General features: G+C 69.9%; 54 protein-coding genes and 1 riboswitch (2 of these 55 only partly in view). Of the genes, 26 read left to right on the forward strand and 28 right to left on the reverse strand.

All coding sequences use genetic code 11. The annotated features are described in order from the left end of the window. From M3195_RS13850 to M3195_RS13870, 5 genes are all read left to right on the forward strand, one after another. Positions 1-533 carry the 3' portion of a LacI family DNA-binding transcriptional regulator gene (locus M3195_RS13850; protein WP_251588448.1) on the forward strand. 451 nt of this gene lie to the left of the window's left edge, so 533 of the gene's 984 nt are visible here — the last part of the coding sequence; the start codon falls outside the window, past its left edge; the stop codon is at positions 531-533. A 198-nt stretch (positions 534-731) separates the two neighbouring features. Next, positions 732-1,835 (forward strand): sugar ABC transporter substrate-binding protein, encoded by a 1,104-nt coding sequence (locus M3195_RS13855; protein ID WP_251588449.1) that lies wholly within the window; start codon positions 732-734, stop codon positions 1,833-1,835. Positions 1,836-1,936: 101 nt separating this feature from the next. Beyond that, positions 1,937-2,869, forward strand: coding sequence for an ABC transporter permease (locus M3195_RS13860; RefSeq protein ID WP_251588450.1), 933 nt, complete (start codon positions 1,937-1,939; stop codon positions 2,867-2,869). Beyond that, complete coding sequence (locus M3195_RS13865; protein ID WP_251588451.1) at positions 2,866-4,383, forward strand: sugar ABC transporter ATP-binding protein; 1,518 nt, start codon at positions 2,866-2,868, stop codon at positions 4,381-4,383. Before M3195_RS13860 ends, M3195_RS13865 begins: the two co-directional genes overlap by 4 nt. Before the next feature lie 2 nt (positions 4,384-4,385). Beyond that, the gene (locus M3195_RS13870) at positions 4,386-5,390 is read left to right on the forward strand and encodes an ABC transporter permease (protein ID WP_251588452.1); all 1,005 of its coding nucleotides are present in this window, start codon (positions 4,386-4,388) and stop codon (positions 5,388-5,390) included. A gap of 15 nt (positions 5,391-5,405) precedes the next feature. On the opposite strand, the gene M3195_RS13875 is transcribed toward M3195_RS13870, so the two are convergent. Continuing rightward, the gene (locus tag M3195_RS13875; RefSeq protein WP_251588454.1) at positions 5,406-6,371 is read right to left on the reverse strand and encodes an aldo/keto reductase; all 966 of its coding nucleotides are present in this window, start codon (positions 6,369-6,371) and stop codon (positions 5,406-5,408) included. Then, positions 6,358-7,653: an L-fuconate dehydratase gene (locus M3195_RS13880; RefSeq protein ID WP_251588456.1), complete on the reverse strand. Its 1,296-nt coding sequence runs from the start codon at positions 7,651-7,653 to the stop codon at positions 6,358-6,360. Before M3195_RS13880 ends, M3195_RS13875 begins: the two co-directional genes overlap by 14 nt. A gap of 134 nt (positions 7,654-7,787) precedes the next feature. Here M3195_RS13880 and M3195_RS13885 point away from each other — a divergent pair, with 134 nt between their 5' ends. The 3 genes from M3195_RS13885 to M3195_RS13895 all read left to right on the forward strand — a co-directional run bounded on the left by M3195_RS13885 (position 7,788) and on the right by M3195_RS13895 (position 10,696). Further along, a complete protein-coding gene (locus tag M3195_RS13885; protein ID WP_251588457.1) occupies positions 7,788-8,648 on the forward strand; it encodes a fumarylacetoacetate hydrolase family protein in 861 nt (286 codons plus the stop codon). Further along, the gene (locus M3195_RS13890; RefSeq protein ID WP_251588458.1) at positions 8,645-9,403 is read left to right on the forward strand and encodes an SDR family NAD(P)-dependent oxidoreductase; all 759 of its coding nucleotides are present in this window, start codon (positions 8,645-8,647) and stop codon (positions 9,401-9,403) included. The genes M3195_RS13885 and M3195_RS13890 overlap by 4 nt, the downstream gene beginning before the upstream one ends. 321 nt (positions 9,404-9,724) lie before the next feature. Beyond that, positions 9,725-10,696: a hypothetical protein gene (locus M3195_RS13895; RefSeq protein ID WP_251588459.1), complete on the forward strand. Its 972-nt coding sequence runs from the start codon at positions 9,725-9,727 to the stop codon at positions 10,694-10,696. A 160-nt stretch (positions 10,697-10,856) separates the two neighbouring features. Here M3195_RS13895 and M3195_RS13900 read toward each other — a convergent pair whose 3' ends face one another. Continuing rightward, complete coding sequence (locus M3195_RS13900; RefSeq protein WP_251588460.1) at positions 10,857-11,825, reverse strand: amidohydrolase family protein; 969 nt, start codon at positions 11,823-11,825, stop codon at positions 10,857-10,859. Positions 11,826-11,871: 46 nt separating this feature from the next. Here M3195_RS13900 and M3195_RS13905 point away from each other — a divergent pair, with 46 nt between their 5' ends. After that, the gene (locus M3195_RS13905; RefSeq protein WP_251588461.1) at positions 11,872-12,549 is read left to right on the forward strand and encodes a FadR/GntR family transcriptional regulator; all 678 of its coding nucleotides are present in this window, start codon (positions 11,872-11,874) and stop codon (positions 12,547-12,549) included. A gap of 30 nt (positions 12,550-12,579) precedes the next feature. Here M3195_RS13905 and M3195_RS13910 read toward each other — a convergent pair whose 3' ends face one another. After that, positions 12,580-13,242 carry a transaldolase family protein gene (locus M3195_RS13910; protein WP_251588462.1) on the reverse strand — a complete coding sequence of 221 codons (663 nt, stop codon included), beginning with the start codon at positions 13,240-13,242 and terminating at the stop codon, positions 12,580-12,582. Positions 13,243-13,348: 106 nt separating this feature from the next. Between M3195_RS13910 and M3195_RS13915 the strand changes: the two genes are divergently transcribed. The 6 genes from M3195_RS13915 to M3195_RS13940 all read left to right on the forward strand — a co-directional run bounded on the left by M3195_RS13915 (position 13,349) and on the right by M3195_RS13940 (position 18,117). Further along, positions 13,349-14,299, forward strand: a complete 951-nt coding sequence (locus M3195_RS13915) for a ribokinase (protein WP_251588463.1) — start codon at positions 13,349-13,351, stop codon at positions 14,297-14,299. A 50-nt stretch (positions 14,300-14,349) separates the two neighbouring features. Continuing rightward, complete coding sequence (gene rbsD, locus M3195_RS13920) at positions 14,350-14,754, forward strand: D-ribose pyranase (protein ID WP_251588472.1); 405 nt, start codon at positions 14,350-14,352, stop codon at positions 14,752-14,754. A 1-nt stretch (position 14,755) separates the two neighbouring features. Continuing rightward, on the forward strand, positions 14,756-15,559 hold the full coding sequence (locus M3195_RS13925; RefSeq protein ID WP_251588473.1) for a GntR family transcriptional regulator: 804 nt from the start codon (positions 14,756-14,758) through the stop codon (positions 15,557-15,559). Between the two features lie 76 nt (positions 15,560-15,635). Then, entirely contained in the window at positions 15,636-16,514 is an 879-nt protein-coding gene (locus tag M3195_RS13930; RefSeq protein ID WP_251588474.1) for a hypothetical protein, read from the forward strand. 21 nt (positions 16,515-16,535) lie between these two features. Then, the gene (locus tag M3195_RS13935; protein ID WP_251588475.1) at positions 16,536-17,594 is read left to right on the forward strand and encodes a PLP-dependent cysteine synthase family protein; all 1,059 of its coding nucleotides are present in this window, start codon (positions 16,536-16,538) and stop codon (positions 17,592-17,594) included. A gap of 16 nt (positions 17,595-17,610) precedes the next feature. Continuing rightward, positions 17,611-18,117 carry a glycine cleavage system protein R gene (locus tag M3195_RS13940; RefSeq protein ID WP_251588476.1) on the forward strand — a complete coding sequence of 169 codons (507 nt, stop codon included), beginning with the start codon at positions 17,611-17,613 and terminating at the stop codon, positions 18,115-18,117. 105 nt (positions 18,118-18,222) lie between these two features. On the opposite strand, the gene M3195_RS13945 is transcribed toward M3195_RS13940, so the two are convergent. Then, positions 18,223-18,909, reverse strand: a complete 687-nt coding sequence (locus tag M3195_RS13945; RefSeq protein ID WP_251588481.1) for a FadR/GntR family transcriptional regulator — start codon at positions 18,907-18,909, stop codon at positions 18,223-18,225. Between the two features lie 167 nt (positions 18,910-19,076). Here M3195_RS13945 and M3195_RS13950 point away from each other — a divergent pair, with 167 nt between their 5' ends. From M3195_RS13950 to M3195_RS13965, 4 genes are read left to right on the forward strand one after another with little or no spacing between them, the layout of a single operon-like run. Next, a complete protein-coding gene (locus M3195_RS13950; protein ID WP_251588483.1) occupies positions 19,077-20,312 on the forward strand; it encodes an aminotransferase class V-fold PLP-dependent enzyme in 1,236 nt (411 codons plus the stop codon). 52 nt (positions 20,313-20,364) lie between these two features. Further along, complete coding sequence (locus M3195_RS13955) at positions 20,365-21,681, forward strand: ABC transporter substrate-binding protein (protein WP_251588486.1); 1,317 nt, start codon at positions 20,365-20,367, stop codon at positions 21,679-21,681. Between the two features lie 3 nt (positions 21,682-21,684). Continuing rightward, positions 21,685-22,632: a carbohydrate ABC transporter permease gene (locus M3195_RS13960; protein WP_251588488.1), complete on the forward strand. Its 948-nt coding sequence runs from the start codon at positions 21,685-21,687 to the stop codon at positions 22,630-22,632. Further along, complete coding sequence (locus M3195_RS13965; protein WP_251588490.1) at positions 22,629-23,546, forward strand: carbohydrate ABC transporter permease; 918 nt, start codon at positions 22,629-22,631, stop codon at positions 23,544-23,546. Before M3195_RS13960 ends, M3195_RS13965 begins: the two co-directional genes overlap by 4 nt. A 138-nt stretch (positions 23,547-23,684) precedes the next feature. Here M3195_RS13965 and M3195_RS13970 read toward each other — a convergent pair whose 3' ends face one another. The 3 genes from M3195_RS13970 to rlmN form a co-directional block, all read right to left on the reverse strand. Then, the gene (locus tag M3195_RS13970; protein WP_251588491.1) at positions 23,685-24,698 is read right to left on the reverse strand and encodes an aldo/keto reductase family protein; all 1,014 of its coding nucleotides are present in this window, start codon (positions 24,696-24,698) and stop codon (positions 23,685-23,687) included. Between the two features lie 50 nt (positions 24,699-24,748). Further along, positions 24,749-26,356, reverse strand: coding sequence for a DUF4407 domain-containing protein (locus M3195_RS13975; protein WP_251588492.1), 1,608 nt, complete (start codon positions 26,354-26,356; stop codon positions 24,749-24,751). A gap of 87 nt (positions 26,357-26,443) precedes the next feature. After that, positions 26,444-27,736, reverse strand: coding sequence for a 23S rRNA (adenine(2503)-C(2))-methyltransferase RlmN (gene rlmN, locus M3195_RS13980; RefSeq protein WP_251588493.1), 1,293 nt, complete (start codon positions 27,734-27,736; stop codon positions 26,444-26,446). An 85-nt stretch (positions 27,737-27,821) separates the two neighbouring features. Here rlmN and M3195_RS13985 point away from each other — a divergent pair, with 85 nt between their 5' ends. Genes M3195_RS13985 through M3195_RS13995 form a run of 3 tightly spaced genes read left to right on the forward strand, consistent with a single transcriptional unit; the run spans position 27,822 to position 29,788 of the window. Further along, positions 27,822-28,322 (forward strand): hypothetical protein, encoded by a 501-nt coding sequence (locus tag M3195_RS13985; RefSeq protein WP_251588494.1) that lies wholly within the window; start codon positions 27,822-27,824, stop codon positions 28,320-28,322. A 52-nt stretch (positions 28,323-28,374) separates the two neighbouring features. After that, a complete protein-coding gene (locus tag M3195_RS13990) occupies positions 28,375-29,013 on the forward strand; it encodes a bifunctional 4-hydroxy-2-oxoglutarate aldolase/2-dehydro-3-deoxy-phosphogluconate aldolase (protein WP_251588495.1) in 639 nt (212 codons plus the stop codon). Positions 29,014-29,038: 25 nt separating this feature from the next. Then, entirely contained in the window at positions 29,039-29,788 is a 750-nt protein-coding gene (locus M3195_RS13995) for a sulfite exporter TauE/SafE family protein (RefSeq protein WP_251588497.1), read from the forward strand. A gap of 33 nt (positions 29,789-29,821) precedes the next feature. On the opposite strand, the gene M3195_RS14000 is transcribed toward M3195_RS13995, so the two are convergent. Together M3195_RS14000 and M3195_RS14005 are read right to left on the reverse strand one after the other, a co-directional pair. Then, the gene (locus tag M3195_RS14000) at positions 29,822-30,655 is read right to left on the reverse strand and encodes an SDR family oxidoreductase (RefSeq protein ID WP_251588499.1); all 834 of its coding nucleotides are present in this window, start codon (positions 30,653-30,655) and stop codon (positions 29,822-29,824) included. An 88-nt stretch (positions 30,656-30,743) separates the two neighbouring features. Continuing rightward, positions 30,744-31,505 (reverse strand): SDR family NAD(P)-dependent oxidoreductase, encoded by a 762-nt coding sequence (locus M3195_RS14005; protein ID WP_251588508.1) that lies wholly within the window; start codon positions 31,503-31,505, stop codon positions 30,744-30,746. 150 nt (positions 31,506-31,655) lie between these two features. On the opposite strand from M3195_RS14005, the gene M3195_RS14010 reads away from it, so the two are divergent. Then, on the forward strand, positions 31,656-32,381 hold the full coding sequence (locus M3195_RS14010; protein WP_251588510.1) for an aminoglycoside 3'-phosphotransferase: 726 nt from the start codon (positions 31,656-31,658) through the stop codon (positions 32,379-32,381). Positions 32,382-32,401: 20 nt separating this feature from the next. Here M3195_RS14010 and M3195_RS14015 read toward each other — a convergent pair whose 3' ends face one another. From M3195_RS14015 to M3195_RS14035, 5 genes are all read right to left on the reverse strand, one after another. Then, positions 32,402-33,715 (reverse strand): hemolysin family protein, encoded by a 1,314-nt coding sequence (locus M3195_RS14015; protein WP_251588513.1) that lies wholly within the window; start codon positions 33,713-33,715, stop codon positions 32,402-32,404. 91 nt (positions 33,716-33,806) lie between these two features. Then, entirely contained in the window at positions 33,807-34,847 is a 1,041-nt protein-coding gene (locus M3195_RS14020) for a TerC family protein (protein ID WP_251588517.1), read from the reverse strand. A gap of 216 nt (positions 34,848-35,063) precedes the next feature. Next, on the reverse strand, positions 35,064-35,861 hold the full coding sequence (locus M3195_RS14025; protein WP_251588519.1) for an energy-coupling factor transporter transmembrane component T family protein: 798 nt from the start codon (positions 35,859-35,861) through the stop codon (positions 35,064-35,066). Next, positions 35,858-37,240 (reverse strand): ABC transporter ATP-binding protein, encoded by a 1,383-nt coding sequence (locus M3195_RS14030; RefSeq protein WP_374209329.1) that lies wholly within the window; start codon positions 37,238-37,240, stop codon positions 35,858-35,860. Before M3195_RS14030 ends, M3195_RS14025 begins: the two co-directional genes overlap by 4 nt. 74 nt (positions 37,241-37,314) lie before the next feature. Continuing rightward, on the reverse strand, positions 37,315-37,956 hold the full coding sequence (locus M3195_RS14035; protein WP_251588522.1) for an ECF transporter S component: 642 nt from the start codon (positions 37,954-37,956) through the stop codon (positions 37,315-37,317). Beyond that, a riboswitch (TPP riboswitch) is annotated at positions 37,950-38,059 on the reverse strand. It overlaps the preceding gene by 7 nt. Positions 38,060-38,144: 85 nt before the next feature. Between M3195_RS14035 and M3195_RS14040 the strand changes: the two genes are divergently transcribed. After that, positions 38,145-39,665: a D-alanyl-D-alanine carboxypeptidase family protein gene (locus M3195_RS14040; RefSeq protein WP_251588523.1), complete on the forward strand. Its 1,521-nt coding sequence runs from the start codon at positions 38,145-38,147 to the stop codon at positions 39,663-39,665. A 163-nt stretch (positions 39,666-39,828) separates the two neighbouring features. Here M3195_RS14040 and M3195_RS14045 read toward each other — a convergent pair whose 3' ends face one another. From M3195_RS14045 to M3195_RS14055, 3 genes are all read right to left on the reverse strand, one after another. Then, positions 39,829-42,060 (reverse strand): ABC transporter ATP-binding protein, encoded by a 2,232-nt coding sequence (locus M3195_RS14045; protein WP_251588524.1) that lies wholly within the window; start codon positions 42,058-42,060, stop codon positions 39,829-39,831. Further along, positions 42,057-43,784 (reverse strand): ABC transporter ATP-binding protein, encoded by a 1,728-nt coding sequence (locus M3195_RS14050; RefSeq protein WP_251588525.1) that lies wholly within the window; start codon positions 43,782-43,784, stop codon positions 42,057-42,059. The genes M3195_RS14045 and M3195_RS14050 overlap by 4 nt, the downstream gene beginning before the upstream one ends. Before the next feature lie 199 nt (positions 43,785-43,983). Further along, the gene (locus tag M3195_RS14055; protein ID WP_251588527.1) at positions 43,984-45,045 is read right to left on the reverse strand and encodes an enoyl-CoA hydratase/isomerase family protein; all 1,062 of its coding nucleotides are present in this window, start codon (positions 45,043-45,045) and stop codon (positions 43,984-43,986) included. Between the two features lie 121 nt (positions 45,046-45,166). Between M3195_RS14055 and M3195_RS14060 the strand changes: the two genes are divergently transcribed. Further along, positions 45,167-46,876, forward strand: coding sequence for an ATP-binding cassette domain-containing protein (locus M3195_RS14060; protein ID WP_251588529.1), 1,710 nt, complete (start codon positions 45,167-45,169; stop codon positions 46,874-46,876). A gap of 72 nt (positions 46,877-46,948) precedes the next feature. Here M3195_RS14060 and M3195_RS14065 read toward each other — a convergent pair whose 3' ends face one another. Next, positions 46,949-47,398: a hypothetical protein gene (locus tag M3195_RS14065; RefSeq protein WP_251588531.1), complete on the reverse strand. Its 450-nt coding sequence runs from the start codon at positions 47,396-47,398 to the stop codon at positions 46,949-46,951. Between the two features lie 145 nt (positions 47,399-47,543). Here M3195_RS14065 and M3195_RS14070 point away from each other — a divergent pair, with 145 nt between their 5' ends. Further along, positions 47,544-49,007 (forward strand): HNH endonuclease signature motif containing protein, encoded by a 1,464-nt coding sequence (locus M3195_RS14070; RefSeq protein ID WP_251588532.1) that lies wholly within the window; start codon positions 47,544-47,546, stop codon positions 49,005-49,007. Between the two features lie 17 nt (positions 49,008-49,024). Here M3195_RS14070 and M3195_RS14075 read toward each other — a convergent pair whose 3' ends face one another. From M3195_RS14075 to M3195_RS14115, 9 genes are all read right to left on the reverse strand, one after another. Beyond that, entirely contained in the window at positions 49,025-50,353 is a 1,329-nt protein-coding gene (locus M3195_RS14075) for a glutamate-1-semialdehyde 2,1-aminomutase (protein WP_251588533.1), read from the reverse strand. A 117-nt stretch (positions 50,354-50,470) separates the two neighbouring features. Next, entirely contained in the window at positions 50,471-51,448 is a 978-nt protein-coding gene (gene hemB / locus M3195_RS14080) for a porphobilinogen synthase (protein WP_251588534.1), read from the reverse strand. Continuing rightward, positions 51,445-52,236, reverse strand: a complete 792-nt coding sequence (locus tag M3195_RS14085; protein WP_096714557.1) for a uroporphyrinogen-III synthase — start codon at positions 52,234-52,236, stop codon at positions 51,445-51,447. Before M3195_RS14085 ends, hemB begins: the two co-directional genes overlap by 4 nt. Beyond that, complete coding sequence (hemC, locus tag M3195_RS14090) at positions 52,233-53,228, reverse strand: hydroxymethylbilane synthase (protein ID WP_374209330.1); 996 nt, start codon at positions 53,226-53,228, stop codon at positions 52,233-52,235. Before hemC ends, M3195_RS14085 begins: the two co-directional genes overlap by 4 nt. A gap of 25 nt (positions 53,229-53,253) precedes the next feature. Beyond that, the gene (gene hemQ / locus M3195_RS14095; RefSeq protein ID WP_251588536.1) at positions 53,254-53,931 is read right to left on the reverse strand and encodes a hydrogen peroxide-dependent heme synthase; all 678 of its coding nucleotides are present in this window, start codon (positions 53,929-53,931) and stop codon (positions 53,254-53,256) included. 72 nt (positions 53,932-54,003) lie between these two features. Continuing rightward, positions 54,004-54,309, reverse strand: a complete 306-nt coding sequence (locus tag M3195_RS14100) for a hypothetical protein (RefSeq protein WP_251588538.1) — start codon at positions 54,307-54,309, stop codon at positions 54,004-54,006. Then, positions 54,296-54,703 carry a phage holin family protein gene (locus M3195_RS14105; RefSeq protein WP_251588539.1) on the reverse strand — a complete coding sequence of 136 codons (408 nt, stop codon included), beginning with the start codon at positions 54,701-54,703 and terminating at the stop codon, positions 54,296-54,298. The genes M3195_RS14100 and M3195_RS14105 overlap by 14 nt, the downstream gene beginning before the upstream one ends. Position 54,704: 1 nt before the next feature. Next, on the reverse strand, positions 54,705-55,118 hold the full coding sequence (locus M3195_RS14110) for a hypothetical protein (RefSeq protein WP_251588540.1): 414 nt from the start codon (positions 55,116-55,118) through the stop codon (positions 54,705-54,707). Positions 55,119-55,294: 176 nt separating this feature from the next. Next, positions 55,295-56,427, reverse strand: partial view of a protoporphyrinogen/coproporphyrinogen oxidase gene (locus M3195_RS14115; RefSeq protein ID WP_251588541.1) — the 3' portion only. The gene runs 376 nt beyond the window's last position; only the last 1,133 of its 1,509 coding nucleotides appear in the window; the start codon falls outside the window, past its right edge; the stop codon is at positions 55,295-55,297.

Raw genomic sequence — 56,427 nt, forward strand, 5'->3', positions numbered from 1 at the left:
TCCCCATGGTCGCCGTCGACAACTTCACTGCGATGCTCGATCTGTGCGGCTCGCTCGCCGCCCTCGGCCACCGACGCGTCGTGTACATCGCCGGTTCGGAGAGCGCCTGGCAGAACCGCGAACGGTGGCGCGCTATCCGGCAGGCGCGCATACTCGGCCTCGAAGCCACCATGCTGCCCGCCGCGACATCGTCGATCGAGGGCGGCTACGCCGCGACGGATGCCGCGCTCGAGAGTGCTCCGACGGCGATCATCGCGTTCAACGACCTGGTGGCGTGCGGCGTGCTCGGGCGCCTGCGCGAGCGCGGCATCCGCGTTCCGGACGACATGTCGGTCACGGGTTTCGACGACATCGTGTTCGCCCAGCACACCCTGCCCCCGCTGACCACGGCGGTGAGCCCGCGCGCCGAGCTGGGAGCCAAGGCCTGGGAGATCCTCCGAGCACGGCTGGCGGGCGTCGAGCCGGATCTCCCCCCCCTGCTCGCCGCGACCCTCGTCGTCCGCGATTCCACGGGCCCCGCCGCCACGGCCTGACGGATCCCGATCTCGCTCTTGCGCGAGCCCGACGGGGTGTGTACATTTCCAGAAAGCGCTTACACAGTGGACGAAGACGTTCCCGACTCCGGCCCGTAGCGCAACCAGCAGCACACCCGTAGCATCTGTAAGCGCTTTCTCAGATCGCTCCCCTCCGGACCGACGAGCGGGCCATCAGTTCCAGAAGGAGATTCGAAGATGAACTCACGCACTCGTGCAGCGGCCATCGCCGCAGGCGCCGTCGCGGTCATGCTCGGCATGAGCGGATGCAGCGGCGCGATCAGCTCGGGATCCGGGGGCACGGCCTCCGGCGAATGCGCCCCCGAAGACGTCACGCTCGTGCAGTCCGGCCGCGGGCTCGAGAACGAGTACTACGTGTCGGTCGACGCGGCCGCCAAGGCCTTCGCCGAGTCCAAGGGGCTTGCGGACAACTACCAGTGGATCGCGAGCGACGGCGACTCCTCGAAGCAGCTCGGCCAGATCAAGTCGATCCTCGCCAAGGGCGGGGAATGCGTGGTCCTCAACATCGACGCCAACGAGTCGAGCCTGGTCCCCGCCATCGTGAAGGAGGCCGAGAAGTCCGGCGCCTGGCTCGTGACGCAGTGGAACCGCCCCGACGGCACCTCGCCCGAGTCGGGCGACTCCGCACACTGGGTCGCGCACATGTCGATCGACGGCGTGCCGGAGGGGTACGAGACAGCGAAGGCCCTGTTCGAGTCGATGGGCGGCGAAGGATCGGTGGTGGCCCTGCAGGGCATCCTCGACAACCCGCCGGCCAAGGAGCGCTTCGCAGGCCTGCAGCAGGCTCTCGAGGAGTACCCGGGCATCACGCTGCTCGAGGACCAGACGGCCGAGTGGGACCGCACCAAGGCGCAGGACATCACGCAGACCTTCCTCACGAAGTACCCCGGCGAGATCGGCGGGGTGTGGGCCGCGAGCGACTCCATGGCCCTCGGCGCGTTGGAGGCGATCAAGAACGCGGGCCAGGGTGGTCAGATCAAGGTCACGGGCGTCGACGGCCTCGCTGAAGCGGTCGATCTCGTGAAGGACCCGAGCAGCGGCTACGTCGCGACGACCCAGTCGAGGGCTGCGGCCCAGGGCGCCTTCGGACTCGCGATCGGGCTCGCGGCCGCCACCGGCGAGTTCGACCCGGAGGAGGAGGCGGCAGGCCACCGCTCCTTCTACCTCAAGCCCGTCCCGATCATCACGGCGGAGAATGCGGGCGACGCACCCGACCCGGCCGCCATCGACGACTTCGACCTCTCCGACATCTGGTCCGAGGTCGGAGACCCGATCAAGTGAGCGCCGCGACGCGTACCGCGGGCCCCGGAGGGAACGACACCCTCCGCGGCTCGCGGTCCCCCGCCGGCCGCTGGCCGCTGCTCCGCTCGGAGCGGATCCCGGTGCCTGCACTCCTCGTGCTCCTGGCGATCTGCGTCGTCATGGCGTTCGTGAATCCGGTGTTCCTCTCCGGCGGCAACCTGCTCGCGATCGCCGAGCAGAGCGCCGTGCCGATCGTCGTCGCGGTCGGCCTCACCTTCGTCATCCTGATGGGCGGCATCGACCTGTCGCTGGCCGGAGTGATGGCGGCGGTCTCGCTCACCACCGCACTACTGCTGCGCAACGATCGCAACGACCTCGACCTCGGCATCTGGGCCGCCCCGATCGCCGTCGCCGTGGGCGCGGCCCTGGGGCTCGTCGCCGGCGTCTCCGTCGCACGACTCCGCGTGCCGTCGTTCATCGTCACGATCGGCACATGGCAGATCGGCCTCGGGATCGGGCTGCTGCTCTTCGGCGGCAAGCCCCCGCGTATCGAGGACGACGGCTTCCGGGCCCTCCTCGGCGGCAGCCTCGTCGGACTCCCCGGAATGGTCTGGATCTCGCTCGCCGCGGTCATCGTCGGACTGCTCGTGCAGATGCGCACCCGCTTCGGCCGCTACGCGTACGTGATCGGCGGCAGCGAGGAGATCGCGCGGCTCTCCGGCATCCCCGTGTCGCGCTATCGCATGCTGTCGTTCGTCGTCGCGGGCGCCACGGCCGGGCTGGCCGCCGTGCTCGCGACCGCCCGCATCGGGGTCGGCGACGTCGGCATCGGTGGCGATCTCCTCTTCACCACCATCGCCGGCGTGGTCATCGGAGGCACCTTCCTCACCGGCGGACGCGGAGGCGTGCTGCACTCCGTGGTCGGCGTGATCGTGATCGTCGTCATCGCCAACGCCATGGTGCTCGGCGGAGTCAGCTCCTACGTGCAGCAGGCCGTGCAGGGCGCGGTCGTCATCGTCGCCGCCTCGATCGCACTGTGGCGATCGCGCGAGAGATTGCGAGTCATCAAATGAGCACGGATGCCGTCCTCGAGCTTCGCGGGGTCTCGAAGAGCTTCCCCGGCGTGCGGGCGCTGTCGGACATCGATCTCGAGATCCGGCCCAACGAGGTCCTGGGGCTGATCGGCGAGAACGGTGCAGGCAAGTCGACGCTGCTCAAGGTGCTGACCGGAGTCGAGCGGCCCGACAGCGGCGAGCTCGTGCTGCGCGGCGACAGCGTCACGCTGCGCGGCGTGACCGACGCCAACGACCACGGCATCGCGATGGTGTTCCAGGAGCAGTCGCTGCTCGAGAACATCACCGTCGGCGAGAACGTGCTGCTCGGCAACGAGGGCACCAGTGTGCGCTTCGGCCTCTACCGCTGGGGCGAGTTCCACGAACGCGCGCAGCGCTACCTCGACCTGGTCGGCGGCGGGCTGTCGACCAGGACGCCCACCAGCCACCTCTCGTTCGCGAAGCGGCAGATGGTCGAGGTCGCGAAGGCTCTGGCATCCGGCGAGCGCAGTCGACACCAGCCCATCATCCTGCTCGACGAGCCGACGTCGGTGCTCGAGGACGAGGAGATCCAGACGCTCTTCCGCATCGTGCGCGAGCTCCGCAAGCGCGCGAGCGTCGTGTTCGTGTCGCACCGGATGGAGGAGGTGCTGGAGATCTGCGATCGCGTGTACGTCATGCGCGACGGCGAGGTCGTCGGCGAGTGCACTCCCGAGGAGGCCACGATGGACGACCTCTTCGGCCTCATGGTGGGGCACGACATGAGCGCGGGCTACTACCACGAGGACGCCCAGACCGACCCGCAGTCGGCACCGGGACTCGAGGTGCGCGGCCTGTCGGCACGATCCTTCGACGACGTGTCGTTCACGGTCGCGCGCGGCGAGGTGCTCGCGGTGATGGGCGTGCAGGAGAGCGGTCGCGAAGACCTCGGCCGCGCCCTATTCGGCGCCATCCCGATCACTTCCGGCTCGATCTCCCTCGACGGCGAGCCGCTGCGCATCGGGACACCGTCCGGTGCGGTGACACGCGGGATCGGATACATCCCGTCCGAGCGCAAAGTGGACGGCGCGGTGCTGGGCATGGGGGTCGACGAGAACCTCACCATGGCGCACCCCGATCAGGTCAGCCTCGGACCGCTCCTGAGCAGGAGGCGCGAACGATCGGCGGTGGACGGCTGGATCGAGACCCTACGCGTCAAGACGCCCGCGCGGGACACCCCGATGCGCAATCTCTCCGGCGGCAACCAGCAGAAAGTCGTGCTGGCGAAGTGGCTGATCGACCCGGATCTGCGTCTGCTGATCCTCGATACTCCGACCCGCGGCCTCGACGTCGGCGCCAAGGCCGACGTGTACCGGCTCATCCGAGAGCTCGCGGCGCGAGGGCTCTCGGTCCTGCTCATCGCGGACAGCCTCGAGGAGGGCATAGCGATGAGCCACCGTATCCTCACCATGCGCGACGGCCGGATCACCGGGGAGTTCCCCTCCGCACCCGGCGCCCGCCCCGAGCGTGCCGACGTCCTCGAAAGGATGGTGTGACGATGAGTGCGACCGCACCCGCGTCCGAAAAGGTCCCGTCGATCGAGACGACAGCCCCCCGCCGCTCCCGGTGGCGGCGGCTGCACGAGTCGGGTTACGCACCCGCCGTGCTCTTCGTGCTGCTGGCGATCGTCGTCGGGGTCTACGACACGTCGTTCTTCCGCATCCCGAGCCTGATGTCGCTGCTCGAGCAGTCGGCACCGCTGATCATGCTCGCCCTGGCGCAGGGTCTCGTCGTGCTGACCGGGCGCATCACGCTCGCGCACGCCGCGCTCGCGAGTCTCGCCGGTGTCGCGCTCGCCAAAGCGCTCCCCCTGCTCGGCGGTATGGCCGTGCCGGCGGTGCTCGTCGCCGCCGCGGCCTGCGGCGTGATCGTCGGCGTCCTGCACGTGTTCACCCAGGTGCCGTCGTTCATCGTGACCCTCGGCTTCCTCGGCATCTTCACGGGGCTGTCGCTGTGGATCAGCGGCGCGGACTCCGTCTTCGTGCAGTCGGGCTACGAGAACGTGGAGTGGCTGTCGCTGAGGCTCTTCGGGGTGCCGATCAGCTTCCTCTTCGTCCTCGCGGTCGCGGGGATCCTGATGGTCTTCATGACCTTCACCTCGTTCGGCCGGCGCGTGCGCGCGATAGGCCTGAACGAGCGCGCCGCGGCGTTCAGCGGCATCCCGACCACCCGGATCGTCGTGATCGTGTTCGCCGTCTCTGGGGCCCTCTCCGGTCTCGCCGCGATGCTGCAGGTCGCCCAGCTGCAGTCCGCGGGGGCGACCACGTCGGACTCCCTGCTGCTGCCGAGCATCGCCGCGGTCATCGTGGGCGGCTGCTCGATCTCCGGCGGAGTCGGCGGCGTCGGCCGCATGGTCATGGGCGCCCTGGTGATCGCCCTGCTGCGCGTCGGCCTCGACCTCGTCGGCATCGACTCCGCGTACCAGCCGATCCTCTACGGCGTGATCGTCATCCTCGCGATCGCCGCCACCGTCGACCGCCGTCGGGGCACCGCCGTGGCCTGACCGGCCTGTCAGCGATCAGCCGGGTATCAGTCCCTCCGCCGCGAGCTCCTCCCAGAGCGCCTGGGGGACGTCGACCGCAGCGAACTGCGCGTTCTGCCGCAGTTGCTCCGGTCGGCTCCCGCCGACGACGACCGAGCGCACGACATCGGCCCGCAGCGGGAACTGCACGGCCGCGGCGGGCAGCGGCACATCGTGGTTCGCGCAGACGGCCGCGATGCGCACGACCCGATCCCAGAGCTCGTCGGGCGCCTGTCCGTACTCGTACCGGCCGTCGCGCCGCGGCTCGCTGGACGCGAGCAGGCCGGAGTTGAAGACGGATGCCGCGACGATGCCGGTTCCGTGCTCCCGGCACGCCGGAAGCACGTCCGCCGCGGCCGGCTGCTCGAGCAGCGTGTAGCGCCCGGCGACCATCACGAGGTCGAGGTCGGCCGCGCGGACCGCCGTGGCGAGGGCATCCGACACCATCGAGCCGATCCCGATCGCCGCCACCGCTCCGTCTGCCCGCAGCTGCTCCAGCGCGGGGAGCGCCTCGGCGACCGCGAGGTCGAGGTCGTGCCGCTCCGGGTCGTGCAGGTAGACGAGGTCGATGCGCTCGATGCCCAGCCGTTCGCGCGACTCGTCGAGGCTCGTGCGAATGCCGTCGGTCGAGAAATCCCACACCCGCTGCAGGTCGTCGGGGACGTGGAAGTCGTTGGCCGTGTCGAGTCCACCGGCGTACTCGGGGTTGGGCCGCAGCAGGCGCCCGACCTTGGTCGACAGCACGTACTCGTCGCGCGGCTTGGTCTGCAGGAAGGCGCCGAGGCGCCGCTCAGAGAGGCCGAGCCCGTAGTGCGGCGCGGTGTCGAAGTAGCGGATGCCGCTGTCCCACGCCGCGTTCAGCACGGCCAGGGCCTCATCATCGCTGAGCTCGCGGAACAGGTTGCCGACGTTCGCGGCCCCGTAGCCGAGCGCGGGAACGGTCAGCCGATCAGACCGTGACATGCTCGCCCGTCCAGGTGTAGGCCTCGATGCTGCCGGCCTTCATCTCCATGCCGGCTCCCGGCGCGGTCGGCGCCATGTAGGAGCCGCCCTGGATGTCGGTGGGCACGACGAAATGCTCATGCAGGTGATCGACGAACTCGATCATGCGTCCCTCGCGCGTGCCGGTGACGGCGACGAAGTCGAACATCGACAGGTGCTGCACGGCCTCGCACAGACCGACTCCACCGGCGTGCGGACAGACCGGCACCCCGAACTTCGCGGCCAGCAGCAGGTTGGCGATGTTCTCGTTGACGCCCGCGACCCGCACCGCATCGATCTGCATGACCGAGATGGCCTCGGCCTGCAGCAGCTGCTTGAAGATCACGCGATTCTGCGCGTGCTCACCCGTCGCCACGCGGATGGGTGCGACGCCGCGAGCGATCTCGGCGTGGCCGAGCACGTCGTCGGGACTCGTGGGCTCCTCGATCCAGGCGGGGTGGAACTCGGCGAGGGCGTTCACCCATTCGATCGCCTCGGATACCTCCCAGCGCTGGTTCGCGTCGATCGCGATGGGGAAATCCGGTCCGCACACCTCACGTGCCTTGCGGAACCGGCGGATGTCGTCGTCGAGGTCGGCGCCGACCTTGAGCTTGATCTGCGTGAACCCGTCGGCCATCGCCTCGCGGGCGAGCCGTTCGAGCTTCTCGTCGGAGTAGCCGAGCCAGCCGGGGCTGGTGGTGTAACCGGGGTAGCCGGTGGCGAGCAGTTCCTGCTCCCGCTCGGCACGGCCGGGCTCTGCGGCTCGGAGGATCTCGAGCGCCTCGGCCGGCGTGAGCGCGTTGGTGAGATAGCGGAAGTCGACGAGGCCGACGAGCTCCTCCGGGGTCATCCGGGCGAGCAGCTGCCACAGCGGCAGCCCCGCCCGCTTGGCCTTGATGTCCCACAGCGCATTGATGACCGCGCCGATGGCCATGTGCATGACGCCCTTCTCGGGGCCGAGCCAGCGCAGCTGCGAGTCGCCGATGATGTCGCGGAACGTGCCGCCCATGTCGTCGAGCAGCGGCTCGATCTCGCGTCCGACGAGGTGTCCGGCGAGCGCATCGATCGCGGCCACCTGCACGTCGTTGCCGCGGCCGATCGTGAAGACGAACGCGTGGCCGTCGATGCCGTCCGCGGCGTCGGTGCGCACGATCACGTACGCCGCCGAGTAGTCGGGGTCGGGGTTCATGGCATCCGACCCGTCCAGGCTGAGCGAGGTGGGGAAGCGGACGTCGGTGGTGTCGAGGGCGACGATGCGGCTCACGGGTTCCTCTCAGGCACGGCAGGGGAGTCCGCGCAGATCCCTTGGAGTGTAAACATCCGATGTCTATACTGTCAACGAGGCGGGCCACCGCGACGTGGTCCGGGCCGACGACGATCCGACCGAGCAGGAGAGACATGAAGTTCGCACGCCTAGGCGCCCCCGGAGCCGAGATCCCCGTCCTCGTCGAGGGCGACCGGTACTTCGACCTGCGGTCCGTGACATCCGATGTGGACGGCGCATTCCTCGCCGGCGACGTGCGCGCCCAGGTGGAGGCCGCGCTCGCCGACGGCGGTCTGCCCGAGCTCGAGGATGCCGCGTCGATGCGCGTCGGCGCCCCGATCGCGCGCCCGAGCGCCGTCATCTGCATCGGCCAGAACTACGCAGCTCACGCCCGCGAGTCCGGCGCGGAGCCACCCACCGTGCCGATCATGTTCCTGAAGACCCCGAACACCGTGGTCGGACCGAATGACGCGGTCACCATTCCGCGCGGCAGCGAGAAGACGGACTGGGAGGTCGAGCTCGGCGTCGTGATCGGCGCTCGCGCGGCGTACCTCGATTCGCTCGAGGAGGCCGACGCGCACATCGCCGGATACGTGACGGCCAACGACGTCTCGGAGCGGGCGTTCCAGATGGAGGTCTCCGGTGGTCAGTGGTCGAAGGGCAAGATCGCTCCGGGCTTCAATCCGACCGGCCCGTGGCTCGTCACGCCAGACGAGGTCGAGGTCGGCAGCCTGCGGCTGCGCAGCTGGGTCAACGGCGATCCCCGGCAGGACTCGAACACCAACGACATGATCTTCGACGTCCGCACGATCGTGCACCATCTGTCGCAGTACGTCACGCTCGAGCCGGGCGACCTCATCCTCACCGGCACCCCGCAGGGCGTCGCGTTCGGCGGGAAGTTCCCCTACCTGACGGCGGGCGACGTCGTCGACATCGAGATCGAGGGACTCGGGCATCAACGCCAGGAGTTCGTGGCCTGGGAGGCACAGAAATGAGCGGAGCTCTGGACGAACTGGTGGCGATCGTCACGGGCGGGGCCTCGGGGCTCGGCGCCGCGATCGCCGCCCGCCTGCACGCCGACGGGGCGCAGATCGCGGTGCTCGACCGCGACACCTCGGGGGCGGATGCCGCGTTCGCCGCGTTCACGGCCGACGTCTCCGATCGCGCGTCGGTGGATGCCGCGGTGGCGGCGGTCGGCCAGCGCTTCGGCCGCATCGACATCGTCGTCAACAACGCGGGCATCGGCGCTCAGGGCGATGTCACCGCGAACGACGACGACGAGTGGGCACGTGTGCTGTCGATCAACGTCACGGGTATCGCCCGCGTCACGACGGCGGCGCTGCCGTGGCTGCGGAAGTCGCCGAATGCGTCGATCTGTAACACCGCCTCGATCGCGTCGACCACCGGTCTTCCGCAGCGAGCGCTGTACAGCGCATCGAAGGGCGCGGTCGAAGCGCTCACCCGCGCGATGGCGACCGACCACCTGCGCGAGGGGATCCGCGTCAACGCGGTGAACCCCGGCACGGCCGACACACCGTGGGTGGGCCGACTGCTCGATACCGCGGCCGATCCCGAGGCCGAGCGGGCGGCGCTCGAGGCCCGGCAGCCGCACGGACGCCTCGTGTCGCCCACCGAGGTCGCGGCCGCTGTCGCCTACCTCGTCTCGCCCGACGCCGGGTCGACGACGGGCACGTTCATCGAGGTCGACGGCGGCATGGCGCGACTGCGCCTCCGGCCCGTCGGCAGCTGATCGGTCGGGCAGGCGCGCCGCGCCCCGGCCGCGCTTCCGGTCGCACTTCGAGCCGCGCCCGCCCCAAACCTCGCTTCCGGTCGCACTTCGTGCCGCTCGCGCGCGCGTTCGACGGGCCCAACTGCGACCGGAAGCGCCGGGCACCGACTCGGTCCGGCACCAACTGCGACCGGAAGCGCCGGGCACCGACTCGGTCCGGCACCAACTGCGACCGGAAGCGCCGGGCACCGACTCCCTGCATCGGTTCCGCGGGCTGTGGATAACGCCGAAACTGCCTGTGGAGAGCGCCCGCCAGCCGAACACTCCTGCGACGGTTGCACGATGGGACGACCACGACCGCTCCCCGAGGGCCTCGGGCACAGCTTCTCCGTTCAGGATGCCGCGGCCGCCGGCGTGAACCGTGGGCGGCTTCGGCGTTCCGACCTCGACGTCCCCTTCCGCGGCATCCGCGTCCCCGCAGGAACCGATGAGGTCGATCCCGACCTCGACCCGTACGAACGTCAGGCGCTGGGCCGCCGCATCCGGGCTCGCCGGTACGCACCGCGGCTGCGGGATGGACAGTTCTTCAGCCACCAGACCGCGATCGCGCTGCTCGGCGGACCGCAGCCCCTCATCACGCGAGACGGTCGCGTCGTCGACGGACTCTCCTTGCCGGTGCACGTCGCTACCGCGGGCGCCGGCCCCCTGGTCAGAGCGGTCGGCGTCCGCGCGCACCGCGCCCCCGAGGCCAGCGAGACCTTCACCGGTCGGGACGGATCCCGCATCGCGACACCCGCCACGGCGTGGGCGCAATCGGGCACTATGAGTCTGCTCGACCTTGTGGCCCTCGGCGACTACCTCTGCCGGGTATGGCGCGAAGGCACGGGACGGCGCGATGTCGGACGGCCGCCTCTCACCACCCGGGAGCAGCTGCGCTCAGTGCTCACTGACACGCGTCGCGTCGGCATCCCCCGTCTTCGTGCAGCGCTGGAGCTGATTCGCGAGGACTCCTGGTCTCCGCGCGAGTCCCAGTTACGCTGCCACCTCGTCTTCGCGGGACTGCCCGAACCGGCACTGAACCACGACGTCTATGACGAGTTCGGCCGCTTCCTCGGGTGCGTCGACCTGGCGTACCCGGCGAAGCGGGTCGCCATCGAGTATCAGAGCATGCTCCACCATTCCCACTACGCGGCCGATGTCGAGCGGATCGCCGCCCTGCGCGCAGCGGGCTGGACGGTGATCGAGGTGACGTCCGAACTGCTCGCGCGGCCCGACGTACTGGTCGACCGCGTGCGGCGCGCTCTCGCCGGATGACGCTCGTGTCGCCCGTCTGGCCCCACGGAGACGCGGGTCCGACGCTCCGGTCGCAGTTGAGGTCGCCGGAACCCGATGTCGGGCGGCACGAAGTGCGACCGGAACGGTCGGACACGCGACCCACCGCGCAACAGGTGCCAGCGCCACGGTGCCGCCCGGGTCAGTCTCCTCGGAGCCAGCCCAGGATGCCGCGGCGCGGCGATTCGTCGGCATCCTGCGCCCTGCGGCGGCCGAGGCCGTAGAACTCCTCGGCGTTGCGCCAGAACAGGGCATCGAGGTCGTGGCCGCGTGCACGCGCCCAGTCCATCACCGTCTCAGCCCACCGATCACGCGCGTGCGGCTGATAAGTCGCCGAGCCGTCGTCGGGGGCGTGCGGGTCGCCGTCCTCGGCGGGCCCGATGACCGAGACGGGCCAGTCGCTCCCCCACATCAGGCGGTCCCCGCCGAAGGCGTCGGCCGCGGCGTCGAGGAACGGCACCAGCTGCTCGGCCGTCCAGTCGCCGCCTGCTTCGGCCGGCAGCCCGGAGAGCTTGCAGAAGACCTGAGGATGCCGAGCGAGGTCGCCGAGGTCGCGCACCCACTCGGGGCTCGGCCCCACCGGCGCGTCCGCGAGACCGACAGCGGGCTTGCCGAGGTGATCGAGCACGATCCGGAGCTCGGGCACGGCCGCGGCGAGGCGCGAGATGTCGGGCAGCTGCGCCTCTCGGATGCAGGCGTCGAAGGTCCAGCCGCGGGCCGCGACCTCGCGGGCGCCGGTGATGAATCCCGCGGAGACGGCGAGCCCGTCGGCCTCATCCTGCAGGATGTGCCGCACCCCGACCACGAGCGGCTCGGTCTCGAGACCCTCGAGGTGCGCGGTCGTGTCGGTGCCGCGGTCGAGCCGGGCACCGGCGACGATGCCGCTCACCCCGATCGCCGGGGCGAGGCTCGCCACCCACTGCACCTCGGCGAGGAAGTCCTCGTCGTCGGTGCCCGCCTGCACGAAGACGGCGTTCTCAGCGGTGGCACGGGTGATCCGCGCGTGGTCGATCTCGGTGTCCGCGAACCTCCAGGCGAGCGGCCCTTCGAGCCAGGAGTAGTGCAGGATCTCGGGATCCCACAGGTGCAGGTGCGAATCGACTACGCGCATGCGACCATCCTGCCTCAGACATCGGATCAATCGCTAGGATGACGCCATGGCCGTGACGGACGAGGCGATCGAGAAGATCAAGGCGATGATCGTGTCCGGTGAGCTCGCTCCCGGCGATCGCCTGCCACCCGAGAAGGAGCTGTCGGAGCGCCTCGGCCTGTCGCGCAACTCGATGCGCGAGGCGGTGAAGGCGCTCGAGGTGATCCGCGTGCTCGACGTGCGACGCGGCGACGGCACCTACGTGACGAGCCTCGAACCGCACCTGCTGCTGGAGGCCATCTCCTTCGTCGTCGACATGCACGACGACGACTCGATGCTCGAGATCTTCGCGGTGCGACGGATGCTGGAGTCGCAGGCCACCGGGCTCGCGGCCTCTCTCGCCACTGACGACGCGATCGACCGGATCGAAGCCGAGGTCGAGTCGATCGATGCGTCGGTGAGCATCGAGGAGCTGGTGGAGCACGACATCCGCTTCCACCGTGAGATCGTGGCGATGTCGGGCAACGCCTACCTCGCCAGCCTCATCGAGCACCTCAGCAGCCAGACCGTGCGCGCGCGGATCTGGCGCGGCCTCACCGAGGGTGGTGCCGTCGATCGCACCCTGTCGGAGCACCGGGCCATCGCCGACGCGATCGCGCAGCACGACCCCACGCTGGCGACGTCACTCGCGACGGCCCACATCGCGGGCGTCGAGCGGTGGCTGCGCCAGGCGGCGTCCGCCTGACGCACGCCGATGCGCCGCGGCGATCGGAGCTCAGGCCCCGAGGCGCACCATGGCGGCATCGAACTCCGCCGCCGAGCTGTCGCTCACCTCGTGGTGAAGCACCGCGTCGAGCACGTCGGGCGCCGCGGTGAAGTACGGCACGCCGGCGAGCCGCAGGCCGGTGATGTCGTCGGGCGAGCGCAGGCTGGCGGCGAGCACGTTCGATCCGCTGCCGACGCACATCTGCTGCATCTCGACGATCACGGCGGCGCCGTCGATCCCGGCGTCCCGCATCCGCCCGAGGTACGGAGCGATGTAGTGCGCGCCGATGCTCGCGCAGGTCAGCGCCTGAGCGACGGAGTAGACGGCGGTGACGAGCACGGTCGCACCGTCGCGGACGAGGGCGGATGCCGCGGCGAAGCCGTCACTCGTCGCGGGGACCTTCACCGCGACGCGGTCACCGAGCCCGCGGATGCCCTCGGCATTGCGCAGGAACGACGCGGTGTCACCACCCCAGGTCTGGAAGAAGACCTCGCGGGCGCCCTCCTCGGTCCAGCGGGCGTAGAGGTCGGGGATCTCCGCGGCGGTGCGCCCGCCGCGTTCGAGGATCGTCGGATTCGTCGTCACGCCGTGCACGACGCCGGTGGCGAGAAGAGCCGAGACCCGCTCGAGATCGGCGCTGTCGACGTAGAGGCGGGGGGACGACGCGGTCATGGATCTCCTTGCGCACAACCTGTCGTTACAGGTTCGGATTCGGCTAATGTAATGACAGCCGCGGGGGATGTCAAAGCACCGCGGATCGATGACGATCAGGAGCCCCATGACACCCGCCACCTCGGCCGATCGTTCAGGTGTGGTCATCGTCGGCAGCGTCACCGCGGACGTCACGACCTTCTCCACCCGGCTGCCCGCCCGGGGCGAGACGATCCTCGGCGACGAGTTCACGCTCATGCTCGGGGGCAAGGGCGCGAACCAGGCGGTGGCCGCCGGTCGGTCAGGCGCCAGGACGAGCTTCGTCGGGTGCGTCGGGGACGACCTCTTCCACGATCTCGTCGTGGACGGCCTGAGCGATGCCGGCGTCGATCTCGCGCACCTCCGCACGGTCCCCGGGCCGACCGGCATCGCGCACATCCGCGTCGACGCCTCGGCGCAGAACGACATCGTCATGGTGCCCCTCGCGAACGCCGCGCTCAGCGCCGAGCAGATCGACGGCGCGTTGACCGCCCTCGCCCCGACCACGTCGGTGCTGCTCACGCAGCTCGAGACCCCCTCGGCCCTCACCGCACACATCACGGCGCGCGGCCGCGAGCACGGCATGACCGTCATCCTCGATCCCGCCCCCGCCGCCCCGCTGCCCGACGACGTGTGGCGCAACATCGACATCGTCACCCCGAACGAGACGGAGGCCTCGCTGCTGAGCGGGGTCGAGGTCGTCGACGCAGCGACGGCCGAGGAGGCCGGTCGATGGTTCCTCCACCGGGGGGTCGGCGCCGCCGTCATCACCCTCGCGGGTCAGGGATCGTGCGTCGTCACGGCCGAGGGTGCGACCGTCATCCCCCCGTTCCCGGTCGAGGCCGTCGACACCACCGCCGCGGGCGACGCGTACGCGGGGTATCTCGGTGCCGCGCTCGCGAACGGCAGCTCGCTGTCGGATGCCGTGCGCCTGGCCACCGCTGCCGGAGCCCTCGCCGTCACGAAGCAAGGCGCCTCGCCGAGCCTGCCGCTGCGCGCCGAGGTCGACGCGTTCCTGTCCACCCGCGACGCCGCCTGACGCGGCATCCGGTCCGTCATCCAGAGTCGAACACCGAGTCGAGGAGCACCGTGCGCAAGACCGCCACGACCATCAACCCCGCCCTCTCCCGCGTCATCAGCGAGACCGGGCACACCGACCTGATCGTCGTGACCGACGCCGGGCTGCCGATCCCGACCGGGTCCGAGCGCATCGATCTCGCCTACCGTCCCGGTGCTCCCGCGTTCTTCGACGTGCTCGACACCGTGCTCGCCGAGCTCGTGGTCGAGGGCGCGACGGTGTCGGCCGAGATCGCCGAGAAGAGTCCCGAGGTGCTCGAGGCGCTGCGCGAGCGGTTCGCCGGTCATCCCTTCGAGATCGAACTCATCCCGCACGTCGAGTTCAAGGCGCTCTCGCAGAACGCCCGCGCGTTCGTGCGCTCCGGTGAGTTCACGCCGTACGCCAACGTGATCCTGCACGCGGGGGTGGCGTACTGACATGGAGGACTCGATCGACCGGCACTCCGCGGCGCCGATGTACGACCAGCTGCGGCAGCTGATCATCGAGGGCATAGAGCGCGACGGCCTGCAGCCGGGTGACCCGCTCCCCGGCGAGCACCGACTGTGCGAGAGATACGGCATCTCGCGCACCGTCGTGCGGCAGGCGCTCGCTCAGCTCGAGCACGAGGGACTCGTCGAACGCGTCAAGGGCAAGGGCACATTCGTGTCGCGCCCGCGCACGAGCGAGAGCCTCGTGCACACGCTGGTCGGCCTGTACGACGACGTGGAGCGCCGCGGCGGTCACGTGCACAGCGACGTGCTGCGGCACGAGCAGGCGCTGGCCGACGACGAGATCGCGACCGCGCTCGAGGTCCCTCCCGGCACCCCGGTGGTGGTGCTCGAGCGCCTGCGCCACGTCGACGGCGAGCCATGGTCGCTCTCCACGACGTGGATGCCGGAGGCCGTCGGCGCGGTGACGCTCGGCGTGGACCTGTCTGAGGCATCCCTCTACCGCGTGCTCGCCCAGAGCGGCATCGTCGCGACGAGCGGCGTCCGCTCCGCCGAGGCGACCGTGGCGACGCACGAGCAGGCGCAGCATCTCGGCGTGAGCGCGGGTTCGGCCCTGCTTCGGCTGCGCAGCGTCAGCCGGGGCGCCGACGGCATCCCGATGGAGTACTTCGTCGCGCATCACCGCGGCGACCGCTCGCGGTTCGAGTTCCAGCTTCAGCGGGAGCAGTCGCAGGCATCCCTTCTGCACATCGACGACGACGGCGCGACTTCCCGCGCAGGCACGGTCAGCTGACCCGTGCGCGCGGCGCCGGGTCAGCGCACGCGGATAACCTGGCCGGAGAAGGACACGGCAGATCAGGGGGAGCACGATGGCGCAGGACGACACGGATGCGGAGGCACGGGGTGAGCGGGTCGTACCGCCGCCTCCGCCCGCACCGGGCGGACAGGGCGGGAACGCCTCGCCCACGATTCCCCTCGCGCCGTTGCTGAACGGCGAGCCGTCGCCGCCCCGGGCGTACGGGATGCCGCAGCAGCCGCCGGTCGCTCCGCCGCCGCAGTACGGCGCTCCGCAGCCGCCGTACGCGACCCCGCAGCCGCCGTACGCGACCCCGCAGCCGCCGTACGCGACCCCGCAGCCGCCGTACGCAACGCCGCAGCCGAACGGCGGGTACCCGATCTCGTCGATCGCGCCGCCGCCCGCGCGATCGAGCACGCGGGCGAACGGTCTGGTGCTCGCCCTGGTCGGCGGGCTGCTCGCGGTGATCATCGTGGGCGTGGCCGTCATCATCGGCGTGCTGGCAGGCGGCGCGCAGACTCCGCTCGCAGAACCGACCGGCATCTCAGCGCCCACGCCGCGCCCTTCGTCCGCCCCGTCCGATCCGTCCGACGATTCCGGGGGCGCCCCTGACACCGAGGCCGGGGCCGAGATCGCCGACCTCCTGCAGGCGAAGGCCGACGAGTACAAGCGCCTCCGCGACTCGGGAGCGCTGTGGCAGAGCATCCCCGACACGGAGTTCAACCGCACGGCGGTGTCGGCGTTCCTGTACTTCCTCACCGACATGAAGGTGGCCACCATCTGGGGCGTCGATGCGCAGACCGCCGCCGAGTACGAACAGCGGATGGCGATGCTCGAGGAGAAGCTGCTCGCTCAGCAACCCCTCGGCGACGACATCCAGATCACGCTCGAAGAGGGCAGGGTCTTCCGCTACGACGGCGAGACCGGCGAGGGCGGCTATTTCGAGGAGTAGACCGCGCGTTACGCTCGACTCATGAGCGACTGGACCAGCACCGCGATCGCCCTGCTGGAAGCCGACGCGAACCGCAGCGCCGACACGCACCTGCACCTCTTCCCCTTACCGGCCGAGTGGGGCATAGACCTCTACCTCAAAGACGAATCGGTGCACCCCACCGGGTCGCTCAAGCACCGCCTCGCCCGCTCGCTGCTGCTCTACGGCCTCGTGAACGGACGCATCACGCAGGACACGACGCTCGTCGAGTCCTCGAGCGGATCGACCGCCGTGTCCGAGGCGTACTTCGCACGGATGCTGGGGCTGCCGTTCATCACGGTCGTGCCTCGATCGACGAGCCAGGAGAAGATCGACCTGATCGAGTTCTACGGCGGCACGTGCCACTTCGTGGACCGCGCGGAGGACATGTCGCCCGAGGCCAGGCGCCTGGCGAGCGACTGCCACGGCCACTACCTCGACCAGTTCACGTTCGCCGAGCGGGCGACCGACTGGCGAGGCAACAACAACATCGCCGAGAGCGTGTTCAGCCAGCTGTCGCAGGAGCGGCATCCGATCCCCCGCTGGATCGTGGTGGGCGCGGGCACCGGAGGCACGAGCGCCACGTTCGGCCGCTACGTGAAGTACCGCCGCCATGCCACGCAGATCGCGGTCGTCGACCCCGAGGGCTCGGCGTTCTACGACGGCTGGGCCGGGACCGTCGACCCGCCGGCCGGACGTCCCAGCCGCATCGAGGGCATCGGTCGCCCACAGGTCGAGCCGTCGTTCGTGCCGACGGTGATCGACGAGATGATCCAGGTGCCCGACGCGGGATCGATCGCCGCGATCCGGATGCTGCGCGAGCGCACCCTTCATCTCGCCGGCGGCTCGACGGGGACGAACCTCTACGGCGCCTTCCAGCTGATCGCGCGCATGCGGGCGGCGGGCGAGAGCGGCAGCGTCGTGACGCTCATCTGCGACAGCGGCATCCGCTACGCCGGTACGTACTACTCCGACGAGTGGGTCGCCGCGCAGGGATGGGACCTCGCACCGCACCGCACTCGGCTCGACAGATTCCTCGAGACCGGCGACTGGATGACGTGACGGCTACGCTGGCCGCATGACCACTCTCATCCTCACCGTCGCGGGTGCTGATCGACCGGGCCTCGTGGCCGCCGTCGCCGACGTCGTGGAAGCCCACGGCGGAAATTGGGAGTCGAGCCAGCTCGCCGAACTCTCGGGCACCTTCGCCGGCGTCATCGAGGTCTCCGTCGCCCCCGACCGGTCGGCCGACCTCGAGGCCGCGTTGCGCGCACTCGACGGCCTGCTCACGGTCGCCGTGCGCACGGGCACGGAGAACGCCCGCGCGCCCGACCGGCTGCTGGAACTACGAGTCCTGGGCAACGACCGCCCCGGCATCGTGCGCGAGGTGTCGACAGTGCTGCACGCCCACGCTCTGAGCATCGAGGAGCTGTCGACCGAGACCCGTGATGCGGCGATGGCCGGCGGTCGCCTGTTCGAGGCCACGGTCGCGGCGCGCGTCCCGTCGTCCGTGGATCTCGACGCCCTCCGCGCCGATCTGGAACGCCTCGCGACCGAGATCCAGGTCGACATCGCACTCGCGTAGCCCTATCCGTTTCGCCGACCCACCCCTCTGTGCGCGAGCCACCCCTGTGTGCACGGGTCGCACAGGGGTGGCTCGGACGTGGAGGGGTGGCTCGGCGGCGGGGAGTCAGGCGTCCTCGCCCTCCGTGTACAGCCGCACCCAGTACTCGGTCGCCGCAACATGCGCCGACGCCGCGGTCGACGCGGCCACGGGGTCCGCGGCGGCGAGCCCGCGCAGGATCGCGCGGTGCCCGGCATCCGAGTTCCGCTTGAGTTCGGCCGCGTCGTCGGCATCCGGGATCCGATACGCACGCGAGCGGGAGCGCAGCACCTCGATCAGGCTCGTCAGAGCGTCGTTGCCCGCGACCTCCGAGATCGTCATGTGGAAGGCGTGGTCGAGGCGCGAGTGCTCCTCGAAGTCGTCACTCGCCTCGATCTCGGACAGGATGCCGTCGAGCACCGCCACGGTGTCGTCGTCGATGCGGGCGGCGGCGAGCGCGGCGGCGTGCGGTTCGAGCACGCGGCGCAGCTCCGTGAGTTCGAGCACCCCGGCCATGGGCAGCAGCCCGACGGTGAGCGACAGGCTGCCGATGAGGTCGGCGGCGCGCAACTCGCCGACATAGCTGCCCGAGCCGTGCCGCGTCTCGAGCACGCCGAGGGCGGCCAGCATCCTGATCGCCTCGCGCAGCGATCCTCGGGAGACGCCGAGGGTCTCGCAGAGCTCGCCCTCGCTGGGGAGGCGGTCCCCGGGGCGCAGCGCGCCGTCGGCGATCAACGCCCGCAGCCCGTGCAGCGCCGTGTCCAGTGCGCTCATCGTCATCCTCTCTGGCACCGCCCCGCCCCTCGTGAAGTCTGTCGGAATGTGCCGACCGCGAAAACTCGTATGACAACTATGTTTCATCTTTGCGTTTTCGTAGCACTATCGGGAGCAGTGTGGCAAAGTTGTGCAACAACTCGCCCCGCACTCACCGATGAGGACCGATGCCCGATCCGCTGTTCCCCGCACCGCTCACGCTGAAGTCCGGCGTGCGAGCGCGTGACGCCTGGCCCCTCGACCCTGAGGTGGTCCACCTCAACCACGGATCGTTCGGCGCGGTGCCGACCGCCGTCGTCGCCTACCAGGACGCCCTCCGTCGCCGGGCCGACCTCAGCCCGGTCGAGTGGTTCCCCCGGATCTCCGAGCGGGTGCGCGAGGCGCGAGAGCGCACGGCCCCGTTCGTGGGCGCCCGCGCCGACGACAGCGTCTTCGTGCCGAACGCGTCAGCCGCCGCGACCGTCGTCTACAACGCCCTGCAGCTCGCAGCCGGCGACGAGATCCTCGTGACCGACCAGGGGTACGGCGCCATCACCATGGGCGCCGAGCGCCTGGCGCGCCGCTTCGGTGCGACCGTCCGCACCGTCGCCCTGCCGCTCCTCGCCTCCGACGACGAGATCGTCGAGCTCTTCGCCGCCGCGCTCACTCCGCGCACCCGGCTGGTCGTCGTCGACCAGATCACGTCGCCCACGGCGCGCGTGCTGCCGACCCGCCGCATCGCCGACCTCGCCGGCGAGAGCGGCGTCCGCACACTCGTCGACGGCGCGCACGCTCCCGGCCTCATCGCGGATGCCGCCGCCGTCGCCGGTGGCGACTGGTGGTTCGGCAACCTGCACAAGTGGCCCTGCGCGCCGCGTGGATCCGCGCTTCTCGTCACCTCCGCTCCCGACCGCGACGAGCTGTGGCCGCTGATCGACTCGTGGGCAGCGCGCGAACCCTACCCGGAGCGCTTCGACACGCAGGGCACGATCGACGCGACCACCTACCTCGCCACACCCACCGCGATCGACTTCGTCGAGAACGAGTTCGGGTGGTCCGCGGCACGCATCGCGATGGCGCAGATCGCGGATGCCGGTGCCGAGATGATCGCCGACGCGCTGCGCCCCTACGGCGACGAGGACCCCCTGACCCCGCTCCCCTCCCCCGTGCCGTCGATGCGCCTCGTGCGCCTGCCGCTCGGACTCGGCGCCTCCCGCGAGGAGGCGGACGCCCTCCGCATGGACCTCCTCGACGCGGTCGGCGTCGAGACCGCGTTCACGAGCTTCCGCGGCGTCGGCTACTTCCGCCTGTCGGCCCACCTGTACACGGTGCAGTCCGACTTCGAGGCCTTCGTCGACCGCTGCGTCCCGCAGATCCTGAGCCGCGCCGGAATCCGCTCCGCCGACCGCGTCATCGTCTCCTGACTCCCGATTCCTTCCCACCCGACCCACCACACCAGAAATTGAGAGGCACCTCGTGAAGAAGAACCGCATCTTGACGGCCGCCGCGGGTATCGGCACCGTCGCCGTCCTCGCGCTGACCGGCTGCTCCGGCGGCTCCGGCGGATCGTCCGCCGACGGCACCACCACCCTGCAGATGGTCGAGAGCCTGACCAACCCGGCCCGCACCGAGCTGATCCGCGGGCTGCTCGACCAGTTCGAGCAGGAGAATCCCGACATCAAAGTCAAGCTCGTCTCGCCGCCCACCGAGCAGGCCGACCAGAAGATCCAGCAGATGCTGCAGTCCGGCAAGGGCGTCGACGTGCTCGAGGTGCGCGACATCACGGTCGGCCCGTTCGCGAACAACGGCTGGCTGTACGACCTCGGCTCCGACCTCGAGAAGTGGGACGGCTGGGATGCCCTGACCGAGAACGCGCAATCGGCATCGGTCGCGGCCGACGGCAAGAGCTACTTCGTCCCCTACGGCTTCTACGGTCTGTCGCTGTTCTATCGCACCGACCTCGTCGAGCAGGCCGGCTTCGATGGTCCGCCGCACAGCTGGAAGGAGCTGCTCGAGCAGGCCAGCGCGATCCAGGACCCGTCGAGCAACATCTACGGCTACGCGTTCCGCGGCGGGGCGAACGCGAACAGCAACGTCGTCGCGGCGATCGAGGCGTACACGATCGACGGCTTGAACACCGAGGACGCGTTCCTCATGGAGGACGGTTCGACGATCTTCGCCGCACCCGAGGCGCAGGAGGCGGTCGACGACTACTTCGACCTCTTCAAGAAGGCCTCGCCGCCGTCGGCCGTGTCGTGGGGCTACCCCGAGATGGTCGCCGGCTTCACGAACGGCACCACCGCGTTCCTGCTGCAGGACCCCGAGGTCATCGCCACCGTGCAGGACTCCTCGCTCACCGAGGATCAGTGGGACACCGCTCCGCTGCTCGTCGGCCCGTCGGGCAAGGCCGCGCAGCCTCTGGCCGTCGCCGGTTGGGGCGTCGCCGAGAAGAGCGAGAACAAGGAGGCAGCGGTCAAGCTCGTCGAGTTCCTCTCGTCGGCGGAGCCCGCCACCGAGTTCGCGCAGGCCAACAGCCTCGTGCCGATCATCGCCGACGCGGCCGACGACGAGTTCTACTCGACCGGCCCGTGGACGAGCTACGTCACCATGACCGAGGACCCGGAGACGTACGTCAACGTGCGTCAGCCGCGCGGCGTCAGCTGGTGGACCGAGTGGATCCAGAAGTCCGACCAGGACGTGCAGAACGTGCTCCTCGGCAACATGTCGACCAGCGAGCTGCTCGAGTCGTGGGACGCCTTCTGGACCGAGAAGTACGCCGCGGAGAAGGGCTGACCCGTGTCATCCGCTCTTCGTGAGAGAGGCTCCGCCGGCACCGCCGGCGGGGCCTCCCCCGGCTCGCGCCGGCGGCCGTTCAAGGCGCGTCACGCTCTCACTCTGCTGGCCTTCATGGCCCCGGCGATCATCTTCGTCGTGTGGTTCACGTACTGGCCGATGCTGCAGGGCGCGCGCATGGCCTTCCACGACTGGAACCTGTGGGACCTCACCTCCACGCCCTGGGTGGGCTTCGACAACTTCGTGACCGTCTTCCAGGACCCGGCTTTCCCGGTCGTCGCGTGGAACTCGGTGCTGTGGGTCGTCGGCTCCCTCGTGCCGCAGCTCGTGATCGGGTTCCTCATCGCGCTCGCGCTGCGTAAGCGCTTCAGGTTCCGCGGTCTCTACCAGGCGCTCGTGTTCTTCCCGTGGGCCGTCTCCGGCTTCCTCATCGGGATGCTGTTCCGCTGGATGTTCAACGCGGAGTTCGGCGTCGTCAACGACCTGCTCATGAAGGCCGGTCTGATCGACGCGCCGCTGCCGTGGCTGGCCGACCCGAAGCTCGCGATGTTCGCGGTCATCGTCGCCAACATCTGGTACGGGGTGACGTTCTTCGCGATCATGATCCTCGCGGCGCTCCAGTCGGTGCCCGACGAGATGCTCGAGGCCGCGAGCCTCGACGGCGCGGGCAAGGTGCGACAGCTGTTCTCGATCATCATCCCGTACATCTCGATGACGCTTCTGCTGACGATCCTGCTGCGCGTGATCTGGATCTTCAACTTCCCCGACATCATCTACGCGATGACGAACGGCGGGCCGGCGAACCAGACGCACATCGTCACCACCTGGATGATCAACTACACGCAGCAGGGAAACTACGGCATCGCGAGTGCGATCGGACTCATCGTCGTCGCCTTCCTGTTCGTGTTCTGCGCGTTCTACCTGATGGCGATGCGGAGGGCACAGCGATGACCATCACCACCCCCACCGGAACCACCATCACCGAGACGCGGCGCATCACGGTGCCGGATGCCGCGAAGGCGCCCCGCTCGACGCAGCGGCGCATCACGGTCGGCGGCGTCGTGCGCGTCGTGGGCCTCGCCCTGTGGCTGCTGATCACGCTGTTCCCGCTCTACTGGATCGCGCTGACGTCGTTCAAGTCGCCCGGCACGATCAACCGGTTCCCGATCGAGTACTGGCCGAGCGAGCCGTCACTCGACAACTACACGAGCCTGTTCCAGCAGAGCTCGTTCGGGGTGTTCCTCGCGAACTCGGCGATCGTCGCCGTCGTCGCCGGCGCCGTCGCGACGCTCATCGCGCTGCTGAGCGCGTATGTGATCGCGCGGTTCGAATTCCGCGGCAAGGGCACCGTGCTCGTGGCGTTCCTGCTCACGCAGATGATCCCCGCGTTCATCGCGCTCGGGCCGCTGTACTCGATGATGACCGACCTGGGCCTGGTCGACTCCAAGCCCGGTCTCATCCTCGTGTACATCGCGATCTGCATCCCGTTCTCCACCGTCATGCTCCGCGGGTTCTTCGAGAACGTGCCGGACGCTCTGGAGGAGGCGGCGATGATCGACGGATGCTCGCGCTTCGGCGCCCTGTTCCGGGTGCTCGTCCCGGTGATGACGCCGGGCATCATCGCGGCGTTCATCTTCAACTTCGTGAACTGCTGGAACGAGCTGTTCCTGTCCGTGGTGCTCATGAACACCGACGAGAACCGCACCGTTCCGTCGGCGCTGAACGGCTTCATCTCGACGTTCAACATCGACTGGGGCTCGATGAGCGCCGCCGCCGTGCTGACGATCCTGCCCACGATGGCGATGTTCGCGCTCGCGAGCCGCTGGATCGTGCAGGGCCTCACGGCCGGCGCCGTGAAGGAGTAGCCCGCCGCATCCCCGCGCTCCTCCCTCCATCTGCACCGAGACCCACCAGAACCGCCGAGACCCACCATGCCCCACGTCGGGGGTGGTGGGTCTCGGCGTTAGTGATGGGTCTCGGCGCGCGTCGCGACAGCCGGGGAGTCAGACCAGGCGGGTCTTCGGCGACGTCTCGTACGTGCGCTCAGCGTCGCGGTTGACCGTGTCGCCGAGCGCCTCGTCGATCGCAGTCAGCGTGTCGTCGTCGAGATTCACACCGGACGCCTTGACCGTGTCGGCGAGCTGCTCGGGGCGCGAGGCTCCGACCAGCGCGGCGGCCACGTTCGGGTTCTGCAGCACCCAGGCGATCGCGAGCTGCGGCATCGTGAGCCCCGCCTGCTCGGCGATCGGCTTCAGCTTCTGCACCGCCTCGAGGATCTCGTCCTTGAGGAAGCTCTTGATGAAGTCGGCGCCGCTGTGCGGGTCGGTCGCGCGGGAGCCCTCGGGCAGCGGCTGCCCGGGCAGGTACTTGCCGCTGAGCACACCCTGCGCCATCGGCGACCAGACGATCTGCGAGATGCCCAGCTCCTCCGAGGTCGGCACGACCTTGCCCTCGATGACACGCCACAGCATTGAGTACTGGGGCTGGTTCGAGATGAGCTGGATGCCGAGCTGCTTCGCGAGCGCGTGTCCCTCGCGCAGCTGCTCCGCGGTCCACTCGGAGACGCCGATGTAGAGCGCCTTGCCCTGCCGGACGATGTCGGCGAACGCCTGGAACGTCTCCTCGAGCGGGGTCTCGTAGTCGAAGCGGTGCGCCTGGTACAGGTCGACGTAGTCGGTGCCGAGGCGCTTCAGCGAGCCGTTGATCGACTCCATGATGTGCTTGCGGCTGAGGCCGGTGTCGTTCGGGCCCTTCTCACCGGTCGGGAAGTACACCTTCGTGAAGATCTCGAGACCCTCGCGGCGCTGCCCTTCGAGGGCCTTGCCGAGGATGACCTCCGCCGCGGTGTTGGCGTAGGTGTCGGCGGTGTCGAACGTGGTGATGCCGGCGTCCAGTGCGGCGTGCACCGTCTTGACGGCAGCATCGTCTTCGACCTGTGATGCGTGGGTGACCCAGTTGCCGTAGGTGATCTCCGAGACCTTGAGGCCGCTGTTTCCGAGGTAGCGATAGTTGACCATGGTGCAACGCTACTCGCGCATGCCGGCATGCCGGGCCGGGTTGCGCCACGTCACGCCTGCGTCTGCAGCATCCGCTCCTGCTCCTCCAGCGTCTGCGCCTGCGCGCGCTGATCGGCGCGCTCTCGCTCCTGCTCCGCCACGCGCCGCTCGGCCCGGGTCTGCGGAGCCGCCGCATCCGCCTCGGCCTGGATGCCGTTCGACTGCTCGTTCACGATCGCGGCCCGGTCGCGGAAGCCTTCGGCGGTGACCTTGTCGAGCGCGACCTGCTTGCGGATCGCCAGGGCCCGCTCGTACAGCGAGGGGTCCCCGTACGACGTGAGCACCTTCACCAGCACGGGCAGCAGCTCGATCATGAAGAACAGCGCCGCGATGAGGATGTGCGCCCAGAGGATCGCGGGTTCCTTCTCGCTGAGCCTGTTGAGGCCGCTGATCTGACTGAGCAGTCCGGTCGCACCGGCGTTGCCGGAGGCCACGGATTCGGCCCGCGCGTTGTACGCGGCGAGCGCCGACTCGTACGTGTCGCGGGCGGCCGGCAGCTGGTCCTGCGCCTGCTCGCGGTTCTGCGCCTCCGACGTCGAGGTGTTCTCCTTCGCGGCGGTGCCCGCGGCGGCGAGCTCCTCGTTCGCGGTGCGCAGCTGCGCGGCGAGCGCGTCGTAGGTCTGCTGCGCCTCGGCGAGCTGGGCCTGTGCGGCATCCGAGCTCGCCCCTTCGCCGTTGACGCCGGTGCAGCCGGGCACAGTCCCCGCACCCTCGCCGGTCAGCTCGCACTGGTAGAGCACGCGCGCCTGGTCGATCACGGCCTGCTGCGCGGTCATCTTGGCGGTGAGGTCGTCGACCGTGGCCTGCGCGGCCGACTCGGTCGCCGACGACGACTCCGTCCCGGCCACGATGCCCGTCGCGGCCTGGTTCTCGAGCTCGGCCACACGGTCGGATGCCGCGTCGAGGGCCTTCTTCTCCGGCCCCGTCTCGAGGGCCTCCTGGTCGGACTGCGCCTGCGTGATGTTGGTGGCGGCGACCTCGCGCGAGATGTCGTTGTGGAAGATCTGCAGCACGAGCGGCTCGGCGACCACGAAGCCGATAATGGCTGCCATGATGACCCGCGGGATGGCGAGGCCGATGAGGCGCCAGAGGTTGCGGGTCGACGTCATGGTCGACGTGAGGAACCGGTCGAGGTTGAAGATGATGAGCGCCCACACGACCGCCAGCGGCACGGCCAGCCAGATCGCAGCCTGAACCCCGGTCGTCAGGGCGAAGAGCATCGAGATCGCGGAGACGAGCGCGGTGCCCGCGAGCACGAAGAACATCTGCACGAAGCGCGGCGTCTCGCCGGGGACGCGGTCGAGGATCTCCCCCTCGGCGCCGCCGAGGATCGCGAGCGTCCGGAGGCGGGACCCGGGCACCCGGGGCTTCCGCTCGCGCGGCTTCCGGCGTGGTTCCGGCTCGTGAGGGGCGAATGCCGTGGCATCCGTCTGGTCCTCCGGCATCATCGCGGCGTGGTCGATCGGCACGGTCGGCTGCGCCTCGGGGCGGTCGTCGGCACCGGTCGGCTCATAGGCGCGGAGGAAATCGAGGTCGTCGGTGTCAGCGTTCGGGTCGCTGTCAAGGACGATCCGGCCCTGGGAGTCGAAACGACCGGGGCGATGAGCGGAATAGGGCATCCCGACAATCTACGAAAGGTCGCCTGAGCATCCGTTGGACGAAGGCTTTGAACGCCCTCAGCTTCGAGGGGCCGGAGCAGGGCCGGATCAGGCCATCGCGGCCGAGGCCGCTTCGTCCTCCGTGGTGGCGACGAGCTGTCCGCAGGCCCCGTCGATCTCCTTGCCCCGGGTGTCGCGCAGCGTCGTGGGAATGCCCGCGTCGTTCAGCCGGCGCACGAACTCGTTCTGCACGGAGGTCTCCGACGAGGTCCAGATCGAGCCGGGCGTCGGGTTCAGCGGGATCGGGTTGACGTGCACCCAGCCCCGCCCGCGGGCGTTGAGCTTCTCCGCCAGCAGGTCGGCGCGCCACGCGTGGTCGTTCATGTCCTTGATGAGCGCGTACTCGATCGAGACGCGACGGCCGGTCTTGGCGTAGTAGTCGTACGCGGCGTCGAGGGCTTCGTCGACCTTCCACCGGGAGTTCACCGGGATCAGCTCGTCGCGCAGCTGGTCGTCCGGCGCGTGCAGCGACAGCGCGAACGTCACGGGGATGTTCTCGTCGGCGAGCTTCTTGATCGCCGGCACGAGGCCGACGGTGGAGACGGTGATGCCGCGCGCACTCATGCCGAGGCCGTCGGGTTGCGGGGCCACCATGGTGCGGACGGCGTCCATGACGCGCGTGTAGTTCGCGAGCGGCTCGCCCATTCCCATGAAGACGATGTTCGAGACCCGCTCCATCGAGTGGTCGTCGCGGCGCTTGCCGCCCAGCTCGCCGTTCGCGATCGCACGGTTGGCGCGGACGATCTGCTCGACGATCTCGGCCGTCGACATGTTCCGTGTGAGCCCGGCCTGGCCGGTGGCGCAGAACGGGCAGTTCATGCCGCACCCGGCCTGCGACGAGACGCACAGGGTGATGCGACCGGGGTAGCGCATGAGCACCGACTCGACGAGCGCGCCGTCGTGCAGACGCCACAGGAACTTGATCGTGTCTCCGCGATCGGTCTCGAGCCGGCGGACCTCGGTCATGAGCGGAGGCAGCATGCCGGCCACCAGGTCGTCGCGGATGCCGGCGGGGAGGTCGGTCATCTCCGCGGGGTCGGACGTGTAGTGGCGGAAGTAGTGGGTCGCGAGCTGCTTCGCGCGGAAGCCGGGGAGCCCGAGCTCCTTCACCTTCTCGACGCGCTCGGCGGGGGTGAGATCGGCCAGGTGCACTGGCGGCTTGCCGCGCTTCGGGCTCGCGAACTGCAGGAGCGGCCGACCCTCGGCATCCTTCTGCTGCGTCCACCCCTCGGTCGCCGGGCGCACCTGCGTGCCGCCGGTCGAGCGGATAGCCGTCCCCGAACGGGACGACGCGGGCGCTGCCTGAGCGCGCGTCTCGCGCGTGCGGGAATTCTCGGTCATGTCTCCAGGGTACCGGGGGCGGGGTGGGAGAGGCCTGGGCAGACCGTCGGGCGGGCGCCCCGAGGCCTTCCTTAGACTGGCGACCATGGACCTCGTGTGGATCATCGGAATCGTCGTCGCCGCCCTGATCGTGGTCGCTGTGCTGTCACGGGCGTTCCGCGCGATGCGTCCGCAGGCTCCCGCTGTGTCCGGCTCGATGGCGGGAGGTTCGAGCGCTCCCGTCTCGCTCTCGCCGGATGCCGCCGCCGAGATCGACCGGCTCGTCGCCGCGGAGCAGAAGATCCAGGCGATCAAGGTCTACCGCGACCACACCGACGTGAGCCTGCGCGAGGCGAAGAACGCGATCGACCGCTGGGTGGTGGGTTCCGCGCCCGCCACCACCGCGATCGCGGTGCAGCGATCGGCGCCGACGGATGCCGCTGCGCTGCGCTCGTCGCTGCCCGCATCCGTCGCCTCGGAGATCGACCGACTCGTCACGGCCGAGCAGCCGATCGCCGCGATCAAGCTCCTTCGCGAGCACAGCGGTCTGGGTCTGAGGGACTCCAAGGACGCGATCGACGCGTGGCCTTCCGCGCCGAGCTTGTAACGACAAGTAGCCGTCCGAGAGAATGGACGCATCCCCCACCGAAGGAGCCCCGATGCCCGACCGTCTCGACCGTGCCCGCGCCACCGGCGTCCTCGCCGTTCTCCGGGCTCCCTCGCCCGAGCTCGCGCTGGAGGCGTCTGAGGCGATCATCCGCGGCGGGGTGACCGGCATCGAGGTCACGTTCTCGACCCCCGATGCTCCCGCCGTCATCCGCGAGCTCATCGCCCGCCACGGCGACGCCGCCTACGTCGGAGCCGGCACCGTGACCACCGCCGAGCAGGCGACCGCCGCGGCCGACGCCGGTGCCGAGTTCCTGGTCAGCCCCGGCACCCTGCCTGCGCTCACCCGCGCGATGCTCGACACCGGTCGCGTCGTCATGACCGGTGCCATGACGCCCACGGAGGTCATGGGCGCACTCGAGCTGGGCGTCGACGTGGTGAAGATCTTCCCCGCCTCGCTCGGCGGCCCCTCGTACCTCGGCGCGCTGCGCGGGCCGTTCCCCGACGCACCGCTCATGCCGACCGGCGGTGTCACGCCCGACAACCTCGCCGACTGGTTCCGCGCGGGAGCGGTGGCTGTCGGCGCCGGCGGCGACCTCGCGAACGGCGCGTCGATAAAGAACTCCGACTGGGCCGACATCGAGCAGCGCGCCGCGCGCTTCGCCTCGTCTCTCGCGAACGCGCGGAGTTGACCCGTCCGACGGTCGGAGCCTGACCGTGCCCGCACTCGAACCCTGGGCATGGGTCGCGCTCGGCGTCGCGGCCGTCACGATCGGCATCTCGAAGACCGCGCTGCCCGGGGCGAACATCCTCGCGATCGCGCTGTTCGCGACCGTTCTCCCCGCGCGCACGTCGACCGCGGCGATGCTGCTGCTGCTCATGGTCGGTGACGTGTTCGCGATCCTCGCGTATCGCCGTCACGCGCACTGGCCCACGCTGCTGCGCCTCGCGCCCGCGGTCGTCGCGGGGCTCCTCGTCGGTTTCGCGTTCCTCGCGGTCGCGGGAGACGGCATCGTGCGCCGGGCGATCGGCGTGATCCTGCTGCTCATGATCGCGGTGACGCTGTGGCGGCGCTGGCGGCAGAGTCGGCGAGAGGTGCAGGAGACGCCGCGCGGCGGCATCCTGCTCGCCGGTACCTACGGCACTCTCGGCGGTTTCACGACCATGGTCGCGAACGCCGGCGGACCCGTGATGTCGATGTACTTCCTCGCCACCCGCACACCGGTGCAGGTGTTCCTCGGCACGTCGGCCTGGTTCTTCGCGATCATCAACGTCACGAAGGTGCCGTTCCTGGCCGGACTCGGCCTCTTCCATCCGCCGGTGCTGCTGATGGATGCCGCGCTCGCCCCGCTCGTCGTGATCGGCGCGCTGCTCGGCCTGCTCGTGGCGAAGCGACTCGATCAGGTGCTGTTCGACCGCATCGTGATCACCCTGACGGTGGTCGGCGCGGTCTACCTGCTGTTCTGACGGAGCCCGGGGGTAGCTCGCCCGTCCCCCTCGTCAGTCCAGGAAGATGTCGGGGAAGAGCCGGTCGTCGGGCGTGCCCGGGACCGCCGCGTACCGCGTGAAGTCGGTGACGCCGTCGGACTCGAGCACGTCCTCCACGATGAGCGTCTGTCCCGTGTACTCGCCCGCGGGCTTGGTGAGCACCGAGTACGCCGCGTCGGCGTAGATGTCGGCGGTGCGGCTCGCGGCCATGACCTTGTCGCCGCCGAGCAGGTTCTGCACGGCCGCGGTCGCGATCGTCGTGCGCGGCCAGAGGGTGTTGGCGGCGATGCCGTCGCGGGCGAACTCCGCCGCGAGCCCCAGCGTGACCATGGTCATGCCGAACTTCGCGAGCGTGTAGCCGGTGTGCGCACCGAGCCACTTCGGCGTCGGGTTCAGCGGCGGCGAGAGCGAGAGGATGTGCGGGTTCTCGGCATCCTTGAGCATCGGGATCGCCGCGCGCGACAGCATGAAGGTGCCGCGCACGTTGACGTCCTGCATGAGGTCGTACTTCTTGGCTCCGAGCTCGAGCGACCGCGAGAGGTCGATGACGCTGGCGTTGTTGACCACGATGTCGATGCCGCCGAACTCGCCCTGGGTCTTCAGCACGGCCTCGGTGATGTCGTCGTCGTCACGGACGTCGCCGACGATCGGCAGCGCCCGCCCACCCGCCGCGCGGATCTGCTCGGCCGCGGTGTGCACGGTGCCCTCGAGCTTCGGATGCGGGGAGTCGGTCTTCGCGAGCATCGCGATGTTCGCGCCGTCGGCCGCGGCACGCAGGGCGATCGCGAGGCCGATGCCGCGGCTGCCCCCCGACATGAGGATGGTCTTGCCTGCCAGTGCGCTCATCGCCCACCTTCCCGTTTCGAATCGCTTGGATTGCAGTTATGCCGCCTCGATTCGGGCAAAGCGCGCGATTCGAAAGACGGCAGGGCGGTCACTTCGGCGCCATGCGGATCGCGCCGTCGAGGCGGATCGTCTCGCCGTTGAGGTAGCCGTTCTCGATGATCTGTCGAACGAGGGATGCGTACTCGTCGGGACGGCCGAGCCGAGAGGGGTACGGCACCTGAGTGCCGAGCGAGTCCTGGGCCTCCTGGGGCAGCCCCATCAGCATGGGCGTCTCCATGATGCCCGGGGCGATCGTGCAGACCCGGATGCCGTAGCGGGCGAGCTCGCGCGCGACCGGAAGGGTCATCGCGTGGACGCCGCCCTTCGACGCCGAGTAGGCGGGCTGCCCGATCTGACCGTCGAACGCGGCGACGCTCGCGGTGTTCACGATCACGCCGCGGTCACCGCCCTCGACGGGGTCGTTCTTCGCGATGACGGCTGCGGCCTGCGAGAGCACGTTGAACGTGCCGACGAGGTTGATGCGCACGATGCGCTCGAAGTCGGCGAGCACGGCCGGGTTGCCCTCGCGGTCGAGCACCTTGGCCGGGGGTGCGATGCCCGCGCAGTTCACGACGATGCGCAGCGGGGCGGCGTCCTGTGCGACGCGGGCGGCGGCTGCGGCATCCTCGGCGTTCGTCACGTCGCCGGGGCTGAAGACGCCCCCGAGCTCCTCGGCGATCTCCGCGCCGGCGGACGACGGGAGGTCGAGGACCGTGACCACGGCCCCGTCGGCGGCGAGCGCCCGTGCGGTGGCGAGGCCGAGGCCCGACGCGCCGCCGGTGACGAGAGCGCTGGATCCCTGGATCTGCATGCGGTTCCCCTTCGAACGTGTGCGACTCGGTCTCAGCCTAACTGATTCCCGGTGTCATCCCGATCGCGGCGTCGCGCCGTCGATCGGTCCGAGCCTACGACACCCGGCGCGGCGGATCCGAGCCTCGAACGCAGACGCGAGGATGGACGCATGAGCATCCCCGAGGCGGCGCTGCCGGTGCCCGAGATCGTCAGCTCGCTCGCCGCCGGCGCCGCGCTCACCCCGGTGTGGCGGAACTCGCTCGGCGGGGTGACGTTTCGCACCGACGACGGCCGGTTCATCAAGTGGGGCCCGCACGACCTCGAGGCGAACATGCGCGACGAGGCGGAGCGCATGCGATGGGCTCGGCGCTGGACGACGGTTCCCGAGGTCCTGGACCAGGGAGAGGATGCCGCGCACGAATGGCTCGTGACGGCGGCGCTCCCCGGCCGCAGCGCGGTGGACCCGCGCTGGGTCGCCGATCCGGAGACGGCGGTGCGAGCCGTCGGCCGCGGCCTTCGAGAACTGCACGACGCCCTCCCCGTCGCGGAGTGCCCGTGGTCGTGGGACCCTGCGTCGCGCATCGCGAACGCGGCGGCGCGCGGCATCCGGGTTCCCGACCACCTCCGCACTCCCCCGCCCGTCGACGTGCTCGTGGCGTGCCACGGCGACGCCTGCGTGCCGAACACGCTGCTCGACGACGACGGCCGGCCACTCGGCCATGTCGACCTCGCCGCGCTCGGCGTCGCCGACCGCTGGGCCGACATCGCGGTCGCCTCGATGAGCACCGCATGGAACTTCGGCCCGGGGTGGGAGGATGCGCTGATCGAGGCGTACGGCGTGGAGCCCGACCGCGCGAGGATCGACTACTACCGGCGGCTCTGGAACGAGACCTGAGCCGCCGGCAGCGGTCGGGATCAGACGGGAGCGTTCTCGGCGGAGGCCTCGCCCGACGCGTCCGACTCGTCGTGCAGCACGACCCGGATCTCGGAGATGCGTCGACGATCCACCGCGGTCACGCGGATCGTCGCGCCGGGAACCTCGACCGAGTCGCCCACCACCGCGAGGCGGCCGAGCATCTCGGTCACGAAGCCCGCGACCGTGTCCGACGCGCCGCGCGGCAGCGCGATGCCGGTGATCTCGGCGAAGTCCCCGAGATTGAGGCGGCCGTCGAGCGAGCCGCCCGCCGCGGGGATGCGGTCCTCGGTGTCGTACTCGTCGAAGATCTCGCCGACGACCTCCTCCACGAGGTCCTCGAGAGTGACGATGCCGTCGGTGCCGCCGTACTCGTCGACGACGACGGCGATGTGGTGACCGGCCGCACGCAGCCGGGTGAGCGTCGGTAGCACCCGCGCGGTCGACGGCAGGTACTCGACGGGACGCGCGAGGCTCTGCACGGTGCGAGAGGGGTCGGCCACCGCCGCCTCGAACAGGTCGCGCACGTGCACGAAGCCGACGATGTCGTCGATCGAGGCGTCGACCACGGGGTACCGCGAGAACGGCAGCTCGGTGACCTGCGCCATCGACTCGGCGATCGTGGCGGTGCCGTCGAGCGCGACGACCTCGGGCCTGGGTCGCATGACCTCGCTGACCTGACGGTCGCGCAGCGACAGCACGTCGTCGAGGATGCGGCGCTCATCGTCGGGAAGGCTCTGATGCGTCGCGACGATGTCGCGCAGCTCCTCCTCGCTCAGCTCGTCGGCCGTCTTGTGCGGATCGCCTCCGAGCAGGCGCACCAGCGCATTGGTCGAGACAGAGAGCAGCCAGATCACCGGACGCATCACGGTCGCGAAGCCGTCGAGCACGGGGGCCACGGCGTAGGCGAACTGCGCGTTGCGCTGGATGGCCAGACGCTTCGGCACGAGCTCGCCGAGCACGAGCGACAGGTACGCGATCAGCAGGGTGAGGATGACGGTCGCGAGCGTGAACGACAGCTGCTCGTCGAGTCCAAGCGACTGCAGGAGCGGCGCGACCGACGGCGCGATCGAGGTGGCGCCGTAGGCGGCCGACGCGAAGCCGGCCACGGTGACGCCGATCTGCACGGCCGAGAGGAACGTGTTCGGGTTGCGCGCGAGGCCCGCGACCTTCGCGCCGCGGCGCCCACGGGCGGCGATCGCGTTGATCTGGCTCTCGCGCAGCGTCACCAGCGCCATCTCCGTCGCGGCGAAGACGCCGCCGACGAGCACGAAGACGAGGACGAGAGCGATGTTCCACAGCAGGTCGCCCATCATCGGGCCGACCTCTGCGGTGCGTGGGTGCCCGAGGTCATTCGGGCGCCGGGTCTGTCAGGGTCTGCGGACGCGTCGGAGCGGCGCGACTGGTTCACGAGGGTTCCTTGTCTGTGCGAGGGGTGGTGTCGGCGGGAGTGCCTGCGGAAGAGGAGTCGAGGGCGGCGCGGCGGTCGTCGCGGCGGGTCTTGGCGAGGCTCGCCACGGTCGCGACGGCGATCGTCGCGCCGATGAACACGAGCGAGAACCAGATCGGGATCTCGGGGGCCCACAGCATCGGCTCGCCGCCGTTGATGAACGGCAGCTCGTTGACGTGCATCGCGTGCAGCACGAGCTTGACGCCGATGAAGGCGAGGATCACGGCGAGACCCTGCGCGAGGTACACGAGGCGCTCGAGCAGACCACCGATGAGGAAGTACAGCTGGCGCAGACCCATGAGAGCGAACGCGTTGGCGGTGAAGACGATGTACGCCTCCTCCGTCAGACCGTAGATGGCGGGGATCGAGTCGACGGCGAAGATGAGGTCGACGAAGCCGATCGCGATGATGACGAGGAACATCGGCGTCACGAAGCGGCGCCCCGCCTTGACGACCGTGAGGCGGTCGCCGTCGTACTCGTCGCTCACGGGAAGGATGCGGCGCACGAAGCGCATGAAGCGGCCGTCGGCGGGGTTGTGGTCGCCGCTCACGAACGCCTGACGGTACGCGAGTACCAGCAGCAGGGCGCCGAACAGGTAGAAGATCCAGGAGAAGTTCTCGATGAGCGTCGCGCCCACGGCGATGAACGCGCCGCGCATGATGAGCGCGATCACGATGCCGATCATCAGCACCTTCTGCTGGTAGATCTTCGGCACCGCGAACCCGGCCATCACGATGAGGAACACGAAGAGGTTGTCGATCGACAACGCCTTCTCGGTGAGGTAGCCCGCGAAGTACTCGCCGCCGAACTTCCACCCGGACACCATGCCGATGCCGACGCCGAACAGCAGCGCGAGTCCGATGTAGAAGGCCGACCACCGGGCGGACTCGCCGACCGTGGGCTCGTGCGGCTTGCGGACGTGCGCGAAGAACTCGTACACGAAGAAGGCGATCGTGACGAGGATCGTGATGATCCAGACGAGGGGGGTGATGTTCACAGGGGTCTCCGAGAGATGGCGCGACAGGGTCCACGCCAAGGTCTTCTCCATCCTCGACCGAGGACCGGGGACCCGGGATGCAGGGACATCCGTAATGACGAGCCACCCGTGTCGGAGTACTCCCCTTGGGTTACGTCGATGGTAGCGAATGCGCGGGTGCGCTCGCTATGAGAAAGCTGAATATCGGGATGCCGGGCGCAACGGGAACGTCGCCGTTCAGGCCGTCGGGCCGAGGATGAAGTTCCACGCCCCCGTGAGCACGGCGACACCGATCGCGACCACGGGGATGACCGCCGCCACGAGGACGAGCGCGGTGTCGCCCCGGTCCCACCTCGACGGGCGCGCCCAGGAACGCGTGCCCCTACCGCCGAATCCTCGCGCCTCCATCGCCGTGGCGAGCGACGAACCACGGCGGATCGCCAGCACGAACAGCGCGAACGCCATGCCGAACGCTCGGCGCACCCGGCCTTCGTCGGCGACGCCGCGAGCCCGCCTGGCCAGAGCCAGGGCGCGCCAGTCGTCGGCGAGCAGGCCCAGCATCCGCATCCCGGCGAGCGCACCGACCACGAACCGTGCCGGCAGGCGCAGGCGCTGGGCGAGGTCATCGGCGAGGTCGGTCGGGTCGACCGTCACGAAGAGCACCACGGCCGGGAGGCCGATCGCGAGCACGCGTACCGCCGTCGCGGCGGCGAGCGCGAGCGACCCGTCGCTCACCCGCATCACGAGCCACTCGAAGTGCACCGTGCCGCTCGTCGCGCCGTACAGGGCGATCGTCACCGCGCTGAGCGGCGCGGCGATCCACAGCACGGCGGTACGGAGCCAGAACTCCCGGGCCCGCAGACCGGCGAGCACCAGCAGCGGGATCTCGAGCAGCAGGGCGACGGATGCCGAGACGACATCGATCGTCAGCACGAGCGGCAGTGCGATGAGCAGCGCGGCGCCGAGCTTGGCGAGCGCGGAGCGCGGCGCGATGGGCCCCTTTCGCTCGACGCGGGCGGTGAGCGGGTCGATCATCGCCCGACCTCGATCCGACGAGCGTGCAGCGCGTCGAGCACGGCCTCGTCGTGACTGATCGCGACGATCGCGGCGCCCTCGTCGCGGAGAGCGGCGATCAGGGCGACGAGCTCTGCCCAGGTCACCGCATCCTGACCGAAGGTGGGCTCGTCGAGCACGAGCATCCGCGGGCGTGTGGCCATCGCGGCGGCCACCGTCAGTCGCCGCTTCTCCCCGCCGGACAGCGTGTAGGGATTGGCATCCGCGAGAGTGCGGAGTCGCAGTCGGTCGAGGAGGTCGTCGGTACGGGCCGCGATCTCGGCCGGCGCGAGCCGCAGCGCGCGGGGACCGACAGCGAGCTCCTCTCTCACGGTCTTGGCGAGCAGCTGGTGCTCGGGGGTCTGCAGCACCGTCGCGATGCGCGTCAGCAGCGCTCGCGATGACCAGCCGAGCGGATCTGAGGACTCGCCGTCTGCGAGCGTCGGCGTGGCCCGCACGGTGCCCGCTTCGGCGGGGATCAGCCCGGCCAGGGTCAGCCCGAGGGTCGACTTGCCCGCGCCGTTCGGTCCGCTGATGCCCAAAACCTCGCCCGCGCGCACAGAGAGGTCGAGGGGCCCCGCCACGGGGAGCCCCCGTCGGCGCGACACCTGCACGGCGCGGGCCTCGACGAGCGTCTCACCGGGCCCGGAGAGGGGCGCGGGCGGGAGCGCGGGCGGGTGGCCCGGCACCCAGACGCCGGATGCCGCGAGCTCGGCGCCCCGCGCCCCCAGCACGACCTCGGGACTGCCGTCGGCCAGCACGATCGTGCCGTCGTCGCCCGCGCCGAGCACGATGACCCTGGTCACGAGCGGCAGCCAGACGTCGATGCGATGCTCTATCACCACGAGCGTCGCACCGGTGCGATCGAGCGCCGCGCCGACGGCATCCCGCACCTCTCTCACCCCGTCGGGGTCGAGATTCGCGGTGGGTTCATCCAGCAGGATCGCACCAGGGCGCATCGCGAGCACGCCGGCCAGTGCGAGTCGCTGCTTCTGCCCGCCCGACAGAGCCGCGGTCGAACGGTCGAGCGCGACGTCGAGCTGCACGGCATCCAGGGCCTCGCGTACCCGCGGCCAGATCTCATCTCTCGGGACGCCGAGGTTCTCGCAGCCGAACGCGACGTCGTCGCCGACCCGGGCGAGGATCGTCTGGGTGTCGGGGTCCTGCAGCACCATGCCGACCCGTCCGCGCGCGTCGACCGGCGCCTGCCCGTCGACGAGCAGCTCGCCGAGGGTCTCGCCCTCGTCCGCTCCGCCGAGAACACCGCCGAGTCCCTGCAGCAGAGTCGACTTTCCCGACCCGGAGGCGCCGAGCAGCAGTACCCGCTCCCCCGGCTCGATGCGCAGCTCGACATCGCGCACCGCCCACCGCTGTCGCGTGGCGTACCGCCACCCCCAGCCGCGCGCCTCGAGCTCGGCCGGCCGTGCGGCGGTCGTCACACCCGTGCGGTGACCTCGCGGCCGGCGGCGAACCGGCCGAGGGCACCCGTGGCGGCGAGCCCTCGCGCGATCAACCAGCCACCGAGACCGGCGATGACCGCGCCCGAGACGGTCGTCGACACGATGTAGACGACGGTGAAGAGAGTGTCGGCGCCCGCGTACCACAGGATGCGGTCGTTGATGCCACAGGCGAGACCGGCGCCCGCGCCCGCGAGCATCGCGACCGGGAGGCGCCAGACGCCGTAGAGGAAGACGAGGAGAACCAGCTCTGCCCCGAGGCCCTGCACGATGCCGGAGACGATCGTGAGCGGCCCCCACGCGTTGCCGACCAGGGCGGAGATGACCGCTGCGACGAGCTCGGTGTAGAGCGCGGCACCCGGCTTGCGGATGATGAGTCCGCCGAGCACGCCCGCGATGAGCCATGGCCCCGCCAGCAGACCCTGAACGCCCGGCAGGAGCGGCTTCAAGAGGCTGCTGGGAACCTCGTAGCCGACGTTCCACAGCAGGAAGATCAGCGCACAGGCGACAGCGATGACGCTGGCGACGACGATGTCGACGACCCGCCAGCGCCAGAGCCCCGGACGACCGAGGCCCTTGGCGGACGCAGTGGCGGCGGATCCGGACGTGGATGTGCTCATTGAATGCTCCTCCCTGCGCTGGCATGACCCAGATCAGGTTCGACGGTCGAAGCGCGATTCGCTCCCTCTCAGCCCGGCTCGCCGGACTCCCGTGGTTGTGCTGATGATCATACCGAGTCGTCCGACACTTGTGTCGCCTCCGCCCTCCGCACCACGGATCTCGTCGGTGATTCGGTTACCGTGAGGGGGTGACCGCTCCAGACTCCGCCGAGGCCACCTCCGTCGCACCTCCCGCGACCGCGAGCGAGGCGACGCCCGCGCTGACGCGTCCCGCCCCGTCGGCGGATCGCGACGGCCTGGACGAGCTCGGCATGCGAGACATCGACGGAGCCCCGGAGGCGCGCTGGGCGGAGGATGGAACGGGCGCCACCGCACTCACCTGGGTCGATGCGTCGGCCGTCGCGGAGGCGACGACGGTGCCGTCGCTGACCGCAAATGCGGAACCGGATGCCGCGAGCGCGATCATGCGGGGCGCACGCCTTCGCTCCCGGGCAGCATCCGCCGGGGTGCTCGTGCCGATCGGTGTGCTCGTCGGCCTCGTCGCGACGTACGCGGGGGCGACGATGCTGTGGCCGCTGCACGAGATCCCCCCGACGGTTCAGGCCACGGAGTTCGCATCGACGGCCGCCCCGGCCGCCGGCATCCTCTGGCCCGCGCAGGGAAGCGCCGCGGTCGGCGTCGGCGGCATCAACACGACAGCATCGACGCTGGATCCCGCCGCGATCGCGAGCGTGACGAAGGTCGTTTCGAGCCTCATGGTGCTCGACAAGATGCCACTGCAGCCCGGTGAGCAGGGGCCGGAGTTCGCGTTCACCCGCGCCGACAATCTCTCCTACTGGCAGTACCGGCGCTCTGATCAGTCGGCGCTCGACGTGCCCGTCGGGGGCACGCTCACGGAGTATCAGCTGCTGCAGGGCACGCTCCTGGGGTCGGCCAACAATTACATCGACCGGCTTGCGCGCGAGATCTGGGGAACGGAGGCGGCCTTCGCCTCCGCGGCGCAGGTGTGGCTTCGCGACCGAGGCCTCGAGGGCATCACCGTCGTGACCCCTTCGGGCTTCGATGCCCGGAACACTGCGACGCCCGAAGCGCTCGTCGCCCTCGCGGAGCGCGCCATGCAGAATCCCGTGTTCGCGAGCATCGTCAGCACGACGTCGGTCGACCTGCCCGGAGCGGGAACAGTCGTGAACACGAACGGGATGCTGGCGGATGCCGGCGTCGTCGGAGTGAAGACCGGAACCCTCGGCGAGAGCTGGAACCTGCTGACGGCGAAGGACATCACGGTCGACGACACCACCGTGCGGATGTACGCTGCGGTGCTCGGTCAATCCGACGACGAGCAGCGGCTGTCCGAAACGCGCGCGCTGTTCGCCCAGGTCGAGGCTGCGATCGCCGCCCAGGAGCCGGCGGTGCCGAAGGGGACGGTCGTCGGCACCGTCACCACGCTGTGGGGCACGACGATCGACATCGTCACGGCCGAAGACTCCGACGTCGTGCTGTGGAACGGTGCGGGAGCGCAGAGCACCCCCACGTTCGATCTGGGCGACCACCGGGACGACGGCGATGAGGTCGGAACGCTGCTGGTGGCGGGTCCCCTCGACTCGGTCGTCACGCCGCTCAACCTCGACGCCGACGTCGAGGGACCGGATCCGTGGTGGCGACTCACGCATCCGTTCGAGCTGTTCGGCATCAGCGAAGCACAGCGCTGACGACCAGCATCCTGCCCTTGAGGTGGCACCTAGCGCGGGAATCTCGCGCTCATTGCGACGTCAGGGGCCAACTGCGAGCCGCGGTCGAGCGCGGACGGCTGTTGCCCCGCAGACGCGGAAGCGCCGCGCCCCGAAGGGACGCGGCGCTCTCGCGTGCCTGAGCTCAGGCGTGGGACTCGCCGTCCGGCCTTTCGACGACCGCCTTGGCGGCAGAGACCTCGGACAGAGGCTGCTGCGCTCCGACAGTCGCGCCCACCTGCGCGGCTGAGACCTCTTCCGCCTCACCGCTGACGACGACCGGCGTCGAGCCCGTGAGAGCGTCCTCGGCGTCGATGTCGGTCGCCGCCTGCTCGAACTGCGACTGGTAGAGACGCCAGTATGCACCCTGCGCAGCGATGAGCTCGTCGTGCGTGCCCTTTTCGACGATGTCGCCGTGCTCCATCACGAGGATGAGGTCGGCGTCTCGGATCGTCGAGAGACGGTGCGCGATCACGAACGACGTCCGACCCTGACGAAGCGCCGCCATCGCGTTCTGCAGCAGCAGCTCGGTTCGCGTGTCGACCGCCGACGTGGCCTCGTCGAGGATGAGGATCGACGGCTGGGCGACGAATGCCCGCGCGATCGTGATGAGCTGACGTTCACCGGCCGAGACGTTCGAGGCGTCCTCGTCGAGCATGGTGTCGTAGCCCTCGGGGAGCGCGTGGACGAACCGGTCGACGTAGGTGGCCTTGGCGGCCTCGAGCACTTCCTCGTCGGTCGCCGTGGAGCGTCCGTAGCGGATGTTCTCGCGGATCGTGCCCGCGAACAGCCATGGATCCTGCAGCACCATGCCGGTGCGCGACCGCAGCTCGTCGCGGGTGATCTCCGAGATGTCCTGCCCGTCGAGGGTGATCCGACCACCACTGAGTTCGTAGAACCGCATGATGAGGTTCACGAGCGTGGTCTTCCCGGCCCCGGTCGGACCGACGATCGCGACCGTCTGCCCCGGCTCGACGCGGAACGACAGATCGGTGATGAGTGGCCGGTCCGGCGCGTAGGAGAACTGCACGTTCTCGAACTCGATGACGCCCCTGCCCTCCGCGAACGGCGGCGCGTCCTTCGCGTCCGCCTCCTGCTCGTCGGCGTCGAGCAGCTCGAACACCCGCTCGGCAGACGCCGTGCCGGACTGCACGACCGCAGCCATGCCTCCGAGTTCGGAGAGCGGCTGTGTGAACTGCTGCGAGTACTGGATGAACGCCTGCACGTCGCCGATGCGGAGCTGACCGCTGGCGACCATCAGGCCACCGAGCACCGCGATGCCGACGTAGGTGAGGCTGCCGACGAAGGTCATCGCCGGCATGATGATGCCCGACAGGAACTGCGCCTTGAAGCTCGCCTGGAAGAGCTCTTCGTTCTCGTCCTTGAACTTCTGCAGCGCGTCCTGCTCGCGACCGAAGACCTTGACGAGTGCGTGGCCCGAGAACGACTCCTCGACGCGGGCGTTGAGGCGACCGACCTTGCGCCACTGCGTGCCGAAGGCCTTCTGCGAACGCGGACCGATCACGCCGAAGATCACTCCCATGAGAGGCAGCGCGACGAGAGCGACGAGAGCCAGCTGCCAGGAGATCGAGAACATCAGCACGAGCACGCCGACCACGGTCAGGACCGCCGTGAGCGCGCCCGACAGCGACTGCTGCATCGTCTGCGTGATGTTGTCGATGTCGTTCGTCACGCGCGAGATCAGATCGCCGCGCTGCACCTTGTCGAAGTACGACAGCGGCAGGCGGTTGATCTTCGCCTCGACGCGCTCGCGCAGGCGCCACATGGTGCGGACCATGATCACGTTGATGACGTACCCCTGCACCCAGCTGAGGAACGCCGCGGCGATGTAGATCGCGAGCACGGCGGCGATGATCCATCGCAGCGCGTCGAAGTCGATACCGGCCCCGACCTGGAAGTCGTGCAGAGCGGCGACCTGGTTCGCGAAGTCGTCCTGTCCGAACGAGCGCAGCTGCTCGACGACCTCTGCCTTCGGGGTCCCCGCCGGGAATCCGGGGAAGTCGCCCTGCGACTGAGCGAGCTGATTCGCGATGAAGCCGGTGTAGATGAGGTTCGTCGCCTCGGCGAGCACCTTGGGCGCTGCCACCGTCAGCACGACGCCGATCGCTCCGAGCACCGACACGAAGACGAACCAGACGGCCGAGGGCTTGAGCAGCCCGATCATCCGCCCGAAGCTCTTGCCGAAGTTGTCGGCCTTGCCCGGCGCGACGCTGTCCCAGCCGCCGCCGTCCTGGCGGGCCTTCTCCGCGAGCTCCGCCTCGTACTTCTCCTCGTCGGTGAGCTCGCGCTCGACGACGGGGGCCGCCGAAGCGCCTCTGCGCTCGCGCCGTGCCCTCTGCGGCTTCTGGTCGCTCATGCGTCCACCCCCAGCTGCGACTCGACGATCTCGCGATACGTGTCGCTCGTCTCGAGAAGTTCCTCGTGCGTGCCGACACCCACCATCGTTCCTCCTTCGAGGACCACGATCCGGTCGGCGTCGGTGATGGTCGACACGCGCTGCGCGACGACGATCTTCGTCACGTGCGGCAGCTCTCGCCACAGCGCCTGCCGCAGCCTCGCATCCGTGGTGAGGTCGAGTGCGGAGAACGAGTCGTCGAAGACGAGGATCTGCGGCTGCCGAACGATCGCCCGAGCGATGGCGAGACGCTGACGTTGACCGCCGGACACGTTCGTGCCGCCCTGGGAGATGCGGGACTCGAGCTTGTCGGGCATGTCCTCGACGAAGTCGCGGCCCTGGGCGATATCCAGCGCCTGCCAGAGCTCCTCGTCCGTGGCGTCCTCTCGGCCATAGCGCAGGTTCGACGCGACCGTGCCCGTGAACAGGAACGGGCGCTGCGGTACCAGACCGATCGATGCCCACAGCGACTCGACGTCCGCCTCGCGCACGTCCGTGCCGCCGACGTACACCGCACCGCCGGAGACGTCGAACAGCCGAGGGATGAGCGAGACGAGGGTCGTCTTGCCGGCGCCGGTCGAGCCGACGATCGCCACGGTCTCTCCGGGCCGCGCACCGAAGCTGATGCCCGAGAGGACAGGGGCGTCGGCCCCCGGATAGGTGAACGACACGTCGTCGAACGAGACCGCACCGGGCTCGTCGAACGCCGTGACACCGTCGATAGGCCGGGACATGCTCGACTCGGTCTCGAGCACCTCGCCGATGCGCTCCGCCGAGACGGCGGCGCGCGGGATCATGATCGCCATGAAGCTGGCCATGATGACGCCGCCCATGATCTGACCGATGTACTGCATGAAGGCGAAGATGGTGCCGACCTGGGCCGTGCCCGCGTTGACCTCGATGCCGCCGAACCAGATCACCGCAACGACCGTCACGTTCAGGATGAGCATGAACAGCGGGAAGAGCAGCACGAACAGCGAGCCGACCCTGCGACCGACGACCATGATGTCGGTGTTCGCCTCGCGGAAGCGCTCCTCCTCGATGCGCTCGCGCACGAAGGCGCGCACGACCCGCACTCCGGTCAGCTGCTCGCGCATCACCCGGTTCACGGCGTCGAGCTTGCCCTGGTAGCTGCGGAAGAGCGGCACCATCCGGCTGACGACCAGACCGGCGACGATGAGCAGCAGCGGCACCGAGACGGCGATCAGCCAGCTCAGCCCGACGTTCGTCTGGATGGCGAAGACGATGCCGCCGATCGCCAGCAGCGGTGCGGTGACGAGCATGGTCGCGCCCATCATCGCGAGCATCTGCACCTGCTGAACGTCGTTCGTGTTGCGGGTGATGAGGGAGCCGGCGCCGAACTGCGAGACCTCGCGCTCGGAGAAGCCGCTGACCTTGCCGAACACGTCGGAGCGGATGTCGCGACCGGCACCCATGGCGGCGCGGGCCGCGAAATAGGTCGCGATGATCGAGGCGATGATCTGGCCGAGCGACACCGCGAGCATGAAGAGGCCGGTGCGCCAGATGTAGGCCGTGTCGGAGAGGGCGACGCCCTTGTTGATGATGTCTTCGTTCAGACGCGGCAGATAGAGGGTGGCCAGAGCGCTGGCGAACTGGAACACCAGGACGACCAGGAGCAGCCACTTATATCGGGACAGATAGCGGACGAGTATTTTTCCCAGCACAGGCGGACTTTCTAGGAAGGATGACGCGGCGGATCTCCCGGCGGGCGGACGCGGGCCGACGATCGCGCACAAGCAAGAGTGCCACGAACCGCCGACATTCGTAGGCCCCTCCGCGAGGACCTTCGCTCACAGCGAACCGGCGGGCCGATACCGCGTACTTCTTGCACCGCGACGAACAAGCGGCCGCGCGGAGGCGACCTCAGAACAGAGCACGCTCCGGGGTGTATGCACGCGCATCGGCCCCCGCGTCCTCCGGCAGATCCGCGATGGACCCCGGCCGCCATTTCGGGTTGCGATCCTTGTCGACGACCTGGGCCCTGATGCCCTCGACCAGGTCGGGGTGCTGCATCACGAACCACATGACCCGGCGGTACTCGCCGGCGAGGGCGTCCCGCAGCCCGTTCATCGCCCGCGCCTCGCGCACGGCCTCCAGGGTCACGGCCAGCGCGGTCGGCGCGAGACCCTCGAGCAGATCGGCCGTGGCCGCGGCATCCTGCTCCTCGCGCGCCCGCAGGCGCTGCACGATCCCGGCGACCGTGTCGGCCGAGAACGCGTCGTCGATCCACGCGCGCGACGCCGGAACTGGCGAGGGATCGGGCGTCTCGTCGAAGAGCAGCACGATCTCGGACGGGCCGGTGGGGTCGGCGCGGTAGGCGAGGGCCTCCCGCAGGGCATCGAGGCGATCGGAGGGGACCATGTGGTCGGCGAATCCGAGCAGCACCGCGTCTGCGGCATCCATCGTCGACCCCGTCAGGCCGTAGTACTCGCCGAGTCGCCCCGGCATGCGGCTGAGCAACCAGGTGCCGCCGACGTCCGGCGTGAACCCGATGCGCGTCTCCGGCATCGCGAGCCTCGAGCGCTCCGTCACGATGCGGATCGCCGCGTGCCCGGAGAGACCGATGCCACCGCCCATGGTGATCCCGTCCGCGATCGTCACGACGGGCTTCGGGTACTCAGCGATCAGCGCGTCGAGAGCGTACTCGGAGCGGAAGAACTCCGCGGTGACGTCGGTGTCGCCGGCCACGATCTGCGAGTACAGAGCACGGACGTCGCCGCCCGCGCACATCCCGCGGTCGCCCGCACCGTCGATCATCACGATCTGCACGTCGCTGTCATGGCGCCAGGCTTCGAGTGCCTCGGTGAGCAGATCGATCATCCCGGGGTCCAGCGCGTTGATCGCCTCGGGGCGGTTGAGGGTGAGCCGCCCCAGCGCCCCCTCCGTGCGGACGAGGACCCGGGGCGCAGGGGTGGAATCGGTCACGCGTGCCAGGCTACCCGCTCGATTCGCCCTTGCCTTCGCACAGGATCGTGCGGTAAATACGCGATCGGACGGCTTTTCCGGCAGGATAGACGGAACTGCCCATTGCAACGAGAGGTCGCGGATGCCCGACGGACAGGTGCTCGAGTTCACGCGCGTGACGAAGCGCTTCAATGACGTGACGGCGGTGTCCGACTTCTCCGCACGGATCGAGCCGGGAGCCGTCACGGCCTTCCTCGGCCCGAACGGCGCCGGGAAGACCACGACGCTGCGCATCCTGCTCGGTCAGGTCCGCGCCACCAGCGGAAGCGCCACCATCGGCGGCGTCGCCTACTCGGAGCTGCGGCACCCGCTGCGCACGATCGGCTCCGTGCTGGAGGAGACGTCGTACCGCCCTCGGCGCAGCGCAGCGCGGCTGCTCACGATGGCGGCGAAGGCCAACGGCATCCCCCTCGCCCGCGTCGGCGAAGTGCTCGCGCTCGTCGGGCTCGAGAACGAGGCCGAGGGACGCGTGGGCAGCTTCTCGCTCGGCATGCGACAGCGCCTCAGCGTGGCCCACGCTCTGCTCGGCGACCCCGGCGCCCTCGTCTTCGATGAGCCGGCCAACGGACTCGACCCCGAGGGCATCCGCTGGATGCGCCTGCTCATGCGTCGTCTCGCCGACGAGGGGCGCACCGTGCTCGTCTCCTCGCACGTCCTGAGCGAGGTCGAGCAGGTCGCCGATAACGTTCTCGTCCTCTCGAAGGGGCATCTGATGCTCTCGAGCGGCATCGAGAAGCTCGCGGATCCGTCGGCCGGTTCCGTGGTCGTCGACGCCGCCGACCGCGCGGCGCTGCGGACGGCGTTGCTCGAGGCCGGATTCCAGATCGAGGTTCTCCGGTCGGGACTCCGCGCGCGCGGGGGCGACGCGGCCAGGGTCGGCGCGGTCGCCGCATCAGCCGGGATCGCCCTGACCACGCTCGTGCAGCGCGGACCGACCCTCGAAGACGTCTTCATCGAACTCGTGCGGGGCGGCACGCTCGAGCCTCGCGCCGCCGTCGCGGCATCCGAGTACGTCGTTGCGGGCGAGGTCACCGGCGGTGCTGACGCGGATGCCCAGCCCGTTTCCGGCGATGTCGAGACCGTCGCAGAGGCGGATGCTGAGCCGCTCGCCGTTGCGGAGACGGATGCAGGTGCGTCCACGGACGCGGACGCCGAGCCCGTCACGGAGGCCGAGCCCGCATCTGACGTCGTCGACGAGGCGACGCTTACGAGCGACGCGCCGGAGGCCGACATCGAGGGGGGCCCTTCCTTCGACGACATCCTCTTCGGCGCCGGATCGACGCAGATCGAGGCGGGTGCGGCGGAAGACGAGGCCGCCGACGGATCCCCGGAATCGGGCGTCGAGGTCTTCGCGGGCCTCGGCGCGGCGGGTGATTCGGACGACGTCGCCGCTGCCGCTGAGCCTGACGAGCAGATCAGCGACGAGTCCGGCGAGCGGGCCGACGACCAGTCCGGCGAGCGGGCCGACGAGGAGTCCGGCGAGCGGGCCGACGACGGCACCGACCCACGTTCGGCTGCGGTGAGCTCGATGCTCGCGGCGGCCGCGCGCGCGTACTACGAGGACGAGCCGCGGGACTACCCGCACGGTGACGCGTCCACCGCGGAGGGGCAGAGCGAAGCTGCCGACGGCGACACGCAGTGGTCCGTCGCGGCCACCGGAGTGATCGATCAGGTTCCCGCCTGGGCGCCGAGCGAGGACGTGGAAGCCGACGCCGGACGTGAGGGCGAGGGTGCGCAGCAGGAGGGTGAGCACGAGCACCACGAGGGCGAGCACGAGCACCGACACGACTGAACGCGCCTCGCCCGCGTGACAGTGGAATGCCTCCCCGCCGATCAGCGGGGAGGCATTCTTCTGTCTGAGCCCTCAGGCGGGACGGGGGCGGATGACCGGACGCTTGCGCGGCTTCGACACCGGCGTGGGCGCCGTGGCGACGATCTCCTCGACGTCGGCGGGCTCCTCGGAGACCGGGAGGCGCAGCGCCTGCGTGAGGGAGAGGCCGTGACGCGTCGTCAGGATCAGGCGCCGGAACTGCTCGTCGCCGTCGAGGTCGATCACGACGCTCGGACGATGGCGACGGATGAGCACGAAATCGGTGCTGCCGGCGGCCTTCCACGTTCCGGCGGCGAGGATCCCCGGGATGTGCGTCCCGGGGTTCGGGACGCCGCGCAGCCATGTCCAGGCGTCGTCGGTGAGCTGGACCTTGGTGATGGTCTCACGCACGATCCGCAGGTTGTCACGGTGGAAGCTCGCTGCTCGTTCGATCGGCGAGAGCACGACCTCGAGTTGCGTCTGGTCCAGCAGCAACGTCACCATGCGTCCAGTCTGCCAGCGGTGCCCTGCCAGTTGGCTGCGTCTTCTTCACAGGACCGCAACGATCCGTTGTGTGCGACCGTCATACGCTCTTTGCTCCATTCCGATGTTCTGCTCGATATTCGAACAAAGATACTAAAGTCGAGACATGGCTTCCACTTCGACGATCGACATCGGCCCCTCCGATCTGCTCGATGCCTGGCTGGAGACACGACGTCAGATAGCCATACTCGAAGCCCAGGCCTCGCATCTGTTGGCCGAGCGCATGCGACTGATGAAGGCGGATGCCGCCGAGCAGCCGTTGCACCGCACGATCATCGAGCGCTCGATGGTCGCGGAGTACGCCGCGGCGGGGCGCATCGCGCACGGCACGATGGACTTCGCCTTCACTGACGCCGCCTTCCTCGAGCAGGGTCAACCCGATGTCCTGGCCGCGTTCCGAGCGGGCACGATCAGTGCTGCGCACGTGCGGGAGATCGTGCGAGCGAGCGGGATCGTCCGCGAGGCCATCAACAACAAACGAGCGGATGCCGCGGCTCTCGCCACCTTCGACACGGCCGCTCGCGTCGTGGCGGAATCGGAGACGCCGGCCCGCACCGCCGTTCACGTGAAGCGCCTCGCCGCTGCGCTGGCAGGCGGCACGGTGGTCGAGCGGCATGCGCGCTCGCGATCAGAGAGAGCCGTGACGATGCGGCCGGTGGACGACGGGTTGGCACTGCTCACCGTCGTGCTGCCCGAGCACCTCGCCGCCGCGATCATGGATCGGCTCACGCAACTCGCCCGCGGAGTGGTGGCGGCGCGGCAGACTCCTGAGGCGTACGCCTCGGGAGGCGATCGGGGCATCGGGCCCCGCCTCGATTCGCTCGATCGGACGGCGATCTTCGCTGACGGTACGTTCACGACTGATCCCGGGCGCCTCGCGCCCTCGAGCGACGCGGACACCGACATCGACTCCGCCACCGACTTCGCCACCGCCAGCTCGGGTCACCGCTTCCGGTACGACTGCGACGAGGGTCCCGTCTCCGCGGACTCGCGCACGATCGACCAGGTGCGCGCCGACCTGTTGACCGACCTGCTGCTCGCAGCCGAGCCCAGTCCGGCGAACGGCCCCGGGCTCGACAACATCCGGGGACGCATCCAGGTCACGATCGCGGCGACGACGCTCGCCGGGCTCGACGAACGACCCGCCGAGCTCGACGGATACGGACCGCTGCACCCCGACCACGCCCGTGACCTCGCCGGGCGGAACCTCGGCTGGTCGCGCCTTTTCCTCGACGCGGGCGGGTTGGTCACCGAGACCGACACGTACACACCGACTGAGCCGATGCGACGTTTCCTGAGGGCGCGCGACCAGCACTGCCGCTTTCCCGGGTGCAGAATGCCGCTGCATCGATGCGACATCGATCACACCCGCGACCACGCGAAGGGCGGGCGCACGGACGTCCACAATCTCGCGCACCTCTGCCGCGGGCACCATTCGCTCAAGCATCCGGACATCGCCGATGACCATCGCTGGTCGGCGCGACAGCTGCCGGACGGCACGATCGACTGGCTCAGTCCGTCGGGCCGAAGCTATCGGGATTCGCCGCAACGACGAGTGATGTTCGTGTGATGGCTCACGTCAGCGTGTCAGCTCGCCGGGCGGGCGCCCGCAGCAGCCGCGGCGGCAGCCGGAAGCGCCGCCTCGATGCGCTGCAGCTCGTCCTCGCCATGAGCGGCAGTGAGGAACCAGGCCTCGAAGACGCTCGGCGGCAGCGCGACGCCCTGTTCGCGCATGCTGTGGAAGAACGGGGCGTAACGGAAGGACTCCTGCGCCTGAGCCTGCACGTAGTCCCGCGGGGCGCCGTCGCGGAACGACCCGCTGAAGAGGCTTCCTGCGTGGGCGATCGCGTGCGTCACACCGGCGTCCGTCAGTGCCGCATCGAGCGCGCGAGCGACGCGCGCGGAGGCAGCGTCCACCCTCGCGTACACCTCGGGGGTCGCGAGCCGCAGGGTCGCGAGGCCTGCCGCCACCGACAGCGGGTTCCCCGAGAGCGTGCCGGCCTGGTAGACCGGACCGACCGGGGCGAGCATGTCCATGACGTCGGCTCGTCCACCGAGGGCGGCGAGGGGCATTCCACCTCCGACGACCTTGCCGAACGTGATGATGTCGGGTCGGTAGTCCTCGCCCGCCTCGGCCTGGAGACCCCAATACCCCGCGGGGTGCACACGGAATCCGGTGAGCACCTCGTCGAGGATCAGCAGCGCGCCGTGCTGGTGCGCGATGTCGGCGAGGAAGCGGTTGAACCCCGGTTCCGGCGTCACGACACCCATGTTCGCGGCGGCGGCCTCCACGATGACTGCCGCGATGCGCTCGCCGTGCTCGGCGAACACCGCCTCCAGCGCCGCGCGGTCGTTGTAGTCGATCACGAGCGTCTGGGCGGCGATCGGCGCAGGCACGCCTGCGGAACCGGGCAGAGCGAGCGTCGCGACGCCCGAACCCGCGGCCGCGAGCAGTCCGTCGGAGTGTCCGTGGTAGTGACCGGCGAACTTCACGAGCAGGTCGCGGCCCGTCGCCCCTCGCGCGAGCCGGATCGCCGTCATCGTCGCCTCGGTGCCCGTCGACACCAGCCGCACGCGCTCGATCGGAGCGGCGTCACCCACCCGCACACGACCCGCGATCAGCTCCGCGAGCTCGACCTCCCCCTCGGTGGGGGCGCCGAACGACAGTCCGCGGGCAGCGGCCTCCTGCACAGCGGCGACGACCTCGGGGTGGGCGTGCCCGAGCAGCGCGGGGCCCCACGAGGCGACCAGATCGACGTACTCCACGCCGGCGGCGTCCGTCACGCGGGCGCCGTGCGCCGACGCGAGGAACCGCGGCGTTCCGCCGACCGAACCGTACGCCCGCACCGGCGAATTCACACCACCGGGGATCACCGCACGGGCAGCGGAGAACAGGTCGTCATTGCGGTCAGTCACAGCACACTCCTCGGACGTCGCACGGCAGGCACCGGCATCTTCCAGGCTAGCCCGGGTGCCTGGGCACCGGACTCAGGTGCACGCGGTCGCCCGGCGACGGAAGCGGATCGCGAACAGTCAGCCGCGCAGCCAGCGCGCGGCCTCGGTCGCCCAGTACGAGAGCACGGCGTCCGCGCCCGCCCGGCGGATCGACAGCAACGACTCCAGGATCGACGCGCGACGATCGATCCAGCCGTTTGCCGCAGCCGCCTCGATCATCGCGTACTCACCGGACACCTGGTACGCCCACACGGGCACGTGCACGGTGTCGCGCACTTCGCGCAGCACATCGAGGAAGGCCATCGCCGGCTTGACCATGACGATGTCGGCTCCCTCCTGCTCGTCTACGACGGCCTCGCGCACACCCTCTCGGCGGTTGCCCGGATCGAGCTGATACGTGCGGCGGTCGCCGCGCAGCTGCGAGTCCACCGCCTCGCGGAACGGACCGTAGAACGCGCTCGCATACTTCGCGGCGTACGCCAGAAGCAGCGTGTCGGTGAACCCCTCCGCGTCGAGCGCCTGTCGGATCACGGCGACCTGGCCGTCCATCATCCCGGAGAGGCCGAGCAGCTGCGAGCCGGCGCGTGCCTGCGAGAGAGCCATCGACGTGTACCGCTCGAGGGTGGCGTCGTTGTCCACCGAGCCGTCCGCCGCGAGCACGCCGCAGTGTCCGTGATCCGTGAACTCGTCGAGGCACAGGTCGGTCTGCACGACCAGCGCGTCGCCGACCTCCGCGGCCAGCGCCTCGGTAGCCACGTTGAGAACGCCCTTCGGGTCGTCCGCTCCCGATCCGCGCGCGTCGCGCACCGCCGGGACGCCGAACAGCATCACGCCGCCGACACCGGCCTCCGCGGCATCCGTCGCGGCCGCCCGGAGGGAATCCAGCGAGTGCTGAGCGACCCCGGGCATGGAACCGATCGGCTGCGCCTCGGTCAGCCCCTCGCGAACGAACAGCGGGAGCACGAGCTGGCGCGGCTCCACGGAGGTCTCACGAACGAGACCGCGCATCGCCGGCGACTGACGCAGCCGGCGCATCCTCACATCGGGAAAGCTCATGGCGCCAACTCGTCCGCCGCGTGCGGAAGCGTGAAGCTCGACACGGCCTCGATCAGGGCATCCACCGTCTGCCGGTCTGCGATGACCGTGATCGGAAGGCCGGCCTTGTCGGCATCCCGCGCTGTACGCGGCCCGATCGCCGCGAGCAGTGTGTCGTCGGGGATCTCAGGGAACTGCTCGCGCACCTGGGCGGCGACCGACCCGCTCGTGATGAGGATCGCGTTGATGCGCCCGTTCTCGACATCGCGCTTGATGCGATCGGTGACCGGCACACCCACCGTGCGGTACGCGACGACGCTGTCGACATCGTGTCCCGCCTCCTGCAGCAACACGCTCAGCACCGGCTTCGCGATCTCGCTGCGCAGGGCGAGGATGCGGCGCGGCGCGGTCTCGAGCGCGATCAGCTGCTCCGCCATCCCCTCCGCGGAGTTGTCCTGGTCGGGGACGAGCGCGACCTCATATCCGACCGCCTGCAGAGCGGCGGCGGTCGTCTCGCCCACCGCGGCGATCTTCGTGCTGCGAGGCACGACGGCGCGATGAGCGAACATCACATCGACGGTCGTCGCGCTCGTGACGGTCAGCCAGTCGTACACGCCGTCGGCGAGCTGAGCGAGCGCCACATCCAGCGCCGCCTGATCGGTCGTCGGCGCGAAGTTGATGAGGGGTGCCACCACGGGAACCGCCCCCTGGGCGCGCAGACTCGCGGCGACGCCATCGCCCCACGGTCCGCCGCGGGGCACGAGGATGCGCCATCCGCTCAGCGGTCGGTCCTGCTTCGAATCAGTCATGAAGAATGCTCTCGGGAGACGAGGTCAGCCGCCCCCTGTTCGAGCAGCCGACGGGCAAGAGTCAACCCGAGCTCGCGCGCTGCGTGCATCGGGTCTGCGCCATCGGCAGCATCCGCACCATTGCCACTGCCGTTCCGACGAATATACTCCCCGTTCAGCGACTCGGTGACGTCGAGCCCGATCCGGCGGTCGCCGTCGGGCGCATACACGACCGTCCTGACGCGGATCTCGTCGCCGGAGAGGACAGCGTGAGCGGCCATCGGCGCCTGACATCCGGCATCCAGACCCTCGAGCACCGCGCGCTCGACGGTCACCGCGAGTCTCGTGTCGAGATCGTCGAGGGCGCCGAGTGCCTCGAGCAGCTCGGTCGGAGCATCCGATCGCGTCTCCACCGCAAGAGCGCCCTGCCCCGGTGCCGTCGGCCATTCCGCGAGACCGAGCTCCTCGCGATGCAACGGGGAGTCGCTGCCCAGCCGCGTCAAGCCCGCCGCAGCGAGGATCACGGCATCCAGCTCGCCCGACTCCACCCTCGCGAGCCGCGAATCGACGTTTCCGCGGATGTCGACGACCTGCGCATGCGGAGCGCGGATGCCGACCTGCGCGATGCGACGCGGCGAACCGGTGCCGACGGTGCTGCCGGAGCGGAGCTCGTGCAGAGGCGTACCCCCGCGGGTGATGGCGACGTCGCGCGCGTCGACGCGCGGCGGAGTCGCCGCGATGGTCAGCCCCTCGGGGATCGCCGTGGGGAGGTCCTTGAGCGAGTGCACCAGGAAGTCGCACTCACCGGCGAGAAGCGCCTCGCGCAGCCGAGTGGCGAAGATGCCCTGGCCGCCGATCTCCGACAGAGACGCACGGTTCGTGTCGCCCTCGCTCGTGATCGGCACGAGCTCGACGCGGCGACCCGACACCTTCTCGAGGGCGGCGGCGACGTGACCGGACTGCGCCTGTGCGAGCGCGCTGCGGCGGGTGCCCAGCCGGATCGGGGAGGACAGCGAAGACGAAGTGCTCATGGGAGTCCTACTGCAGCACGTCCGCGATCTCGTCGAAGCGGAGACGGCGGCCGGTGTAGAAGGGCACCTCCTCCTTCACGTAGAGACGCGCGTCGGTGTAACGCAGGTCGCGCATCATGTCGACGAGGTCCGTGACGTCGTCGGCCTCCATCGGCAGGATCCACTCATAGTCGCCGAGCGCGAACGCGGCGACCGTGTTCGCGATGACCCCTGTGAACGCGGCACCCTTGCGGCCGTGGTCGGCGAGCATCGCGCGGCGCTCGCCCTCCGGCGCCAGGTACCACTCCGGCGTGCGCACGAACGGGTACAGGCACAGCCAGTCCTTCGGCTCGACACCGCGCAGGAATCCCGGCACGTGAGAGCGGTTGAACTCGGCGTCGCGATGCACGCCCATGACGTTCCACACCGGCAGCAGCGAGCGGAGCAGCTCTGTCCGACGCAGACGACGCAGGGCCCGCTGCAGCTCCTCGGCGGTGTCGCCGTGCAGCCACACCATCAGGTCAGCGTCCGCCTTCAGCCCGGAGACGTCGTAGAAGCCGCGGACCGTGACTCCGGAGTCCTCGATGTACGACACGATCGTCTCGAGTTCGGTGGAGTCGGCCTCGGTCACCGGGGCGTCAGGGTTGCGTCGCCACACGGCCCACAGAGTGAAGCCGGACGGATTCTCTTGGTGCTCAACGGACATGGATCCAGTCTGCCCTCTTTTGCGGAGTGGTGGCGAACGCGCGGGTCACGCCCGGCGGGCAGAGCGGGGGGGTCAGCGCGAGACAGTCCTGGCGATGACCCAGACGGCGCCACCCACGACCGCAGCCACGGCGACCGCGGCTGCCATTGCGGCCACCGGATTGCGGTCGGCGAACACGCGCGCCTTCGCCACGGCGCGCTTCGACGCCCTGTCGATGCGCCTGGGGAAGTTGCCCTTGACCTCGATCGCGGCGAGGGCGGCCTTGAGCTCCGCGCGCGCGGACTCACGTGCGTCGACGATCCCCGCGGGGACGGCGGTCTTCGGCAGCGTGTCCATGGTGGGCGCCGTCCGGCGCCGGGAGATCTCAGAGTCGGTCATCGCCGGCTTCCTTCACGATTCGGATGTCGTCGCCGACCGCCTGCGCGGGGTTCTGGCGACGGAGCACCTTGCGGAACTTCAGGATGCCGAGCAGTGCGAAGAACAGCACGGCGAGGATCAGGATGCCGAGCACGGCGAGCGCCGACAGCCACACCGGCCACCACGACGAGAGTCCGGCGATCGCGAAAGTGAGGATGACGGGAACCGCCCAGAACAGGAAGAACAGCGCGACGAGGAACCAGACCGAGCCGACCCCAGCGTCCTTGGCCGTCTTCGAGATCCACACCTTCGCCGCGTCGATCTCGGCCTTGACGAGGTTGCCGATGAGCTCGGGCAGGTCGCCGATCAGTGACAGCAGGCTGTCCTCGGCGCGATCGCGGTATCCGCGAGGCACGTCAGCTCCCGGTCTTCGCAGACGTCGACGAAGATGCCGGCTTCTTGGCAGCGGGCTTCTGAGCGGGCTTCGACGCCTCACCCTTGGCCTCCTCCACCGCGTCCTCGGTGGCGTCGACGACGTCTTCCGCAGCCTTGCGGCCCGCCGCGACGGCGGAGTCGAGGCGCTGGCCGGCGGTGCCGTTGCCGCTCGCCGACTTCACGACCTTCTGAACGCCGTTCCACACCGCACCGGGGATGGCTGCAGCCTTGTCGCCGACGAAGTCCTTGACCTTCTCGACCTGTTCCTGCACCGGCTCCTGGTTCCAGACCTTCAGCCACTGCGTCTTGATCTGCTCGTAGCGGTCGCGCCCCGCGCGTGTTCCGAGCACGTATCCCACGCCGAGTCCTACGACGAGTCCGATCTTCCCCTTCATGGGGTCTCCTCACGTTGTTCCGGTGTGAACGCCCGAAGGCGAACCGGCGGCTCGGCGCCGCCTGACAGGTGACCAGCGTAACGCCGTATGCCGTTTTCGGCATCTATAGCGGGGAGGGTTGACAGATCGCCTTCGAGCGGTCACGAAACGGCTTCGAGACTCCGCGACGACACGGCTCAGTCCCAGAGCAGCGCGCGGCGGAGGCGGTCGGCTTCGCCGGCGGCATCCGGCACGACCTGCGCAAGACCCGTGCCCGCGAGCCAGGCGCCCACCGCGGCGAGGCCGGGCACGGCCTGCACTGCGGCGCGTGCGGCCTCTCGGCGTTCGCCGGAGCCGATGATCGAGGCGGGCTGCGACTGCACGAACCGGGACCGGTGCGCCGCCATGAGGTCATCGTCACGCAGCGGGACGCCGAGCAGCGCCGCCGCCTCGCGGAGCGCCAGCCGGGCGGCCCCGTCGTCATCGAGTGCGGTGGTCGCGGCAGGCTCACCCTGGGCGCCGAAAGACACCCGCACGACGTGGCGGTCTCCGGCGGCCTGACGCACCCACTCCCACTTCGCCGTCGAGTGCGTCAGCGCCTTCGCGGTATGACTGCCCGGCACCGTGAGCACCCCCGTGCCGCGAGGAGCGCCGGTGAGGGCCGACGGCCGGAGCAGCAGCGTCACGATCTCGATCTCGGGGGCGGTCGCCGTCTCGGTCGTCGCGAGTCCGGGCGCGGCGACGGCGAGCAGCTCGCGCGCCACCGACTCCGAGGTCGCGACGATGACGCCGTCGGCGGTGAGCTCGGCGAGATCGGCCTGCACAGCGGCATCCGCGTCGGTCCGCACCGCCCAGGCGTCGCCGTCACGCGCGACATCGGTGACCCGGATGCCCGTGTGCACGGCCCCACCCAGCTTCTCGATGTCGGCCACGAGCGCCTCGGACAGCACCGACATGCCGCCGACGAGCCCCTCGACAGCCGCCCCGGGCGTCTGCGCCTTCGCAGCTCTCGCTGCACCTTCGTCGCGAAGCGCCTGCACGGCACCCGAGAGGGAGCCGACGCTCGTGAGGGCCGCGTTCAGCCCGGGCGCCGCGACGTCGACGTCGACATCGTCCGGCGACGCCGAGTACACACCGGTCGTGACGGGAGCGACGAGACGATCCCGCACCTTGACGCCCATGCGCGACGCGACCAGCTTGCCGAGACTGTGACTATGCCCGATCGTCAGCGGGGGGCGGACGCGGTCGAGATATGCGCGCCACACGCCCGACCACCCGATCACGCGACGCACGTCGTCCTGGAAGGGGTTGCTCGGGATGCCGAGGATGC

It is taken from the genome of Microbacterium hydrocarbonoxydans, from assembly GCF_023715885.1.
Classification (GTDB): domain Bacteria; phylum Actinomycetota; class Actinomycetes; order Actinomycetales; family Microbacteriaceae; genus Microbacterium; species Microbacterium hydrocarbonoxydans_C.

What these genes read in the sequence shown, in the direction of transcription:
- M3195_RS13855 (WP_251588449.1), top strand. Translation starts at nt 732, where the DNA reads ATGAACTCACGCACTCGTGCAGCGGCCATCGCCGCAGGCGCCGTCGCG.
- M3195_RS13865 (WP_251588451.1), top strand. Translation starts at nt 2,866, where the DNA reads ATGAGCACGGATGCCGTCCTCGAGCTTCGCGGGGTCTCGAAGAGCTTC.
- M3195_RS13870 (WP_251588452.1), top strand. Translation starts at nt 4,386, where the DNA reads ATGAGTGCGACCGCACCCGCGTCCGAAAAGGTCCCGTCGATCGAGACG.
- M3195_RS13875 (WP_251588454.1), bottom strand. Translation starts at nt 6,371, where the DNA reads ATGTCACGGTCTGATCGGCTGACCGTTCCCGCGCTCGGCTACGGGGCC.
- M3195_RS13885 (WP_251588457.1), top strand. Translation starts at nt 7,788, where the DNA reads ATGAAGTTCGCACGCCTAGGCGCCCCCGGAGCCGAGATCCCCGTCCTC.
- M3195_RS13890 (WP_251588458.1), top strand. Translation starts at nt 8,645, where the DNA reads ATGAGCGGAGCTCTGGACGAACTGGTGGCGATCGTCACGGGCGGGGCC.
- M3195_RS13895 (WP_251588459.1), top strand. Translation starts at nt 9,725, where the DNA reads ATGGGACGACCACGACCGCTCCCCGAGGGCCTCGGGCACAGCTTCTCC.
- M3195_RS13900 (WP_251588460.1), bottom strand. Translation starts at nt 11,825, where the DNA reads ATGCGCGTAGTCGATTCGCACCTGCACCTGTGGGATCCCGAGATCCTG.
- M3195_RS13905 (WP_251588461.1), top strand. Translation starts at nt 11,872, where the DNA reads ATGGCCGTGACGGACGAGGCGATCGAGAAGATCAAGGCGATGATCGTG.
- M3195_RS13910 (WP_251588462.1), bottom strand. Translation starts at nt 13,242, where the DNA reads ATGACCGCGTCGTCCCCCCGCCTCTACGTCGACAGCGCCGATCTCGAG.
- M3195_RS13915 (WP_251588463.1), top strand. Translation starts at nt 13,349, where the DNA reads ATGACACCCGCCACCTCGGCCGATCGTTCAGGTGTGGTCATCGTCGGC.
- M3195_RS13925 (WP_251588473.1), top strand. Translation starts at nt 14,756, where the DNA reads ATGGAGGACTCGATCGACCGGCACTCCGCGGCGCCGATGTACGACCAG.
- M3195_RS13930 (WP_251588474.1), top strand. Translation starts at nt 15,636, where the DNA reads ATGGCGCAGGACGACACGGATGCGGAGGCACGGGGTGAGCGGGTCGTA.
- M3195_RS13935 (WP_251588475.1), top strand. Translation starts at nt 16,536, where the DNA reads ATGAGCGACTGGACCAGCACCGCGATCGCCCTGCTGGAAGCCGACGCG.
- M3195_RS13940 (WP_251588476.1), top strand. Translation starts at nt 17,611, where the DNA reads ATGACCACTCTCATCCTCACCGTCGCGGGTGCTGATCGACCGGGCCTC.
- M3195_RS13945 (WP_251588481.1), bottom strand. Translation starts at nt 18,909, where the DNA reads ATGAGCGCACTGGACACGGCGCTGCACGGGCTGCGGGCGTTGATCGCC.
- M3195_RS13950 (WP_251588483.1), top strand. Translation starts at nt 19,077, where the DNA reads ATGCCCGATCCGCTGTTCCCCGCACCGCTCACGCTGAAGTCCGGCGTG.
- M3195_RS13965 (WP_251588490.1), top strand. Translation starts at nt 22,629, where the DNA reads ATGACCATCACCACCCCCACCGGAACCACCATCACCGAGACGCGGCGC.
- M3195_RS13970 (WP_251588491.1), bottom strand. Translation starts at nt 24,698, where the DNA reads ATGGTCAACTATCGCTACCTCGGAAACAGCGGCCTCAAGGTCTCGGAG.
- M3195_RS13975 (WP_251588492.1), bottom strand. Translation starts at nt 26,356, where the DNA reads ATGCCCTATTCCGCTCATCGCCCCGGTCGTTTCGACTCCCAGGGCCGG.
- rlmN (WP_251588493.1), bottom strand. Translation starts at nt 27,736, where the DNA reads ATGACCGAGAATTCCCGCACGCGCGAGACGCGCGCTCAGGCAGCGCCC.
- M3195_RS13985 (WP_251588494.1), top strand. Translation starts at nt 27,822, where the DNA reads ATGGACCTCGTGTGGATCATCGGAATCGTCGTCGCCGCCCTGATCGTG.
- M3195_RS13990 (WP_251588495.1), top strand. Translation starts at nt 28,375, where the DNA reads ATGCCCGACCGTCTCGACCGTGCCCGCGCCACCGGCGTCCTCGCCGTT.
- M3195_RS14000 (WP_251588499.1), bottom strand. Translation starts at nt 30,655, where the DNA reads ATGAGCGCACTGGCAGGCAAGACCATCCTCATGTCGGGGGGCAGCCGC.
- M3195_RS14005 (WP_251588508.1), bottom strand. Translation starts at nt 31,505, where the DNA reads ATGCAGATCCAGGGATCCAGCGCTCTCGTCACCGGCGGCGCGTCGGGC.
- M3195_RS14010 (WP_251588510.1), top strand. Translation starts at nt 31,656, where the DNA reads ATGAGCATCCCCGAGGCGGCGCTGCCGGTGCCCGAGATCGTCAGCTCG.
- M3195_RS14015 (WP_251588513.1), bottom strand. Translation starts at nt 33,715, where the DNA reads ATGATGGGCGACCTGCTGTGGAACATCGCTCTCGTCCTCGTCTTCGTG.
- M3195_RS14025 (WP_251588519.1), bottom strand. Translation starts at nt 35,861, where the DNA reads ATGATCGACCCGCTCACCGCCCGCGTCGAGCGAAAGGGGCCCATCGCG.
- M3195_RS14035 (WP_251588522.1), bottom strand. Translation starts at nt 37,956, where the DNA reads ATGAGCACATCCACGTCCGGATCCGCCGCCACTGCGTCCGCCAAGGGC.
- M3195_RS14045 (WP_251588524.1), bottom strand. Translation starts at nt 42,060, where the DNA reads ATGAGCGACCAGAAGCCGCAGAGGGCACGGCGCGAGCGCAGAGGCGCT.
- M3195_RS14060 (WP_251588529.1), top strand. Translation starts at nt 45,167, where the DNA reads ATGCCCGACGGACAGGTGCTCGAGTTCACGCGCGTGACGAAGCGCTTC.
- M3195_RS14065 (WP_251588531.1), bottom strand. Translation starts at nt 47,398, where the DNA reads ATGGTGACGTTGCTGCTGGACCAGACGCAACTCGAGGTCGTGCTCTCG.
- M3195_RS14070 (WP_251588532.1), top strand. Translation starts at nt 47,544, where the DNA reads ATGGCTTCCACTTCGACGATCGACATCGGCCCCTCCGATCTGCTCGAT.
- hemB (WP_251588534.1), bottom strand. Translation starts at nt 51,448, where the DNA reads ATGAGCTTTCCCGATGTGAGGATGCGCCGGCTGCGTCAGTCGCCGGCG.
- M3195_RS14085 (WP_096714557.1), bottom strand. Translation starts at nt 52,236, where the DNA reads ATGACTGATTCGAAGCAGGACCGACCGCTGAGCGGATGGCGCATCCTC.
- hemQ (WP_251588536.1), bottom strand. Translation starts at nt 53,931, where the DNA reads ATGTCCGTTGAGCACCAAGAGAATCCGTCCGGCTTCACTCTGTGGGCC.
- M3195_RS14100 (WP_251588538.1), bottom strand. Translation starts at nt 54,309, where the DNA reads ATGACCGACTCTGAGATCTCCCGGCGCCGGACGGCGCCCACCATGGAC.
- M3195_RS14110 (WP_251588540.1), bottom strand. Translation starts at nt 55,118, where the DNA reads ATGAAGGGGAAGATCGGACTCGTCGTAGGACTCGGCGTGGGATACGTG.